At 47.3% G+C, this 49,515-nt stretch carries 41 protein-coding genes; 22 read left to right on the top strand and 19 right to left on the bottom strand.

Annotated elements, in window-relative coordinates; all coding sequences use genetic code 11:
* Positions 1 to 185 precede the first annotated feature (185 nt).
* The 3 genes from hipB to LRP49_RS23385 all read left to right on the top strand — a co-directional run bounded on the left by hipB (position 186) and on the right by LRP49_RS23385 (position 3,360).
* The gene (gene hipB, locus LRP49_RS23395) at positions 186 to 431 is read left to right on the top strand and encodes a type II toxin-antitoxin system antitoxin HipB (protein ID WP_274145845.1); all 246 of its coding nucleotides are present in this window, start codon (positions 186 to 188) and stop codon (positions 429 to 431) included.
* Positions 431 to 1,744 carry a type II toxin-antitoxin system HipA family toxin gene (locus tag LRP49_RS23390; protein WP_274145843.1) on the top strand — a complete coding sequence of 438 codons (1,314 nt, stop codon included), beginning with the start codon at positions 431 to 433 and terminating at the stop codon, positions 1,742 to 1,744. Before hipB ends, LRP49_RS23390 begins: the two co-directional genes overlap by 1 nt.
* A gap of 371 nt (positions 1,745 to 2,115) precedes the next feature.
* A complete protein-coding gene (locus tag LRP49_RS23385) occupies positions 2,116 to 3,360 on the top strand; it encodes a DNA cytosine methyltransferase (RefSeq protein ID WP_274145841.1) in 1,245 nt (414 codons plus the stop codon).
* Between the two features lie 35 nt (positions 3,361 to 3,395).
* Here the strand turns inward: LRP49_RS23385 and LRP49_RS23380 are convergent, their stop codons facing one another.
* Entirely contained in the window at positions 3,396 to 4,205 is an 810-nt protein-coding gene (locus LRP49_RS23380; RefSeq protein WP_274145839.1) for an Eco47II family restriction endonuclease, read from the bottom strand.
* A complete protein-coding gene (locus tag LRP49_RS23375; protein ID WP_274145838.1) occupies positions 4,198 to 4,512 on the bottom strand; it encodes a hypothetical protein in 315 nt (104 codons plus the stop codon). Before LRP49_RS23375 ends, LRP49_RS23380 begins: the two co-directional genes overlap by 8 nt.
* 699 nt (positions 4,513 to 5,211) lie before the next feature.
* Here LRP49_RS23375 and LRP49_RS23370 point away from each other — a divergent pair.
* The 5 genes from LRP49_RS23370 to LRP49_RS23350 all read left to right on the top strand — a co-directional run bounded on the left by LRP49_RS23370 (position 5,212) and on the right by LRP49_RS23350 (position 10,702).
* Positions 5,212 to 6,453, top strand: coding sequence for a leucine-rich repeat-containing protein kinase family protein (locus LRP49_RS23370; RefSeq protein ID WP_274145836.1), 1,242 nt, complete (start codon positions 5,212 to 5,214; stop codon positions 6,451 to 6,453).
* Positions 6,454 to 6,766: 313 nt separating this feature from the next.
* Positions 6,767 to 7,759, top strand: a complete 993-nt coding sequence (locus LRP49_RS23365; RefSeq protein ID WP_274145835.1) for a hypothetical protein — start codon at positions 6,767 to 6,769, stop codon at positions 7,757 to 7,759.
* Complete coding sequence (locus LRP49_RS23360; RefSeq protein ID WP_274145833.1) at positions 7,759 to 8,559, top strand: hypothetical protein; 801 nt, start codon at positions 7,759 to 7,761, stop codon at positions 8,557 to 8,559. The genes LRP49_RS23365 and LRP49_RS23360 overlap by 1 nt, the downstream gene beginning before the upstream one ends.
* A 3-nt stretch (positions 8,560 to 8,562) precedes the next feature.
* Positions 8,563 to 9,087, top strand: coding sequence for a hypothetical protein (locus LRP49_RS23355; RefSeq protein ID WP_274145831.1), 525 nt, complete (start codon positions 8,563 to 8,565; stop codon positions 9,085 to 9,087).
* Positions 9,088 to 9,811: 724 nt separating this feature from the next.
* Positions 9,812 to 10,702: a glycosyltransferase family 9 protein gene (locus LRP49_RS23350; RefSeq protein WP_274145829.1), complete on the top strand. Its 891-nt coding sequence runs from the start codon at positions 9,812 to 9,814 to the stop codon at positions 10,700 to 10,702.
* A 201-nt stretch (positions 10,703 to 10,903) separates the two neighbouring features.
* On the opposite strand, the gene LRP49_RS23345 is transcribed toward LRP49_RS23350, so the two are convergent.
* A complete protein-coding gene (locus tag LRP49_RS23345; RefSeq protein WP_274145827.1) occupies positions 10,904 to 12,787 on the bottom strand; it encodes a methyl-accepting chemotaxis protein in 1,884 nt (627 codons plus the stop codon).
* A 306-nt stretch (positions 12,788 to 13,093) separates the two neighbouring features.
* Between LRP49_RS23345 and LRP49_RS23340 the strand changes: the two genes are divergently transcribed.
* Complete coding sequence (locus tag LRP49_RS23340) at positions 13,094 to 13,855, top strand: DUF2927 domain-containing protein (RefSeq protein WP_274145826.1); 762 nt, start codon at positions 13,094 to 13,096, stop codon at positions 13,853 to 13,855.
* 11 nt (positions 13,856 to 13,866) lie between these two features.
* Here LRP49_RS23340 and LRP49_RS23335 read toward each other — a convergent pair whose 3' ends face one another.
* The 8 genes from LRP49_RS23335 to LRP49_RS23300 form a co-directional block, all read right to left on the bottom strand.
* Positions 13,867 to 15,006, bottom strand: coding sequence for an eCIS core domain-containing protein (locus LRP49_RS23335; RefSeq protein WP_274145824.1), 1,140 nt, complete (start codon positions 15,004 to 15,006; stop codon positions 13,867 to 13,869).
* 247 nt (positions 15,007 to 15,253) lie between these two features.
* Positions 15,254 to 16,147: a hypothetical protein gene (locus LRP49_RS23330; protein ID WP_274145822.1), complete on the bottom strand. Its 894-nt coding sequence runs from the start codon at positions 16,145 to 16,147 to the stop codon at positions 15,254 to 15,256.
* Entirely contained in the window at positions 16,134 to 18,578 is a 2,445-nt protein-coding gene (locus tag LRP49_RS23325; RefSeq protein ID WP_274145820.1) for a fimbria/pilus outer membrane usher protein, read from the bottom strand. The genes LRP49_RS23330 and LRP49_RS23325 overlap by 14 nt, the downstream gene beginning before the upstream one ends.
* On the bottom strand, positions 18,575 to 19,273 hold the full coding sequence (locus tag LRP49_RS23320; protein ID WP_274145818.1) for a fimbria/pilus periplasmic chaperone: 699 nt from the start codon (positions 19,271 to 19,273) through the stop codon (positions 18,575 to 18,577). Before LRP49_RS23320 ends, LRP49_RS23325 begins: the two co-directional genes overlap by 4 nt.
* 54 nt (positions 19,274 to 19,327) lie before the next feature.
* Positions 19,328 to 19,849 carry a hypothetical protein gene (locus tag LRP49_RS23315; protein WP_274145816.1) on the bottom strand — a complete coding sequence of 174 codons (522 nt, stop codon included), beginning with the start codon at positions 19,847 to 19,849 and terminating at the stop codon, positions 19,328 to 19,330.
* A 161-nt stretch (positions 19,850 to 20,010) separates the two neighbouring features.
* Positions 20,011 to 20,655, bottom strand: a complete 645-nt coding sequence (locus LRP49_RS23310) for a helix-turn-helix transcriptional regulator (RefSeq protein ID WP_274145814.1) — start codon at positions 20,653 to 20,655, stop codon at positions 20,011 to 20,013.
* A gap of 168 nt (positions 20,656 to 20,823) precedes the next feature.
* Entirely contained in the window at positions 20,824 to 22,065 is a 1,242-nt protein-coding gene (locus LRP49_RS23305; RefSeq protein WP_274145812.1) for a polyhydroxyalkanoate depolymerase, read from the bottom strand.
* Positions 22,066 to 22,243: 178 nt separating this feature from the next.
* On the bottom strand, positions 22,244 to 22,789 hold the full coding sequence (locus LRP49_RS23300) for an SRPBCC family protein (RefSeq protein WP_274145810.1): 546 nt from the start codon (positions 22,787 to 22,789) through the stop codon (positions 22,244 to 22,246).
* A 350-nt stretch (positions 22,790 to 23,139) separates the two neighbouring features.
* Here LRP49_RS23300 and LRP49_RS23295 point away from each other — a divergent pair, with 350 nt between their 5' ends.
* The 8 genes from LRP49_RS23295 (at position 23,140) to yjjX (ending at position 32,735) form a co-directional block, all read left to right on the top strand.
* Positions 23,140 to 25,260 carry a DctP family TRAP transporter solute-binding subunit gene (locus LRP49_RS23295; protein ID WP_274145808.1) on the top strand — a complete coding sequence of 707 codons (2,121 nt, stop codon included), beginning with the start codon at positions 23,140 to 23,142 and terminating at the stop codon, positions 25,258 to 25,260.
* Positions 25,261 to 25,265: 5 nt separating this feature from the next.
* Entirely contained in the window at positions 25,266 to 27,710 is a 2,445-nt protein-coding gene (locus tag LRP49_RS23290; RefSeq protein WP_274145807.1) for an ATP-binding protein, read from the top strand.
* Complete coding sequence (locus LRP49_RS23285) at positions 27,710 to 28,087, top strand: response regulator (RefSeq protein ID WP_274145805.1); 378 nt, start codon at positions 27,710 to 27,712, stop codon at positions 28,085 to 28,087. Before LRP49_RS23290 ends, LRP49_RS23285 begins: the two co-directional genes overlap by 1 nt.
* Before the next feature lie 3 nt (positions 28,088 to 28,090).
* Positions 28,091 to 29,752: a GGDEF domain-containing response regulator gene (locus LRP49_RS23280; RefSeq protein WP_274145804.1), complete on the top strand. Its 1,662-nt coding sequence runs from the start codon at positions 28,091 to 28,093 to the stop codon at positions 29,750 to 29,752.
* Between the two features lie 109 nt (positions 29,753 to 29,861).
* Positions 29,862 to 30,524, top strand: coding sequence for a spondin domain-containing protein (locus LRP49_RS23275; RefSeq protein WP_274145802.1), 663 nt, complete (start codon positions 29,862 to 29,864; stop codon positions 30,522 to 30,524).
* A gap of 13 nt (positions 30,525 to 30,537) precedes the next feature.
* Positions 30,538 to 31,200: a spondin domain-containing protein gene (locus LRP49_RS23270; RefSeq protein WP_274145800.1), complete on the top strand. Its 663-nt coding sequence runs from the start codon at positions 30,538 to 30,540 to the stop codon at positions 31,198 to 31,200.
* A gap of 153 nt (positions 31,201 to 31,353) precedes the next feature.
* On the top strand, positions 31,354 to 32,193 hold the full coding sequence (locus LRP49_RS23265; RefSeq protein ID WP_274145798.1) for a sterol desaturase family protein: 840 nt from the start codon (positions 31,354 to 31,356) through the stop codon (positions 32,191 to 32,193).
* 17 nt (positions 32,194 to 32,210) lie between these two features.
* Positions 32,211 to 32,735 carry an inosine/xanthosine triphosphatase gene (yjjX, locus tag LRP49_RS23260; RefSeq protein ID WP_274145796.1) on the top strand — a complete coding sequence of 175 codons (525 nt, stop codon included), beginning with the start codon at positions 32,211 to 32,213 and terminating at the stop codon, positions 32,733 to 32,735.
* A 55-nt stretch (positions 32,736 to 32,790) separates the two neighbouring features.
* Here yjjX and trpR read toward each other — a convergent pair whose 3' ends face one another.
* Both trpR and sltY read right to left on the bottom strand, forming a co-directional pair.
* Positions 32,791 to 33,084, bottom strand: a complete 294-nt coding sequence (gene trpR / locus LRP49_RS23255) for a trp operon repressor (RefSeq protein ID WP_078750601.1) — start codon at positions 33,082 to 33,084, stop codon at positions 32,791 to 32,793.
* 62 nt (positions 33,085 to 33,146) lie between these two features.
* On the bottom strand, positions 33,147 to 35,120 hold the full coding sequence (gene sltY, locus LRP49_RS23250; protein ID WP_274145794.1) for a murein transglycosylase: 1,974 nt from the start codon (positions 35,118 to 35,120) through the stop codon (positions 33,147 to 33,149).
* 549 nt (positions 35,121 to 35,669) lie between these two features.
* Here sltY and ettA point away from each other — a divergent pair.
* The 3 genes from ettA (at position 35,670) to LRP49_RS23235 (ending at position 38,944) form a co-directional block, all read left to right on the top strand.
* Positions 35,670 to 37,337: an energy-dependent translational throttle protein EttA gene (ettA, locus tag LRP49_RS23245; protein WP_274145792.1), complete on the top strand. Its 1,668-nt coding sequence runs from the start codon at positions 35,670 to 35,672 to the stop codon at positions 37,335 to 37,337.
* Positions 37,338 to 37,496: 159 nt separating this feature from the next.
* Positions 37,497 to 37,868: a PilZ domain-containing protein gene (locus tag LRP49_RS23240; RefSeq protein WP_274145791.1), complete on the top strand. Its 372-nt coding sequence runs from the start codon at positions 37,497 to 37,499 to the stop codon at positions 37,866 to 37,868.
* A 44-nt stretch (positions 37,869 to 37,912) separates the two neighbouring features.
* Positions 37,913 to 38,944, top strand: a complete 1,032-nt coding sequence (locus tag LRP49_RS23235; RefSeq protein WP_274145789.1) for a M23 family metallopeptidase — start codon at positions 37,913 to 37,915, stop codon at positions 38,942 to 38,944.
* A gap of 63 nt (positions 38,945 to 39,007) precedes the next feature.
* Here LRP49_RS23235 and radA read toward each other — a convergent pair whose 3' ends face one another.
* Complete coding sequence (gene radA, locus LRP49_RS23230; protein WP_274145787.1) at positions 39,008 to 40,387, bottom strand: DNA repair protein RadA; 1,380 nt, start codon at positions 40,385 to 40,387, stop codon at positions 39,008 to 39,010.
* A 144-nt stretch (positions 40,388 to 40,531) separates the two neighbouring features.
* Here radA and LRP49_RS23225 point away from each other — a divergent pair, with 144 nt between their 5' ends.
* Positions 40,532 to 42,868 (top strand): PilZ domain-containing protein, encoded by a 2,337-nt coding sequence (locus tag LRP49_RS23225; protein ID WP_274145785.1) that lies wholly within the window; start codon positions 40,532 to 40,534, stop codon positions 42,866 to 42,868.
* Between the two features lie 84 nt (positions 42,869 to 42,952).
* On the opposite strand, the gene serB is transcribed toward LRP49_RS23225, so the two are convergent.
* Entirely contained in the window at positions 42,953 to 43,918 is a 966-nt protein-coding gene (gene serB, locus LRP49_RS23220; RefSeq protein ID WP_274145784.1) for a phosphoserine phosphatase, read from the bottom strand.
* 179 nt (positions 43,919 to 44,097) lie between these two features.
* Between serB and LRP49_RS23215 the strand changes: the two genes are divergently transcribed.
* Positions 44,098 to 44,706: a YtjB family periplasmic protein gene (locus LRP49_RS23215; protein WP_274145783.1), complete on the top strand. Its 609-nt coding sequence runs from the start codon at positions 44,098 to 44,100 to the stop codon at positions 44,704 to 44,706.
* A gap of 69 nt (positions 44,707 to 44,775) precedes the next feature.
* On the opposite strand, the gene deoD is transcribed toward LRP49_RS23215, so the two are convergent.
* The 4 genes from deoD to deoC all read right to left on the bottom strand — a co-directional run bounded on the left by deoD (position 44,776) and on the right by deoC (position 48,992).
* Positions 44,776 to 45,501, bottom strand: coding sequence for a purine-nucleoside phosphorylase (gene deoD, locus LRP49_RS23210; RefSeq protein WP_067419958.1), 726 nt, complete (start codon positions 45,499 to 45,501; stop codon positions 44,776 to 44,778).
* 88 nt (positions 45,502 to 45,589) lie between these two features.
* Positions 45,590 to 46,810 carry a phosphopentomutase gene (locus tag LRP49_RS23205; RefSeq protein WP_274145780.1) on the bottom strand — a complete coding sequence of 407 codons (1,221 nt, stop codon included), beginning with the start codon at positions 46,808 to 46,810 and terminating at the stop codon, positions 45,590 to 45,592.
* A gap of 11 nt (positions 46,811 to 46,821) precedes the next feature.
* Positions 46,822 to 48,153 carry a thymidine phosphorylase gene (deoA, locus tag LRP49_RS23200; RefSeq protein ID WP_274145779.1) on the bottom strand — a complete coding sequence of 444 codons (1,332 nt, stop codon included), beginning with the start codon at positions 48,151 to 48,153 and terminating at the stop codon, positions 46,822 to 46,824.
* Positions 48,154 to 48,218: 65 nt separating this feature from the next.
* Positions 48,219 to 48,992: a deoxyribose-phosphate aldolase gene (gene deoC / locus LRP49_RS23195; RefSeq protein ID WP_274145777.1), complete on the bottom strand. Its 774-nt coding sequence runs from the start codon at positions 48,990 to 48,992 to the stop codon at positions 48,219 to 48,221.
* Positions 48,993 to 49,515: the final 523 nt, after the last annotated feature.

The raw sequence follows: 49,515 nt of genomic DNA, 5'->3' as shown, positions 1-49,515 counted from the left end.
TTCTGTCCTGTCCTGAATCTCGCTACTTTTGGTTATTGCCTCACACTTATCGGTAAGAAATATCCGCACTAAGGGATAGGACATTGCATATCCCCTACAAGGGATATATCTTTATATATAACGTAGAGGGGATAACCTAAAGAATATCCCTTAAAAGGGATATTTAAGTGAAAGGAGTGGTTGCCATGATTTATAGTCCGCAACAATTAGCAAACCATTTAAAACTGCTTCGCACTAAGCATAAACTCACTCAAGCAGAGCTTGCTCAGCGTGTTGGCTTAAAACAAGCGACGCTGTCCAACTTTGAGAATAACCCCGACACCACCCAACTGAAAACCGTGTTTAAAATCATCCAAGCACTTGGCGTGAGAATGGACATACTCTCGGAAGACAAAGTTCCCTCAGCAAAAACCGATGAAGAGGTGTGGTAATGGAAACCTTGGTGGCTTACATGAATGGGGAACGCATCGGTGAATTCATCAAGCTCGCGAACGGCGCACATGAATTCCAATACGATGCACGATGGATTGAAAGCCCAATAGGCAGGCCACTGTCACTTTCCTTACCGCTTCAATATAAAAAGCACGCATCCAGCCACGTCATCAACTATTTCGATAACTTGCTACCCGATCTCAGTGAGATTCGAGATCGTATCGTAGCAAGATACCAAGCAGAATCACGTCAAGCGTTCGACCTATTGAAACAGGTAGGTAAAGACAGCGTTGGTGCCATTGCGCTCTACAAGCCCAGTGAAGACAGCCCATCATTCAAGCAACTCGATTATGACATTCTCACCGATGAGCGCTTGGAAAAAGTCCTCAGTGCCTACAAAACCAACATCCCTTTAGGCATGCTCAATGATGAAGATGATTTCCGTATATCTGTCGCTGGCGCGCAAGAAAAAACCGCGCTTCTAAAAGTCGGAAACAATTGGTGCATACCTAAAGGCTCCACACCGACGACGCATATTATCAAGCTGCCCATTGGAGAGATAAAGCAGCCCGCAGCCACGCTTGATATGAGCGACAGCGTCGAAAATGAATATCTCTGCCTGCTACTTGCCAAAGCACTCGGCCTTAATGTGCCTAACGCAGAAATCATCCACTGTAACGGCATCAAAGCCCTTGCCGTTGAGCGCTTTGATAGACGCTGGTCAAAAGACAACTCATGGATTCTGCGCTTGCCACAAGAAGACATGTGCCAAGCCTTTGGTAAACCTTCAGCCATCAAATATGAAAGCGACGGTGGTATAGGGATTAAAGACATTATGAAGTTGATTCTAGGCTCCAGTAATGCCCTAGAAGATCGCGATGCCTTCATGCGTTTTCAGGTATTCCAATGGATTATCGGTGCAACGGATGGGCATGCGAAAAACTTCTCGATTTTCCTCGGGGCTGGCGGCAGCTATCAACTTACCCCCTTCTACGACATTCTTTCTGCTTACCCCATCATGGGTGGTAAAGGGCTGCACCTTCGCTCACTCAAATTAGCGATGGGGCTGAAAGCCAACAAGGGGAGGAAGTACAAACTCGACAAGATTTTCGCTCGCCATTTTTTAGCCACCGCCAAAGAGGTCGGCTTTAGTACCCAAAGAATGGAAGATATTTTAGATGAGTTTGCCCATCAACTCCCCGCGGCAATCGAGCATGTGAAACAGCAACTTCCAGAAGTGTTTCCAGCGCATATTGCTGATGCGATTTTTGAGAATTCGTTGAAGATGGTGAAGCGGGTTTCTATGCGTTGATAAAATTTGTAATCTTCAAAACCCATAATGATATTATTGAGGCTGTCTTACAATCCAAGGCCATCACAAACTCCTATACCAAATAACCAGCTCATCACGGTCGCATCTCTTCATCCTAAACCTTTCTATCACTAAGCTTTCTCTACTCACATCCGGAAAAGAGACATGGCGTACAACATCCCAAACAATAATGCCAATATGGATGATTAAGCTCGATAGCATCGCTCTATATCTAGTTGTTATAATTAGCCTTTTAAAATTGACATGAACGGAATGATGTAGAAGTAAAAAAAACAGGTAAAATAGTGGACCTTAACATACAAACACTGTATACTTAAACAGTGTTAATTAATAGATTATGGAAGCGTCATATGTTTGATGTCCAGTCAGAAAAATTGAAGATAAAATACAGTGTTGAAGTGCTAGCTGACATTCTGTCCCAGTCTAAAGCGACGATGGAATCTCGTATTAAACGTGGTGAAATTTCAATCTGTGAAGAGTCAGGAAAAATACCTCTAGATCAAGTAGAGCATCACCCAGAAGTTCAAACTATGCTCACCTCCAAGTGGGATGAAGAGCACTCCACCAAGCCCAACCGAACCTATAAATTGATAGAACTCTTCGCCGGCGGCGGCGGGTTGGCTTTAGGCATGGAAGCTGCGGGGCTGAAAGCCATTCTCCTCAATGAGATGGATAAGCATGCCTGTGCAACCCTGCGAAAAAACCGCGAGAATTGGAATGTTATTGAAGGTGATATAGCCAAGATTGACTTTACTCAAGTTAAAGATGAGGTAGATATCTTAACTGGTGGTTTTCCTTGTCAGGCATTTTCCTATGCTGGAAAAAGCTTAGGTTTCGAAGATACTCGTGGCACTCTTTTCTATGAAATGGCGCGAGCAATCAAGGAGCTGAAACCGAAAGTATTCTTAGCTGAAAACGTCCGCGCGCTACTCACTCATGATGATGGTAGAACCCTTGATACGATCAAAGGAATCATTGATGAATTGGGGTACGAGCTGGTTGAGCCCCGAGTGATGAAAGCCATCTTTTATAAGGTGCCACAAAAGCGTGAACGGCTTATCCTAGTTGGCATTCGAAAAGACATTGCTAAAGATGTGACATTTCACTGGCCATCACCTTACCGTAATGTAATGACATTACGCGACGCCTTTTATGCTGGGGAGCTTTACGACACCGATGTTCCAACATCACTAGGACAAGAATATCCGCCGCGTAAACGCGAAATCATGAAGCACGTCCCACAAGGCGGGTATTGGCGAGATTTACCTGACGATTTACAACGTGAGTACATGCAAAAAAGCTATTTCCTGGGCGGAGGAAAAACTGGAATAGCTCGTCGTTTATCGCTGGATGAGCCGAGTTTGACCCTTACAACATCACCAGCACAGAAACAAACCGAGCGATGTCACCCGATAGAAACCCGACCATTACAAGTTCGAGAGTATGCGCGTATCCAGACATTCCCAGACAACTGGGAGTTTCAAGGTTCAAAGAATGCTGCTTATAAGCAGATTGGGAATGCTGTTCCAGTAAACATGGCAAGAGCCCTTGGCCATTCACTCGTTCGACTACTTAATGACATCGAATCACGCTAATAGTAAGGCCTACAATTTTGTAGGCCTTTAAGCTCTTAAGACAATGATTCATGCATTAAATTAAAAATAAATCTTAGGTCATAGTCATTAGGTAAAACTCCTTGCTCACGCAAAGTGAATGCCATTAAAACTACTGCTTTGGCATAAACGTGCTTCGCTTCACCATACACTGATAAAAACTGATGCAGACCCATTCGTCTAATTTTATTAGTTTCACTGCCTTTTTGTCCTCTCGAAGGATCTGAAGGATTAAAGTCGGTAATTTCACCATTCTTTTTTGGAATACGCTCAACTAGGATCGCATCACAGCCATAATAACTTGAGGTTTTATCCAACACTACGGTTTCCATGGTTTTCCGAGTACGAATAGCACTAGCAGCATTCATTGTGTTGAACCGATTCTTTACCTCAGCAATTGCAATAACTTTATTGCAGCCATCCAAAACTTGTATATCCAAACGACCTGAGTCTGACTTCTTCATATTTGGCTGTAAACAGCAAATAAGTTCGTTAAGTTCACCAATACGATTTCCCCGCCACTTATCAGCAACTCTTGTAGCTTCAAAGCGTGCATATTCTTCCGCATTAACACGCGGATCGTTCATAGACCGATCCACATTCATCAGCATTGCAGCAATGGGGTCTGGTTTGGTTGAAGGCCTTAGTTCCTTAGAACCAACTATAATGTTTACAATCATTTTCTTGAAATCAGTAACACCCTCTTGTGACAAGTCGGAAAAATCCACCTCGATATCCCCTAGGGGAATAGGATGAAATCCCAAAAGATTAGTATCTTTACCATTGATAAATTGGTCTTCAATATCTGCAATATTAATTTTACTCATACATACCTCCAATAGGCATTTCATAACCAAATCTGACCAAAACAAGTTCAGCGTCTAAAAAACCAGACGCCTTATCCATTAGCAAACCTGAAGAGCTAAATGTTAGGATTAAGAAAAAAAACTCACAGACACAGAGAAGCTGAACTGTTCCCGAAAATCTAAATTTGACAGGCAGACGTAAATCAAACGGCGTATTGAAGACCTCAACATCAAGGTCTTTATCATAGGAGTGAAGTCCCAATACTTTTAGGTCATATTGGTAAACATCACGAAGAAATACTTCTATTTCATAGACTGGATCGTTCATTGTAGAAACACCTTACTTTTCGACAGCATTACACAAATCTACGACTACACGATGGTGTCGCTCTGATTTTTGGTTGCGTCGTTCTGTTAAATACACACTACTAAAAGTGCGGTGTTAGCCAGAAACCATTATTGGTGCTGACATTAACAAAAATATTAATTACAAATTGTTCCATTTGTCAACAGCAATAGACTTTTAACGCCAGCCACTTGCAACTGCATAGCCTAATAAATACCACTTCAAACGTCTCATCGTTGGCTTGCACATTAGGCAAAGAGAGTGATACTTCTGCGAAAAAGCCGGTTCTATCTTGCTCGTCATCCCATTCCAGTTTTTTGAACTCAATTGTTTGCGGCATTGTATTTTTTAGCCGCTGCTTGGCAGAGACTCAATTGAGTTTTCGACGCTCTCTTTGCTTGAGGTAGGGACTAAGTTCATCTGTCATTGTTCGACAGGTACGCAGTGGTCAACGTGATATGTGTCTTCTTGCTCAATCCCCAGCGTTTTATGTTGCTCTATCAGCAACGCGGCGATTTCATCATTATTCGTCACTACAGACCTCGAGCAACTCCTGAGTTGTATGTGATACAAAAACAACCACCCTATACATCCCCACCTCCCTCGTCCTCAACAATGCTATTACCCTCGATTTTCGATACACTTGCACCGAAATGACCACCGCTATGCTGGAAATACACCTTGAATACCCTCTCTCAACTCAAATCTGGCGAACTGGCCGGAGCCAAACACGTTAAGCTTTCCGAAAACCTCACCGTTTTCCCGCCAGAGCTGTTTGAACTGAAGGACACTTTGGAAGTGCTCGACCTTTCAGGCAATCAGCTCTCTGAACTGCCCGAGACGTTTGGCCAGTTCCAGAAGCTCCGAATTTTCTTTGCATCCGACAACTTGTTTACCGAGGTGCCCGAAGTATTAGGTGCTTGCCCGAACCTTGAAATGGTGGGGTTTAAGTCAAACCAGATTGTTCACGTTCCAGAAGGTGCATTGCCACAAAAACTGCGTTGGCTGATTTTAACCAACAACCAGATTGAAACCTTGCCAGATAGCCTAGGCGAACGCCCTCGCCTGCAAAAGCTCGCGCTGGCGGGCAACCGCATTGCGGCGTTGCCTGCCTCCATGGCAAAGTTAGAGAACTTGGAACTGGTGCGTATTTCCGCCAACCAACTGACTGCATGCCCTGACCACCTTCTCGCGTTACCGAAGCTGGCATGGCTCGCTTTTTCTGGTAACCCGTTTAGCGAATCATCACTGCATATTGACACGGTGCCAACTCTTCAATCGTCGGACTACACGCTAACCACACGGTTGGGGCAAGGTGCGTCGGGCGTGATCTCTCAAGCGCGCTGGAATCAGCCACAACCTGGCTTTCCAGAAGACATTGCAGTAAAAGTATTTAAAGGCGACATCACCAGTGATGGGTATCCTAAAGATGAGCTTGAAGCCTGTTTGAAAACCGGAAACCACCCGAATTTGGTGCAGTCGCTTGGGCAAGTGAATGAAGACGGCTACCTTGCACTTATCATGAATTTGATCCCGGCGCATTTTAAAAACCTTGGCTTACCACCGAGCCTTGAAAGCTGCACGCGAGATACCTTTCCTGCTGAGTTTCGTTTAGGCATTGCTGATATCGCAAAAATCGTCAGCCAGATGGAAAGTGTGTTTAATCACTTGCACGACAATCACGTCTGTCACGGCGATCTTTACGCACACAACACCCTGTTTGATGACAACGCCAATATCATTTTCGGCGATTTCGGGGCAGCCAGCATGTACCACATGCTCACGAATGCGCAGCAAGAGAAAGTAAAGCAGATTGAGAAGCGTGCCCTTCACCACTTCATTGATGATTTGCTTAGCGTCTGCCAAGAAAGCGACAGAACGAGTGACACCTACTTAACGCTTCGCGCACGTATTGCGGAGTGAGCACCGAAAAACGTCTGTTTCCCTGAATTATAAATCACCCGACGAAGCCGTTGGGTGATTAACTCTTCTTTTCAAGTAAGAAACGGAAAATAACGCCTCCCGAGGCTTACCTTGATACCACATTGAACACCCGATTTGAGGCAAACGAAAACGCCTTACACTCGGCCTTCCACCCTTCGTGTTTAGCACTCAAAAAAACACCAAAATGACGATGCTTCACGCCGTTAATTGCGTTAGATTAGCCCTCTTTTTTATAGGGACTCTTTCGTTCCGGTGTTAACTCTTTTAACTGCTTCAATTGAAGGGAAGTTTTGTGGTTGTTTCTCGTCGTTATCGAGGTGTTTTCGCCCTTGTATTTACCGCTATCGGGTTGGCTTTTTTCATTCTTGTCTCTCTGTTTGCCAACGATGCCTACAAGGAAAACACCGCCCGTTTATTATCTTCGTTTTCGCAACGTTACGATTCAGTCATGTCCATTCGTGCCGGAGGGTTCCTTTATCACAAAGCACCTCAGGAGATTCGCGATAACCCTTATCTGTATCCGCTTTGGATAAAAGGCTCTCAAACACTTCACATGTTCGAGGATTTGGGCGAGCGGCTTTGGAATATGCACGCAAATTACTCGCACAATCAGCGGCTACATCACGCAGAAGAAGAGCTCGCCCGTTGGCGATTTACAGATACCCGTAAAGCTCTCGTTTTAAAACCAAACATGGCTAAGTGGTCACAGCTTTCTCATACCGAGCAGTTCCGTCACAAAGCCTTTATGCACAACTACTTTCACTGGCTGAATGAAGGGGTCGTTGTCGACGGGTTTGACGTACAAGCGTGGCAACTTCGCGTCGACAAGCAGGCACTCGATCTGCTGTTGCGCACCAGCCAGAATTCGAAAGGCGCACCTCAGAATATTGCGCGCATCAAACGCCTTGCCCCTTATGTTTCCCCTTATTTACGGCCATTTATGTTGTCACCTGAAAAGACGGTTTATTCAATTAAACAAGGCGTAACAAGGCAGGGGCTTAACGCGAACAACTTGTTGTTACAGCATGGCAAAGCACACGTTGATTATCGCGATCGTGCGAACGCGACGCAGAAATACCTGAACACGCTCGATGATTTCTACAGCAACCATCTACTGCGTCCAGCGTACTACTACGAAATCAATGAGTTTAGAAACCATCGATGGGTGACAGATGGCCGCCTAACGCAATTTAAGCATGACTACGTGGACAAGCGACCTTACCAGCGTTTTCTAAAAGATTATCAAAAGCCAAGCAAAGCACTGGAACTACGGAGAGTTTACTGATGAGAACAATGATTTTTATTGGCTGTTGTCTGGCGTTGATTTTCAGTGGCTTTACCACTTACTACGAATACAAAGGCGTTCCGAAACCTTATTGGAGTCTGGATACCCAAGTAATCACTGAGGGTGAGTCTCTGCCTTTTTATGCGGTTATCGACAAACGCGTGATGACGTCGGCTCTGATCCAACAGGTAGAAGAGGCTTACCTGCAGCAACTGGTGTTTGATTCGAACTATTATCGACAGCGCGGATTGAATGAGCCTGCTACGCGCATGAGCTTGCCGCATGCAGTAAGCGATATACAAAAGCATGCCATGGTTCGCATCGACTGGGATGAAACCGTCTCTTTCTTTCCATGGCAAACGCGAAAGGAAGCCATGATGGCGCGTGTGGAGGCTGACTACACCGCCCTTTCTTCTTTCATCGCACTGGTGAGATATCTAAAGCCCAAGCTGAAAAAAGAAGCCTACACATATCAAAACAAAACCATGTACCGCTATCGCATTCCAACGGCGATAAAGCAAAGTGACAAATACAAAAAGTACGTCGCTGATATTGAAGCGGTGCTAGACGACGCGAGCAATCCGGTTTATGCCGCGCTGGCCGACATTGACGATGCCCTCAATCAGATATTTAACACCGGCAGTAATAAAGCGTGGGTGGAAATTGTGCTGTTTGGTAATGGCAGCAAACACAAGAGTGCTTATACAGAACTAAGAAATATCAATCAGGCGTCGAAGTACTTCAACGCGTTGCACCGCACGTGGATCACGTCATTGGAACACGTAGGTAAAGAGGTCTAAACCATGATTTATCTATATTTACTTGTTGGCGTGGGCCTTTTCTTCGTCGTCCTTGGTGAATCCATCATTCAAATGGCGCTCAGACTGACAATGCTCGTCGGAAACCGCCTTGGTCTCGACTACCTCTTCATGCCTATTTTGAAGCTCTATCCGCTGTTTCTCGCGTGGATTGGGGTGTATCTGTTGTATCGGGTATTGCAACTGCTCACAGCACGTTTTAGCCTGCGTACGGCCAGTTTCTTTGCCATGCTCTACTACTTTTTTGCCGCCTCGATGGCCTTCATTTCTCTGGTGAAATACTACAGCATTCCGTTCATCTCCGAGGTGCTGTTGGATTACGACATCAATGTTTGGCGCGCAATTGTCTTGGGGCTACTCACCGTGCTCTCTCACGTACTGTTGTTCTATCAAGTAGCAGGGTTCGGCGCAGCGGTTCTCGCCATTTTCAACCCATCTCGCTTCTACCGCTTTGTCGATAACGCATACGAGCAAGGCAGAGAGAGAACGTTGAACGAGACAACGGCTTAAAACCAAAAATCACCCGACAAAGGCGTTGGGTGATTAACTGGCCTTTGCAAATAAGAAGCTGCCAGTAAAAAGCCTCTTTCGCCCTATAGCGCGTTTATTGGGCACCCAGCTTAAGGCGAACAAAAACACCGATAGACACAACCACACAGAAAGCGTATTTAATTGATTTTATAAAGATAAATAGAAGTTTAAAGCGTGCTTTTCTGACCGTTGAGTTCTGTGAAAACAGGGCCAAATCAGGCGACCGAAAATAGGTTGACGAAGTATTCAAAAGTAGAAATAATTCGCGCAAGAGGCATGTGGCATATTCACAAGACCACAAACGGTATTTTTGATATTATTCAGCCAGTTAAATGACTACGCTTAGCATCAACTCGCTCTGCCAACCCTCTGACACAGGCGGTAACCCAGTGCGTTGTCATCCTTTTAGTTTTTAACTATACAGTTCGTTTTTTGTCCTGAATTTTTGACGCACAGATGCACTGAAAGCACGTCAATATCTGGCGACTGGACGCTCCTCCATTATACTCCCTCCATAGCATTCACTACGTGCTATGGGGTCGAGTAGAAGCTTTCATTGCAGGCAATTTAGCCGTATGAGACGTTTGATCGGTCCTAGCAGGCCTTTAATTTCATTGGAGTTTCTACTTAGTAGAGACTCAATCTAAAAAGTAATATGCAGATAAAAAACAATAGTAAGATTGTTGTATTAAATAATCGAGGTATGGGCGATTGTATTATCAGTCTGAGTGCCATTAAGTACTTAAAAGAACTAGGTAATTTCTCAGAGATTCACTTTGGTGTCGCCCCACGCCATGCTAGTTTGTTCAAAAAATCACTTTCTAGTGACGTCATGACGTTTGGAGCTGACTACCGTAGCTTCAAAGGCATCATTAGCTTTTTTAAAAAAATCAGTGAAATAAACCCTGACTACATCATCGAGTTTTCGCCGGTAAGACGAACCGGAAAAGTGATTCACTCCCACAAAGTACTTACGCGAGCAAAATACCAGTACTTCTCTTCTAAAATTGACACTATTTCATGGCCAGATGATTTAACCAGCACAAGCTGCTTAAACTCTGACCTCAATGATATTTGGTGCGCGTTTGGAGCAGATCATGATTTGCCGTCTGTCGCTCAGTACCTTCCGCCTACGCTAGAAAGTAGCGTCCTGAACTCTCGACCATTTATTGCGATGTCGATGGCATCATCCTCAGAAGACCACATGCCGTCAGTAAAGCACTTTTTGGAATTAGTGGATTCAGTCGCGAACAGATTCCCGGACAAAGAAATCGTCATTCCAACGAGTAACTCTGCGTTAGATCAGAAGATTAAGACACAATTAATGCAATCTAAGCATGAACTTAACTTCATTGAATCAGGTCTCGAAGAGCTTCCCGATTTGTTCAACCAATGCTGCTTTTTTGTAGGCATGGACACAGGGATCAAACACTTAGCTGCATACCTAGGGCTGCCTACCTTTAGCTATATTCCAGAGAAAAGCTACCCGTATAGTCACCCCTACCTAAGCCCGCATAAAGCGGTGCTGCTGCACTCGGACCCACTTTATGTCAAATCCGCCTTTTGGGATTGGCTGGATCTCATTGAACAATAGCGACGTGTTCAATAGAGCCACTTTGCTTTTTATTTAGGCTTATCAAATTGATGCCAGTCTCTCTTACCCTTTGTACTTTTTGTTTCTAACTCTATCTGGTGTAAGTTCAGAGCCTCAATCAACAACGCCAAGCACATTGCTTGGCGTTTTCATTAGCAAGGTTTAAAGGCGACAGCCATTTCGCTGCGTTTTGCTGAGTGTCTACACCTTAAATTGGCTAACGGTTGTATTCACGTGTGCCGCGGTCGATTCAATCTCAACTGACGTATCTCGGCTGCGTGCCGCCTGCTCTGCCACTTTGTCTGACACTTCTTTGATGGCCTGCGTATTACGGCTGATGTCATCTGTCACCGCGCGTTGCTCTTCGGCAGCACTGGCGATCTGAAATGCCATTTGAGAAATTTCGCTGATGGCTTGGGTAATTTCTCCCAGCTTCGCTGACGCTTCTTCCGCATATTGCACTGTTGATATCGCGCGATCGGAGCTTGAACGCATGTTGCTCACCGCTTTTTGGGTATTCTCCTGCAAGCTTTCAATCATATGACGAATTTCTTCGGTGGAATCTTGGGTGCGTTTACTGAGCACTCGAACTTCGTCTGCGACTACAGCAAACCCGCGACCTTGTGCGCCCGCTCGCGCCGCTTCAATCGCCGCATTTAATGCCAACAGGTTGGTTTGCTCAGCAATACCTTCAATAGTGGCAATGATTTGGGTAATACCTTGTGCATTCGCATCTAATTGCTCAATCACGCTCGCGGCCGTTTCAATCTGGCTGCACAGCGCATCAATGCTAATGCGGTTTTTGCAAATCACATCCAACCCTTCCATACAAGAAGACTCAGCACCTTGCGCTGCGTTCGCGGTCAGCTCGGCATTGTTTGCCACTTCACTTGCGGTTGCAGACATCTCATGAATGGCGGTCGCAACCTGATCAATGCTGTTGTGCTGATCGCGCAACACTCCCGTCGCGCCACTGGCAAGCTCTCGAGAAATAGACGCTGATTGGCTGAGTGAAACAGAAGACACTGACACGTCTTTGATGATGGTTTGAAGCTGCCCCAGAAAACGGTTTACGTTATCTGCCAGCTCACCAATTTCGTCGTTGCGGTCAATCGCCAAACGGTGCGTTAAATCGCCATGACCACTCGTCAGTTCGCTCACGGCTTTATTTAATAAAGACAAAGGTCGAAGCTGGCGGCTGATATTCCACGCTGCCAATGTCGCAATCAGCACAAACAAGAGCAAAGACGCCAGCAACGTATAGAAGATAGCCTCTGATACCACTGCGGTTGCCGTATCGGCATCTTCCACCAATACCAGCACCCAGTCAGTACCTTGAATTGATGAGACGTACAGCAGTTTCTCTTTACCGTCTGCATGAGAGACAAACGTTTGAAGGCTGCTGTTACCTTGCGCCGCTTTGACGTTATCAAGAGAAAGCGCGCGGTCTATCGCGCCTGAGGTTTTGCCCACCAAACTGTCATCGTTAAACGCCACAATATGGTGGTTGCTGTCGAGCAACGCGGCAAAGCCGTTGTCATCCTTACTGATGTTTACGATCTGGCGAACAATGTCAGTCACCTGCACATCAAGTGCAATCACGCCGTTGCGTTCACCATTAAATGGCTGCGCAATGCTAATCACCATGCTGCCATCAAAGTCTTGATAAGGGTCGGTGATAACCTGCTTTTGAGCTTGAATGGCATCACGGTACCAAGGGCGGGTGCGCGGATCATAATCGGCTGGCCAGCTTTCGGTCTTATCGCCCCAAGCAATCGTGCCGTCATCAAACCCGGCATAAACTGACAGAAAATCGCCCGCTTGCTTGGTGATCAGCATTTCTCGGTCAATATTGCCGCCTTGCTGAATCAGGTTAAGGTTTGCCTCAAGCATGTCCGCGCGGACAGATAACCAACTGTTGATGTAATTTGATGTCGCGACGCTGGTTTCTCGCATTTGGCTTTCTATCGCGGAATGGGTGGTATTGCGAAGAGTGGAGATAGAAATCCAAGCCTGAACCGCACTGACAACAGCAACGATCAGACCAATTGACAGGATAAGTCTGCTTTTAATGGTTTTATTCATTCAGTAATACTCGGTAGAACAACAAAAAGGTCAAAGACCATCACGAAAACAGAGTCTTATCGGCCTGCGCGACGTAATATTTCATGCCATACATAAGATTTGCTGATGCGGTCACAACTTTTCTATCCGCGCCCTAAAAGATCGCCCTGATGCCGTCGATGAGCGATTATTGCTGAATCTCGAATACGCTTTTGCTGGCACTACGCTGGATTTTCCCTTTATTGAATGGAAACCTGACCAAGGGGTTGTCATACTTTGCTGTAGGTTGGTGATAGCGAATTAAAATACTGGGCAATGGAGAGCCAAATGCGACACCTTTTCTGGGGACTGATCCTATCCTTACTTTCGACTCCTTCACTGGCTGCATGGAATGACCCTGCTCATGTAAAAAGGGCATTCAAACTGATCGCCCTTAGCAATGAATATGACAACCACAACCACCCTATCCGCAAATGGCAGCAACCCATCCGCGTATTTCTCGACCACCGTGTAGGCGATGAGGCACTGCATACCATGCTGGCCAATATTCAGCTGAATGATTTGGCGCGAGTAACTGGCCATGACATTCAAGTGGTGGATTCAGTGCAAGAGGCGAATATTCGAATGGTGTTCACCCGCCAAAGTCGCTGGCAGGATGAAACGCGAGAGTTGTGGCCTACCCAAGACTCGTTCCCGTTCCGGGGTTCAATCTGTATGGCGCATTTTTCGGTGAGCCAAAAGACGGAAATCCGCAAAGCACTGATTGTCATTCCCGTCGATCTGGCGCGTGAGCGCGGTAAGCTATTTGCGTGTGTGGTTGAGGAATTGACGCAGGTAATGGGGTTACCCAATGATTCGGATAAGGTGTTTCCATCGATTTTTAACGACGCCTCCAAAAATGCCTTGATGACGCCGCTCGATATTACTTTGCTAAGGCTACTCTACTCGTCAGAAGTTCATGCGGGTATGACAGAAACACAGGTGATGCCGATACTGGAGAGCTGGTTTCGACAAAACCCCGGCTGGTCAAAGCAATCTACCGACCTCTATCTTGAAACCAAATTCATTACCGAGTTTGGCTTAAATTAATCGCTTTTCGCTCAAGGTCGCCCCACACCAACCTCGTACTCACCCGCAGGACTGCACCGCACATAATCGCCGGTATTAAATCGGAAAATACCGTGTTGAAACCCCGTTCCCGCATAAACAGGGACACCAAATGCAGCCGCAAGCGCGCAGACGAGTGTCTGGTTTTGTCCCGACTTACAGCCTTCAATGTGCACAATGGCATTTGAGGTAAAGTGGGGACGCAAGCGGCTGAGCTCTCCGGTGAATGACGACACTGTGTTAGTGGTCAGCCAGTCATTACCAAACTCCATCCCATCCGGGTTACCATGATCGGCGATGTTTAAACGTTGAATTTCCCGTTCACCCACATGGGCAATCACATTATCCACTAACGATGTTACGTTCGTCATGGGTACATCCCCTCGCAGTGCACCCGTAATGGGTCCCGCGTAGCGAGGCGGAAAATACCACGGCATGGATGTATCTTGTCTGTCATCCACGGCAGTGACTGTCATTGGGCCCGTTTCTACCTGCTCTCTTTGCTCATGTTGCGCCCAAAGCTGTTCATCGGTAACGCGTTGCACAAGCGGCGTACCGCGTTGTTGCTGAATGACATGACCCAGCTCATGCGCCAGTAATCGACGACCTTGCGTTGAATTCGAGTACTGGTTTTCACCAAACACAATGTTGTTCGCAACCGTGTACGCCTTGGCCTGAATGTCGCGTGCTGACGAAGCCGCTTCCACACCTCGGTGTATTCTTACATGCCCAAAGTCCTGTCCGAACCTCTCTTCCATAAAGGTTCTTGTCTCATCGGGGATCGGTTGACCAGGCGTGTTGACCACGCGCTCAACACTCTCAGGTGCTGGCTCTCCATCAGTATGATGGGATGATTGCGTCGGCTTTCTTTGTACATTATTTGAAGATGATGACGGCCTGCTTGCACTGCATGAGCAGCGCGGCGTTCCAAGGCCTTTAGGCATCGCCATAACATTATCAGCTTGGCGATCAGCATCTTGTTCCAATGCGCTGTCAGGCGCACCGAGCATCAATTTTCGCTGAAGGAAGGAGTGATGACGCAAAGGGGCGTGCCGAGGCTTTATCAGCAAAGACGCATCAGGCTCCGACGGATTCCGCGTTTGAGAAAAGCGGTCAGATTGAAAGGCAAACATAAACCAAGCACCTTGCGAAATAGCAGTGCGGTGAGTGTAGTCGCCGCCTCGTATGGCATCTGTCTTTAATCAGATATTTTGGGGGTGTGGCGCAGTACCTCACAATCAAATCGACGCGATAACTAATCACCGAGCAACTAATCACCAGACAACATAAACAAAGGGGCTAACTCACGCGGTGAGGTTAATTCGCGCAAGAAAGCCCCTAAATTTTTATTACGTTAACATGCTGCTTTAAGCTTCAACCCTAGCGTGCAAACACGCTGATGGTCACCACGTCTTCATATTGTCCTGCACGCGCAAACGGCTCGGCCTTATTTTCAAATGCCAAAGGCAGTTTTCTGCCATGGTAAGGGCGTTGCCCCACGTCGATCACCACATCATCGGCCAGATTGATTTTCTGTCCACCATACATCAAGGAGTACGGCACGGTGTTTTGCTTGTTGGTAACATTCACCAGCTTCCCTTTGTTTTGGGAAGAAAACGCCATACTGACAAAGCCATTACTCTCGACATACACAGGCAAGTCGCGGCGGTTACGTTGGGTTAAGTCGCCCAGCTGCAATTTCACTGACATGCCCGTCGGCTTTATCCAACTGTCATTGGTGTTCGACAATTTGGCGCGTACATACGGTTTTACCTGATAGCTAAACGAATACACCTGTGAAGAGGTAGTTTCGTTCTTGACATCTTTAAGGCTAAATTCCAGCGTGCTGCTGTAGTTTCCCGGCGAAAAGTCTTTGGCACCGGGCAAGTAGACCCAAAAGTTCACCACGGTTTTACCATTTACCGTCAGTACATACTTATCGTCGCCAAACACTGGCAAATCCTGACGAGAGGCATTTTTCAGCTCATAGTCATGGTTAGAAACCTGTCCTGACAGATAAGGCCGTCCACCTTGTGGCTGCTGAATAATGATCTTGCGGGTGCAACTTGCCAGCTCGCGGTCAAGATACACAGTTGCGGGCACCCATGCTCCCTGCCACCCTTTTTGCCCCTCTTCTGCCGACGAGGTTTTAATGTCCATGTACCAATTACCTTCACAGGTACTGTCTTCTGGCAGAGCAAACGCAGCAGGTGACAAGGTTGTTGCTATCAGTCCCCATGCAAAGAGCGCGATTAATCGATTACGGATGGTCAACTCGGTTCTCCTCTTCACGTTTCACATGTAGCGTACCCAGCTCAATGAGCCGTTGATCCGTTTTTTCAATGACGACAGACAGCGGCGTAAAATCTTTTCCGCCGACAGTCAGCTCGTAGGTGCCCGGCCCTACGCCTTGAACGTAGAATCTGCCCCCTTTGTTGGTGAAAAACGGGGTATGTGATTTGCCGTTAGTCAAATCGCCTTGCAAGTAAGATATCGGCGCGCCCGTTTGGTCTAACAACACCCCTCTTGCGGTATAGGATGCATTTGACCCTACCATTAAGGTGTGGCCTGTCGCCGCGCCTGGGGAGATGCTGTATAAGCTCTGACCCCAATCGTACCCCACGGGTGCATCCGGCACGCTGACGTTAAAGCTGTTCACGGCATAAGGCACATCCAGCGGCAGCAAGCCACCGATGTCGGCCGTGGCGGCTGCTTTGTAAGAGCCATCCTGCGCCACGCCGAAGTGCGCTTCGTGTTCGCCAAGCGTCGGGTGAACCTTAGCCACCACAAACGGGCCAGCTTGCGCGCGTCCCCAACCAAGTTCACCATTGGCGTAACCTATTGCGGTATTACCGCGAATTGTCGCAGAGTAGCTGGCACCCGATGTGCTGGATTTAAGTTGCGAGCGCTCTACTTCACCTTCCCATTTAACGCGGTTAGCGGTGTAACTTAACAAGGCATTTTCGCGATCTCGGTTGTCATCATGCTCGACCATGCCACGGTAGCCGACACCACCCACGCGATCGCTGTTCGCTCGGCTAATATCAACGCGAGATTGGTTATTCAGGGTGTTGTAACTTGCCCCGACGGAGTACCCGTATTTTTTATGATTCCATCGCCAATCCAAGGTGAGGAAGTAGCGTGTTTCGTCAGCTTCTTGTTCACTGGCGTCAGTATGTGTGAGCCCCGCCCCCACCGTGATGTCACTGTTTTTCCAGTTCAGCATGGAGGTAGTGCTTACCTGCGGATTTTGGCTGTTATCGTCAAAGTACGAGGCGGAGAATGTCGCACTCCATTGGTCGCTGATCGACCACATGTAGTTGCCAAGGTAACGGTTATAAGACACGGCGATCGCATCGGCTTCCCAAGGAGAAGAAATGTAATCACTGGCAAACTCGGCACTCAAACGAAGGTTTGGCGTTTGGCTTTCAGACGCGCCGATGACCGCACTTTCAAAGCCAACTGACAACACATTGCCCACATCGCCATGGTCGTATTCACTCAGCGAAACGCGGCTGGAGATATTACCCCAATCCGTGCCGACCGTTGCCAGCCCTCCCGCTAGGTTGCCGTATTTTGCCGCCAGCCCATTTGCTCCCACGGTCACGCTTGATGACACACCGTATTCAACAAAACCGGTCATTGCCCAGGTGTTGCTGTAGTCAATCCCCGCGTCAGCAAACACGGACGGCACACCCGCACTAAAGGCATAATTCACCATGCCTTTGTCTAACAGATTGCTGTTATAAAACTGGGTAAAAACAAAGGTATCTTGTTTGCCGGAAAGATAGGTCACATGAACTGTGATGTCATTGGCACCATTGACCATAGGCAAGTTCATCAAATTAAAGCGTCCGGCTTCTTGGCGACCACTGAAGATCACTTGCCCATTGACCTCAATCTCTACCTCGGCACTCTCTTTTAAGATCAGCTCTTGGTTACTGCCCGGGCCGACCATGCGCTGAGGTTGCAGCTCGGCATAATCGCTTTCAATCGAAAAGCCGCCCATGCTGATATTGGAAAGGTAGCCCGAAACACCGGACTCCACATCACCCATCGAGAAACGATAAGGCGCATTAGGGTTGTCATAGAAGGCTGTCCATTCGCCGCGCAGCACTTGCGTATCGCCATCGGAGATCTCGAGGTAGTTTGCAGCATCAACGTTGATGCCCGTTGCGCCACCGACATTGAACTGAGCTAACCAATCAAACGAGGTGTAACTTGCGTTGGAGGAATCTTGCCAGCTTTCTTGATGGGAAAAGTTGAGGCTGTTCAGCCAGCTAAACTCGCTACTTTCAGAGGGGACAAACGGGGCAAAACCTTCGCCAAAATCCACATTCGCCTGACCAAAAGCATCGGTTGAAATTTTCGCTGCCATTGTTAGCGTCGATGGATCGAAAGTCAGTGTGATGCCCTGCGCTTCTAACGCTTTCAGTGACACCATACCATCGCTTCTGTTTTGGTTTTCAGACGTTTTTTGTTCTGACGATAGAGCTAACCAAATTTCCTCCGCCACACGATGACCAAGAATGGTTTTCAAATCACTTTCAGATACCGCCTCCACATCCATTCCAGACAAGGAAACAGGCAGCATGCCAAGCTCCCTTCCGTCCATGTTGAGTGGCACCGTGAAGGTCATCGCCCACGCAGAAGAGGAAGCCAGCATTAAGATGCAAACGGCACTCAGCCGTCTGCCCATGTTCATTGTTCGCCCTTCACTGTCACATTAGAAAGGGTTTCGCCTGCTGGCAGAAGACTCTTCACAGATACTGTTGCGGACTCGCCCGGCACAAGAAACTGGCGATTGAATAGCTGTTTAATCTGATCCCAGTGCCAGACATGGTTGCCCTTGTTGGTTTTCGCATTCAAATCGAAATCCGGGATCACAGCCACACCTGTGCCTACGTTTTTCAGCGTCAGCTCTGGCGCATTTTTACCCTTTGTCGAAACAGAAGCATCCAACGTTGCGATGGCATTGTCTGGTGACACGAAGACAAGGGCACCGATTTGGAACAGCATTTTGATGCTACTGTGCTTCTCTTCGTCTTTAATTGGCAGCTGGCTGAAGACCACACGATAAGATTTCGCAGACGTTAATGGAGCACCTAAATACTTCACCTTCACCATTTGGGTTTTGCCCGGCGGGATCAATGCTTGTGGCGGGAAAATGAAGAAGTCATCCGTGTCTTTCAGAGTTTCTTCTTCATCACCCACAATGCTTCTTTCCTTCACTGAGATTTCAAGAGGAAGCGGAAGACCCGTGGTATTGTTGATTTGGAAGAATTGTTCACTTTTCGCACCATGGTCGGAGAAGAACGACACCATTGGAAGCAATTCAAAAGCTTGAGTGAACGGAGATACGAGCAAAAGTGCTAATAGAAAAGGCCGAAGTACACGCATAACTACCTCAAAAGGGGCCCCATAAGGCCCCTAGAAAAGAAACAACATTGCGAATTAACGTGGGTACAAAGATACGTACATTGACGTTTTGTACTCACCAGATTTTTCCCAACCATTGATCACTGGTGTGATGTTCAGTGTTTTGGTTTCGCTCAGGTAACCTTCAGTGCTGTTGCTCACATCCATCGATGTTTCGATCGCATGGCTGTTCGATGCATTGGTAGAGCCGTCAATAACCGCACTCTCACCATTGAAAGCCACTTTCAGCGGGATAACATCTACACCGTTTTCATTTTTAAACGCCTGTGCGCCAACAACTAACAAACCTTTTGCATTGTCGTTGTTACACCAAGCGTTGAATTTAAAATCACTGGTTTTTGCGTTGGTGTTTTCAACATCCAGTTCAATGGTACGGTCTTGCTTGGTGTGCATGCGACAACGTTGTGGCACTTCACCTTTCAGGTTTACGAAAAACTGGGTTTGGCCATCTTCACGAGCAGTGCTTGACCAGCCGTCTGCAAATGCGCTTGTAGAACAAAGTAGGGCTAGCGCGATACCACCAATTACACGTTTCATATTGTTCTCCATTATTTGAAAAGGCTGACGTGTTGTTGGCAGTAAATGTAAGGTTTTCGCAGACTTATGGATATCGACCACATGTCCAATTCGCAAAGGTAAAAGGGACTAAATTCGGGCTAGTGGTCGGAGGTCTATTGCCATTTTGATGACCAAATGGCCTAGGCGGCCTCTTCTTCCAGCAACAGCGTGGTCAACTGATTGCGACTATTCTTCCCTGTTTTCAATAAGATATTGGAAACATGGCACTTCACTGTACTAGGACTAAGGTGAAGTTGCAGCGCAATGTCCTTGTTACTCTTACCTTGAAGGAGGAGTAGAAACACTTGTTGTTCACGGCTTGATAACGAGAAACGGGCACCCAGCACGTTCACGGAATGGCAAGACATGCCTCCCGCTTTTACCAAGTGCTTTAACGCTTGAGACATGGCATCACGGCTGAACCACATTTGCCCACCCGCAATGGTTCGCAATGCGCGGGGCAGCATTTCCAAAGTGTAAGGCGCGACGATCAATCCCGAATAACCAAGGGAAATCAAGCCTGCAACACTTTCTTCGTCAACAGGGTTCCCGTTAACGATTAGCCACTCGCCACCACGCTCGTAAGGAGAAATGAGCAACGAAGAAGGATTACCCAGTGTACCTTTGTCGAAAACCACGACATCTTCACTCGACAAGCTCCAAAGCTCATTCACGCCGTCACATTCACAAAAACGATAATCGTGAAAAATGGAAGAAAGCACCGAATTCACAACGGCTGACCAATCGCTATTTAGCGATACGATATATACACTTTTAATGCCCATGCATTTCAACATTCTGGAAATCAATATAACTCTGGTACTTTATATACTCTCAATTCCAAAATGTTTCTAGCACGAATAACTCACACCTTTATCGTTACCAACGACAAGCAATCGACATCAAGCCGCTCGCATAATGTTTAGAATCAAAAAGATAAGAATAAGAAAAGCCTAAGCAACACGTCGTTTACGTGGCTCATATTTATTTATGAAACCTTTGATTTTAGGCGCGATACACTCTCGATATCGTCGACCGTTGAAAATCCCATAGTGGCCAACGCCTTCTTGCTCGTAGTGCACTTTCTTGGTTTTTCGCAATTTGGTACACAAATCAAGCGCAGCTGCGGTCTGGCCTCGGCCCGTTATGTCATCCAGCTCACCTTCAATTGTCATGATGGCAGTCTGTGTAATACTGGCTAAATCAACGCGCTGACCACGGTATTGCAAGGTGCCATTAGGGAGTTTTTGCTCAAGAAAAACTTTTCGAATGGTATCGAGATAGTAGTGGGCGGGTAAGTCCATAACGGCCAAGTATTCGTTATAGAATTTTCGGTGAGCCTCAGCATTGTCACCGTCCCCCTTAACCAGATCACCGAAAAATTTAAAATGCTTTTGCACATGCGTATCAAGGTTCATCGACATAAATCCAGAGAGCTGAACAAACCCTGGATAGACGAGTTGCCCTACCCCTTCATATTGCTCTGGGACTGTGCAAATTACGTTGGACTCAAACCATTCCAAATCTTTTCCACTTGCATAATCATTTACTTCCGTTGGATTAATGCGCGTGTCGATCGGCCCGCCCATCAGGGTCATGGTTTTGGGTGTCGCCGGGTTATTTTGTGCCGACATTAACGAGGTTGCGACCATCAAAGGCACGCAGGGCTGACAAACTGCGATTGTGTGGGTCTCTGGCCCCAACATTTCGAGGAACTCAATGAGGTAATCAACATAATCATCAAAATGAAATTCTCCGCTGCTAAGCGATACATCACGTGCATTGCGCCAGTCGGTCACATACACATCATGATCGGGAAGAAACTCACGAATGGTGCCACGTAAAAGGGTAGCGAAATGCCCAGAGAGCGGTGCAACAAACAGGACTTTCGGTTGATTCGGTTGGGCTTTGCTGCGGCGAAAATGCAAAAGGTTGCAAAAAGGTTTATTGGCAATAACATTGTACTGAATCGCCAGTTTCTCCCCTTTGATGATGGTTTCATCTAATTCCCAAGAGGGTTCGTCATAGCAATCTGTCAGCCGTTCTACAAACTCCATGGATGCATCAAGGGTTCGAGATGCTGCTGAAAATCGTAAGCAATTCCACGGAGCGGAATTAAAGTCCCTTACAAACTTTGCCCAGCTATTCAGAGGCTTAATGGATTCCATGTAGGTGGCATTGAGTTGATAGAGCATAGGCTGGCCCTTGTTGTGGTGAAGTACGTCAGATATAACCCTTCTTTCAACATACTAGACCAGAAACGGATAACCGCCGGGCAGGCTGCTCAAACCCCAACACGCTGTGATGCAAAGAAATCGAGGGTGACATGTCACCATTGCCACCCTCATAGATTTAGATTTCCACCTGTATTTTCTAGTTTTCCATTAGAGCTTTTAGATTTCTCAAACCAAGCTGATAAAGGCCAGTGATTGCTTCAATAGCGGCTTTATCATTCAAGTTTTCAGGTGGGTTATTATTTGGGTCGCCTCGATAAAAACCGGCTTTCCATGTGACGATACTTTTGTCGCCATCAGGGGTAACCTTAAGCGTCGATTGGTAGTTAGTAACAGGCAGCAGAGCGGTGTTGTCTTTGGTGATTTTGTATTTAAGCATCATGCCTGCCGCATCATATTTTTTGATTTCTTCTGTCACTGACTGGTCACCCACGTGTACCACACGTTCCGCCCCTTTTTGATCGGGCTCTCCAGCGGTCATTTCGACACTGGTAACGGGCGGAAGCCAGCTCAAACTATTGAAAGCACCCACCGTTTTCCACACTTTTTCCGCAGGCGCATCGATAGTAATGACTTCTTGTACTTTCAACCTCGACGGGCCGTGCGCATGTACCGAAAACGCCACCAGCAAGCTTGCAGCCAATAACGGTATCCCTGTCAGTTTCCTAAACACATTGCTAAGCATAAACAGTACTCCTTAACTTCAACGATCCTCGCTGTGTTTATATATGGCCTTGTTCGCGAACAGAAACACTCAGGAGAAAAAGTCTTTTTCTATCCAATCGTGTATTCGCTAACTGCATGAATAGGCAGCAATAAGCTAAACCTTGGTTTGAGATTAGAAGAACTTTCCGTTGCGAAACGTGCTTTCTTCGAGAAAACCCAGTCTCCCGTTAGAAGATGGCTCACTGGCGAAACTTTCATCTCATCTCTAATATCTTCTATATCCCCCATCCAAAATGTGGATCAAGCAAGAGATAACAATGGCCGTGGTCAGAGCCCCTCACTACCAACATAAAATCAGGGAAAAACACCATGATACGCGCATTTGTTAGTTTGATATTTGTACTCAGCCTACTCAGTTGCGACGCTCAAGAACGTCAGATGACAAAGCGCAATCCGACAGCAGGTGAACCTTATATCTATGCATTGACAATGCCTCTTTGCATGCACGATGCCAGTGCCGAACACCAAGCCGCCATCCGATTTTCAGAGTTGGTAGAAAAGCGCACCAAGGGTCAGATGACCATTGAAGTCATTCGGCAAGAGACGAAATGTGCCGAAAGAGAAATCATTGCTGACGTTCAAAAAGGCATCATCGACTTCGCGGTCATTCCGTCAGCACGCTTGACCTATATCGCTCCAGACTTACAACTGTTTGATCTGCCGTTTTTCTTTGAAGACACCGACGCTGTTAATCGCGTTTACGACAGTGCTGCAGGGAAATTACTTTTATCCAAGCTCGATATTCAAAATTTAGTCGGCCTTGCCTTTTGGCATGGTGGGTTCAAGCAACTGGTTTCCAGCACCCCAATCACAACCCCTAGCGATCTTGGAAACCAACGATTTAAAGTCTTTGAAAGCTCGCTACTGAGAGAGCAATTCAGCAACTGGGGAGCGCACTCTTTGAGTATTGGTGCAGGCCAAACAAAAATGGCGTACGAAAAAGGCGCGATAGATGGTGAAGAAAATACGCCAAGAAATGTATTACAAAGACTACCTGAGACTCCCCACATTACGCTGACCAACCACGGTTATCTCTCTCACGTGATGCTGATGTCCTTAAAAACATTTGATTCGATTCCGGAAAAATTTCAGAGCGTGATCAATAAGGCGGCCATCGAGGCAACAAGCTACCAGCACCAACTCGCGGAACAGAAAAACCAAGAGGCATTATTCCTACTCAAGAACACGGCCACTGTGACGGTGACTGAAGCATCGCCCACTTTCGTGGCGTGGTTAAAAGAACACTCTTCCAAGTTGCTTGAGTTTTACCGTATGCGTCTTGGTACTGAAATGGTTGAACAAGTACTTCAAGCAAAAGAAAACTGGCAGGCACCTCACCCTGACAAACTGCTGGTCGCGCTCGATGCTGATATGAGCGGCAACTCCGCCCTTTCTGGACTTGCAATTCGTCGAGGTATTGAGATCGCCATCGAGGAAATTAATCAAAGCGGTGGGCTATTGGGTAAAGAGGTCGCGTTAATTGCGAGAGACAATTCTATGATCCCCTCTCGTGGTCTCGACAATCTGGAAATTTTCGCTGGTCTTCCCAACTTGCTTGCCGTGTTCAGCGGGATCAGCAGTCCCGTTGTCCTTGCTGAATTAGATTATCTTCATCAAAACAAAACCTTGATGCTGGTTCCCTGGGCTGCCGCCACACCCATCGTGTCGAATGAACACTCTCCCAACTATGTGTTTCGTGTCTCCGTGCGTGACGAATACGCCGCTGACTTTCTTCTTGACGGAGCACTGGACGTTTCCGAAAACGTGGGCTTTCTCTTGGTCAACAATAGCTGGGGGCGTAGCAACTTTCGCGGACTGACGGATTCCATGGCCCGTCGAAACCTGACTGTCTCCCACGTTGAATGGTTCGATTGGGGAGAGCGAAACTTTAGGGCAAAAATTGATGCTCTGGTGAAAAAAGGCGTCAAGGTCATCATTTTTGTGGGTAACCCTGTCGAAGGTGGGAAATTTGTAAAAGCACTAGCAAAGCTCGATGCACCCCCGGTCGTTATTTCACATTGGGGGATCACTGGCAGCAATTTTGCGGAAAAAAGCCGCCAAGCATTGGAGAAAATAGATCTGCGTGTTCTTCAGACGTTCAGTTTTATCAATGCAGATACTCCAGCGGCAGATAAGCTAATCACGCGCTATCACGACCGCTATAACACTACACATCGAAAAGAGATCGTTGCCCCTTCCGGTACCGCACATGCGTACGACCTGATGCACATGCTTGCTATAGCAACCAAAAAAGCGGGCAAACCCAATATGCCGCTAATCCAACAAGAGCTTAGGAAAATTGAGCAATACCAAGGCGTAATGAAAGATTATCAACGCCCGTTCTCCGGCAAGCACCAAGACGCACTCGACCGCTCAGACTATATGTTTGCAACGTATCAAGACACCGCACTCTACCCCTTGAAGGAATAGTGGCCATGTCAAAAAAAAGAAGTCTGGCGAGCCATTTTTCGGCATCGATTTTATCACTGTTGTTCGGTTTCTTTATTTTCGTTGTTGCTGCAACCTCTATCATGCAGTTTGAGCGACTTGAAGAACAACTGAAAGAGGAGCTTCATATCGAAGCATTTAATAAGCTCAACCTTTTCAACGTCGAACTCAATTCACTGCGTCAAGTCGTGTTCAGAATGGCATCAAGTCAGTTATCCATTAATGGGCTTATTGACTTAAACCACTCGTATTTTCACCACTCGTTGGATGATCTCTCTTTGTTTACTTCGGTGAATGACGCTGTCGTATTTGACTACGCCGGAGAATATCTATTCGGTGATTATCAATCGCCCCCTACCTGGTACAAGACATCATTAATCAACCAAACATTGTCCACCAACCAACGTGCTCTTCTTTTCAAAAACGGATACTTTTTCATTGTTGAACCCATCTTATATTACGGTTCAATGCAGGGGGGCATCATTGCCAGAGTAAACACAAAAGACATGGTTAATCAGGTATTTAAAAAAACTAGCTATTCTTTCTCCGTATTAATAGGAAACAACTGGGAGTATTCAAACAACAATCTGGCACCAGATGGCATCACGCTTAAAATGGCAGCACCAGCAAGCATGGACATCAGCGAGTTCAGCACATCAATATCACTGGTTGAACCCTATTCACACCTGTTTAAAGGCATCTATCCTTGGCTATTTAGCTTTACCTTGCTTGGCTTGATTGGGCTGCTTCCCGTTATTTTTATTGCACAGCGAATTGGCCGAAAAATGGCGAAGCCTATTACACGGCTTGCGGATAACATCTCTGAAGGTAACTACCCGGTCACCTCAGACTCGAATGCACAGGAAATCGAAGATTTGGCCATCGCTTTCAACCTCGCGCACGAGGAGCTTATCAATGCGAACATGATCAAGATCGAAGCCGAGCGACGGTCAGGCCAAAGCAAGCTGGTTGCTATCGTTGATACCGTCGTAGACGGCATCGTTACCATTACAGAACAAGGAAACATCGTTACCTTTAACCCTGCAGCAGAAACACTCTTCGGCTACAAAGAACACGAAGTCATTGGTAAAAATGTCAAAATCCTGATGACGAGCAAAGATTCCCATGCGCATGACACCTATCTGACTAACTACCTCAATGGTAAGCCAGCTCAAATTATCGGCATTGGGCGAGAAGTTGTGGCCCAACGGGCTGATGGTTCAACTTTTCCCGCCGATCTCTCCATCAGTGAAATGCATGTTTCTGGCGAAAGGATGTTCACAGGCATCATTCGGGATATCACACTGCGCAAAAAAGATGAGCAACTGAAAAACGAGTTTGTCGCCACGGTTAGTCACGAACTAAGAACCCCGCTTACCTCCATTCGCGGCGCACTCGGACTGGTTTTGGGTAAATTTGACGGTCAACTCCCCGCCAAAAGCAAAACCATGCTGTCCATGGCTCTTCGAAACTGTGAACGACTCACCACGCTGATCAACGACATTTTGGACATTGAAAAACTTGAGTCTGAACAAATGTCATTAGAGCTGGTTGAAACAAATCTCGATAACATCATTCGCCGCTCGATCGAGGACAACGAAGGCTTCGCCAATCATCACGGTGTGTCTCTTTGTTATTTACCAAGCCCAACGGGTGCCTTTGTGTATGCTGACTCAGGTCGCCTTCAGCAAGTGATGGCAAACCTGTTGTCAAATGCCATCAAATACTCAGACAGAGGCAGCAGTGTAACTATCTCCCTGCGTCGGCAGGACGATTCCTATCGCGTTGATGTCTGTGATGAAGGGACGGGGATATCGCCAGAATTTCATGCCCGAATCTTTGAACGTTTTTCTCAGGCGGATAGCTCTGACACCCGAAAACGTGGGGGAACGGGCTTGGGCTTAGCCATTTCACGTACCATTATTGAAAGTCATCACGGTGAAATAGATTTTTTCTCGACCGTAGGCAAAGGAAGCACTTTCTTTTTTAAACTCCCAATACCGAGTAAAAATCTTAGTACCTTGGGGCATACAGAGCACACTGGCTCTACGTTTAAAAAGGAAACGCCTCTTTATCAAGTGCTCGTTATCGACGCAGACAAGTCCGTATTTAATGAGATCAAGGAGCCACTGTCTGAATTTTGCAAACTCCTCTTTGTCTCTTCTAAAGGTGCAGCAAAAATCGCATTACATAATCAAAATTTTGACCTCATCATTATGGATTGGGTCTTAAAAGGGGACGATATTTCTGGGCTGCTTGACGAGAATATCTTCTCCAACACACATGTCATCCTCCTTGGGGACAATCTCCCCAACTTTCGCCTTCCTGCTTGCGTCGCAGCGACACACCAAAAGTCGCAATTAAACACCAATGCGCTTAAATCAGAAGTGCGTCTTATACTTAAGATCAGAAATACACGAGAGGCGATGTAATGGGAAAGCCAATTAGTGTTCTTTACGTTGAAGATGATGATGACATTCGCGTCATAGCTGAAATGGCCTTGGAAGAAGAGGAGTTCTTCCTCATGAGTTGTTCATCCGGAGCAGAAGCATTAGAAAAAGCAGCACTTTCTGAGCCGGATCTATTGTTGTTGGATGTAATGATGCCAGGAATGGATGGCCCTACAACGCTAAATCACTTGCGCCTAATACCGCACATAGAATCTACGCCTGTGATTTTCATGACCGCAAAAGTGCAGCCTAAGGAAATAAAGGCGTACCAAGAGTGCGGAGCATTGGGCGTGATCAGCAAGCCCTTTGATCCCATGAGATTAGCCGATGAGATTAAATCCATATTGAAAAAGGCGTAGTTTATGAAGCCATCTCAAATCAAAAAGTTTCAAGAGCAGCAACGCAGATTTTCGGACGGTATTGATAAACGTATCCAAAAGCTAAGTCAGCTTTGGGCTGCGATACAAAAAGCACCCGATGATCACCTGATTGAGCTTGAAGACATGATTCTTGAGGCCCACAAACTTGCCGGTACAGCGATCACCTTAGGCTTTATTGATCTGGGAGAGCGCGGTAGAGACATTGAAATTCTCTTACGCCCCTTTTTGGAAGACAAACAACTTCCCAAAGGCGATGAAATTATCGATGAAATCGTTAATACGTTATCCAGCGTGGCGACTATCGAGCCCAAACGCCCTGAAGATATGACATACGGCGAAGTGACGCTTTTGCATGAAGAAGGGCGTTCAAAACAACTTGTGTATGTCGCCGCTGACATCCTCGATGACACCAAGGATATGGTTGAACAGCTCGAGTTTATTGATTACGAAGTCTTGTCGTTTGATTCTGCAGCAGCACTAAAAGAAGCGTTGGGTAAAGAGTCCCCCTCTGTCATGATCGTGGACATAAATGAATTCGATCTCCTCGACGAGATATCTAAATTTTGGCGTAAAGAAAGCGGGATCCCACTTGTCGTATTGTGCGCCAGTGAATGCTGGGAAAGTCGCTTACACGCTGCTCGTGCTGGTGCCTACGCCTTTTTCCAAAAGCCCGTTGAACACGATGATATCCTAGGTATTTTTGACAATCTTTGGGAAAGCAACAACGCGCAATATCGGGTACTTATCGTCGAAGATGAGCGAATGCTCGCCGAACACTACTCCGTTATCCTCCAAGGGGCGGGTATGAAAACCGCCATACTTGACGATACAGAACATTTGCTGGATGAGCTGGGTGAATTTCACCCTGACTTGGTATTGATGGATTTATACATGCCAAACTATTCCGGCGTAGAAGCCGCCAGTGTTATTCGACAGCACAATGCGCACACCAATCTACCTATCGTTTACTTGTCCGGTGAAACAGACTTAAAAATGCAGATGCAGGCTCTGCAAGTCGGCGCAGATGACTTTCTCACTAAGCCGATTAATGACTTACACCTTACCCAAGCGGTTTCTATTCGCGCCAAGCGTTTTCGCCAGCTCAGCGCACTGATGGACAGGGATAGCCTCACGGGATTACTCAATCACTCAAACCTCAAGGTCGCTTTGGATCGCGAACTCTCACGTGCCAAACGGCATGAGTCGCCAGTAAGTTTCGTGATGATTGATATCGATCACTTTAAGTCGGTTAATGACAAGTATGGTCACCCTGTCGGGGACAAAGTGATCAAAGGCGTGGCAAGACTGCTGAACTATCGCTTCCGTAAAACCGATACCGCAGCACGATATGGCGGTGAAGAGTTTGCACTTATTTTGCCGGACACACCGGCCGATATCGCCCTAAGGCTCATTGATGAGTTTCGACTGACGTTTGCGAAAACGCCGTTCTCAAATGGCCCTGAGACGTTTTATGCCACATTGAGCGCAGGTGTTGCGACATTCCCTGAATTTCAATCAATCGAGTCGATTATTGAAGCCGCTGATTCAGCACTTTACCTTGCAAAAGAAAAGGGGCGAAACAGGGTAGTCACACACGTCGAATTAGACTTAGAAGACGACGAATCCCAAAAGAACTCCGCATGAAGACGAAAGGCGAGAGAGTTTTGCGAGTATTTTGATAGAGAGTCGCGACGAGATTGCCATTTTTGCCGCCCATGCTAAGAGCTGATCCCTCAAATGCATGGAGCGACATATGAAAAAACTACTGCTTGGCATGGCGATGGCAACCGCATTTTCCGCGAACGCAGCAACCATTGACGTCAATATAACGAACGCAACCGACGGCATTTATTTCACCCCTCTTTTGGTCGCGGCTCACAGCAATAACGTCCATTTATTTCGCACCGGAGAATCCGCATCAGCAGATGTAGAAGCCATGGCGGAAGGCGGTGATATCTCTGGTTTGGAAGCCCTAGCAGTCGGAGCTGGTGCAAGCGTTTCTGCTAATCCTGCCGGCGGTATTCTTAACCCTGGAGATTCCACTTCAACCACACTCTATGCCGAACATGGTGATGTGCTTTCAATTGCAGCCATGCTTCTTCCTTCCAACGATGCGTTTATTGGCGTAGACAGTTGGACTATCCCTAAAAAGCGCGGCAAATATATCATTCGAGCAAACGGCTATGACGCAGGCACAGAAGCCAATGATGAGCTGGCAGGCAGTGTGCCTACGCCGCCATTTATTGACTTTGGCTCTGCTGGCACGGGGGTTGATACGGAGGTATCAAATGACGTTGTTCACATTCACCCAGGTAATCTTGGTGATACGGATGCCAACGGCGGCATCAGTGACTTTGACAGCACCAAGCATCGTTGGCTGAACCCTGTTGCCATCATTACCGTTACCGTACGTTAAGGGAGGCAGCACTATGTTTCGCTTATCTCTTGTGGGTTTAACCGCCTTGTTTTTAGTCGGGTGCCCCTTTCAAAAAGAATACACGGTCACGGTCGAAAACCTTACCGCTGCACAGCCAATGTCTCCTGTCACTCTGATCACCCACAGAAAGAGCTTTGATCTTTTTGAGGTTGGACAGCCAGTCTCTGTAGCACTGGAAAAGCTGGCAGAAGGCGGTGACAACAGTGATGTTCTGAATTATCGCTATAACCGACGCGTCGAGGATACGCTATCCGGTGCTGCACCCTTGCTTCCCGGAGATTCAGAAAGCTTCACGGTTTATGTTACTCACCGTAAAACGCGCTTTTTGTCCGTCGCATCAATGCTGGTAAACACGAACGATGCCTTAGTGGCTGAAGCTGATATTCGCATCAATAAACTCCGCCCAGGTCAAAGCATGACAGTGACATTGCCTGTGTGGGATGCGGGAACAGAAGCGAACACGGAATCGGCAAGCTCCATTCCCGGTCCTGCTGCTGGAGGGGCTGGCTTTAGTGCCGTACGTGACGACGTCAATCGTATTCGTATACACCCCGGCGTACTCTCCACTGACGATGGCTTGGAAACATCGGCACTAGAGTACCAACATCGCTTCCTCAATCCCGGCGCAAAAATCACCATTAAACGCGTTTGGTAATCTCTGAATGCGAGCATCTTCAGGTTGATAAGTATATCGCCTCTACGTGCGCCCATTTGTTAGTCCAATAGACTAGCCATGCGGCGCACCACCCTCCCTCCATCTTCAATTATGTTAAGCTGGTATTAATACTCGCGACATGCAGGAGCAGACGTGCTGGAATACATCGAAGCCAGAGAAACGGTTTTCCGACTACTGACCTTTTTTTCCATTTTCGGGGCCATGGCACTCGCTGAGTGGCTCTTTCCAAAAAGGTTACTTACGGTCGCCAAAGCCAAGCGCTGGCTAAACAATATTTCCCTAATGATGCTAAATACGCTGGCGATACGCTTAATCTTCCCGATTGCGGCGGCTGGTTTTGCCGCCTGGTGTACCACTCAGGGATTTGGACTATTTAACCTAATCTCTGTGCCCATTTGGGTCGCCATTATTCTTTCCATCGTCGCGCTGGACGGCATCATTTGGCTTCAACACCGTATGTTCCACACTGTCCCCACTCTCTGGCGATTACACGCTGTGCACCATGCAGATAAAGACCTTGATGTCACATCAGGTGCACGTTTTCACACCATTGAAATCTTGCTCTCAATGGTGATCAAATTTTTCGCCATTGCCCTGTTGGGGGCACCTGCGGTTGCAGTGATTTTATTTGAAGTCATTCTTAGCGGTATGGCACTGTTTAATCACAGCAATGTCGCCATTCCAGCATCGATTGACCGATGGTTACGCGTCATTGTCGTCACACCAGATATGCACCGTATTCATCACTCAATCCATCGTCACGAAAGTGATGCTAACTTTGGCTTTAATCTCGCGATTTGGGACCGTATATTTCACACTTACAAAGCGGAACCTGACGACGGGCACTATGCAATGCGCATCGGAATATCGTCGCATCGGGATGATAAACAGGTGGTTTGGTTACCCGGTCTGCTTTCTCTGCCGTTTACCTTATTTCAGCGCACGCCAAACGAAACAAAGCGTTCACACTAGAAAGGAATATAACAACAATGACTAAAGTGATCGTTACGTCACTCAACCCTGCAAAAATCTCTGCGGTAGAAGCCGCTTTCCACGAAGTATTTCCGGATAACGACATGACGTTTGAGGGAATTTCAGTATCCAGCGACGTTGCAGATCAACCCATGACGAACGAGGAAACCTTAGCGGGCGCAAGAAACCGAATTCGAAACGCCAAAAAAGTGGTGGACGGTAACTTCTATGTCGGTGTCGAAGCGGGTATTGATGGTTGCTATACCTTCGCTTGGATGGTCGTTGAATCGGCAGAACGAGTGGGTGAATCACGATCGGCATCTGTCCCTTTGCCACCTCAAGCACTGGACGCATTGAAAACCGGCAAAGAGCTTGGCGATGTCATGGACGACATGTTTAACGAGCAAAACGTGAAACAAAAAGGCGGGGCGATCGGCATGCTAACGGGTCACCTACTCACTCGCAGCTCGGTGTACCATCAAGCACTGATTCTGGCCTTAATTCCGTTTATTAACCCAACCCTGTTTCCAGTTGAGTCCTAGACGCTAAATGCCAGATAAAACAAAGAAGGCCAGCAAATGCTGGCCTTCTTGATTGTTACTTTTCGAGCAGTTTCATCAGCCACGCTTTTTGATCATCATCCAACTGCTTGATCTCGTTAGATCCGCGCGTGATGGTTGCAATGCCCACACCCAGCATCTGGCTGAGTTGGCGTTGACTAACCTCTCCTTTCAACAACTCATTGACGATATTCACGCGTGCAATAAGTGCGGTTCTTTCATCTTGCGTTAGCAGCATTTTTAGAAGTTCTGCTTCTCGCCCTGAATCAATGGCTTTGTGAATCAAATCCAGCACGTCTTGCCAGTCAGAGTACTCTGGCGAATTTTGCATACTAACCTCGAACTCGAATTTCTCTCTGCCGCATTTTACTCAGAGCACGCCAACGGCTCAATCTAATAGCGTCGCTGCATTTCACTATCGTGCAAAAACTGTAACGGCAACCCTAACAGCTTGCGATAGTATATGTCATACATCAGTACGTTCTGTACATAGCCTCTCGTTTCCCGAAATGGGATTGCTTCAATAAACGCAATCGCATCGAGATTGCCATCTGACTCTTTAAGCCACTTATTCGCCCGGTGAGGCCCTGCGTTATAGGCTGCAAACGCCAGAATTCGGTTCTCATCAAACTGATCAAGCAACATACGAAGATACCCACTGCCCAATCGAATATTGATCCCAGGATCGCTCAATGTGCTTTTTCCCAGATAACGAAAACCCAACTTCTTCGACGTTTCTTTGGCCGTCGCTGGCATCAACTGCATGAGCCCGCGTGCGCCGACTGGCGATACCGCATTGGTATAAAACGCACTTTCCTGACGTGAAAGGGCCAGTAACGTCGTCAACGGTAAATCCCGCTCTTTACTGAAAAATTCAAACCACCAGCGATGAGCAACCGGGAATCGGTATTCTAGATGCCCCCACATTTTACCCGAGATGGTAGCTTGGACTGACAGGTGATACCACTTACTGTCTGTCGCAAACGCCGCCAACATGGCTTTTTCTTGCTGATCGGCCTGACTCAGTACGTTTTGCCATTCTCGTTTAGCTGCACTGACCTTATCCAAAATAAGCAGTTCACTGATCCTGGATAGTGCCGGACGGAATGGCTGAAGCGTTTCAATGTTCAATGATGTTGTTTGGTAAGGAATATCTATCGGTGCACCAAGGTGCATCGCCGCTGCAACGGAATAGAAGTTTCGTTCACCTAACAGTGCCGTAAACTGCTCTTTGGCAGCGTCACTGCCATGTTGTTCTTGGGTAATGCGCGCTTGCCAGTATCGCCACTTAATTTTGTCTTGTTCTTTTTCAGACATGGCACTCAACCAACGCGACATGTCTTTCCAATCATCATCCACTAAAGCAACGCGAAAACGACGCTCTAACAATGACTGATTGGCTGTTTGGCTTAGCCAGTGATCTCGCCATTTTTCAAGTGCCGCTTTGTCCGTCGACATCAAACGGCTTGCCACATAATCCGCCATTTCCTGCCGTTCATATTGATCGAAGTGCTGCCCGTCGGTCGTACGTTTAAATTGCTTTACCGCTTCACTGACATTGGTGCGCGCAAGACGCTCAAACGTGAGACGCGTCAGGCGTTGATTTAAGGAAGTAACTTTGCTTTTTTTCGAAAATGTCGCCACATTGCGGGGGTTATCGTACAAGGCAATCACCTGCTTGCCTTGTTGGGCGTCGCTGCCTGTTAATTGCTTTTGCAGATAACGCATCAGTGAGCGATTTCGCTTATCAAACGCCAGTAACATGCGGTCTAAGACCAATGCGTTATTGAGCTTCCCGCTTTTTTTGAGCACATCAAACAGCTTGTCACAGGCACTGTCTACCGAGGTGCCTGACAAGTAGAGAGATTTGGCACCAGAGAAAGCAAGTGCTTTGTCACCCGCTTGACTGTGCGCATAATAGTATTGGCATTGATAACGCTCCCCTCGTGGCACGTTAGGCTGAAACGCCAATAACGATTTCCACTGTCGCTTACTCGCCAGAGTATCGATGTAGCGCCCTCTCACGGTGCCAATAAATGGCAAGTCACTGTAAGTGTCGAGAAAGGTATCCAACTCGCTTTTTTTCGCACTACTCAATGAGCGAGTAAAGTCGCGATATTCAAGATACGGGTAAAGCGGGTAATCCTCGAGCTGCCGCTTGAGTTTTTTGAATGTGTTGATGTCATTACGTTTGATGGCAGAGACAGCTTCCTCATACTTCGTTCTCTGATCATCAATACTCAAGGCAAAACTGGCGGTTGCCTGAACTGAAACTAACGCAGCAAAACACACACTAACAATACGACGCATACCAACGGCCGACTTTTTACAGGCATTTGTAATTATTGAGTTTTCTATTGGTGGCATTCTAGACGCTTCTCCGTCGCGCAGATGATTTTAAGCTTATACCCAAACTACCATCCCAGCAGATTTTTGGTCGCTTTGTTTCTTCCTTTAGCCTTTCTGTATACCGTAAGTTATCGATGCCAGAAGACATTCAAATGACAAAACGAGACACTGATCCTGATGCATATCACTGTATGACGATTTGTTGTCCATTTTGGCTCACACCGTCTTGGTTGTGAAAATGAAGGGGTATCCCCTTTTTATTGGGTGTCTGGCACGCAAAATGGTTCCGCAGCAAAAGGAAATTCGAGTGATCTTAACCGATAAGAAGGGTAACGAAATGTAATCCACTCGCTGGTAAGGCGTGTAGTACAGAAAACGGAGAGGTTGTAACCGACTGTAACGCTGAGGCTTCTACTGTTAACGTTGTACAGGTTCCTCCAAGTAAACGCATTTTTAGAGCTTGATCACGATAAGAAATTAGCACGTCAAAACCTGCATCTTGGCACCGTTTCAGTATAGAATACTCGATTACTATTCATTCTTATCGACAAGAGAACGCGAGCAGAAATGGCTGAGTACGTTTATACCATGTCGCGCGTTGGCAAAATCGTGCCACCGAAGCGTCAGATTCTGAAAGACATCTCTCTGTGCTTTTTCCCAGGAGCCAAAATTGGCGTATTGGGTTTGAACGGTGCAGGTAAATCTACCCTTCTTCGCATTATGGCTGGTATCGATACCGATATCGAAGGTGAAGCGCGCGCGCAACCTGGCATTAAAGTAGGTTACCTGCCTCAGGAACCAAAACTGGACGAAGAAAAAACTGTTCGTGAAACCGTTGAAGAAGCGGTTGCAGACGTTGCAGGTGCACTATCTCGTCTGGACCAAGTTTACGCGGCATACGCTGAACCTGATGCAGATTTTGACGCACTGGCGAAAGAGCAAGGCGATCTGGAAGCATTGATCCAAGCAAAAGACGGCCACAATCTTGATAATGCCCTTGAACGTGCTGCGGATGCGCTACGTCTTCCAGAATGGGATGCAAAAATTAAGCATCTTTCTGGTGGTGAGCGTCGCCGTGTTGCGATCTGTCGTCTTCTTCTAGAAAAACCTGACATGCTGCTGCTTGACGAACCAACGAACCACTTGGACGCAGAGTCAGTGGGCTGGTTGGAGCGCTTCTTGGTAGATTACAGCGGTACTGTTGTGGCAATCACGCACGACCGTTACTTCCTAGATAACGCTGCAGGCTGGATTCTTGAACTTGACCGTGGTGAAGGTATTCCATGGGAAGGTAACTACACCTCATGGCTTGAGCAGAAAGATGCACGTCTTCAACAAGAAGCGTCTTCTGAAAAAGCACGTCAGAAAACCATCGAGAAAGAACTTGAGTGGGTTCGTCAAAACCCTAAAGGTCGTCAGGCGAAATCTAAAGCGCGTATGGCACGCTTTGAAGAGCTTAACAGCACTGATCACCAAAGACGTAACGAAACCAACGAACTGTTCATCCCACCTGGCTTGCGCCTTGGTGACAAAGTTATCGAAGTGAACAACCTCACCAAATCATTTGGTGATCGCGTTCTGATCGATGACTTGTCTTTCAGCATGCCTAAAGGTGCAATCGTTGGCATCATCGGTGCGAACGGTGCAGGTAAATCGACCCTATTCAAAATGCTAAGCGGCACAGAGCAGCCTGATAGCGGTACTATCGAGTTAGGTGAAACTGTACAACTGGCGTCTGTTGATCAGTTCCGTGACAGCATGGATGACAACAACACCGTTTATCAGGAAATTTCAGAAGGTGCGGAAATTATCCGTATCAACAACTTTGAACTTCCTGCTCGCGCTTACTGTTCACGCTTTAACTTCAAAGGCAGCGATCAGCAAAAACGCATCGGCGATTTGTCTGGGGGTGAACGTAACCGTGTTCACTTGGCAAAACTGCTGAAAGCGGGCGGTAACGTACTGCTTCTCGATGAACCAACCAATGACTTGGACGTAGAAACCCTGCGTGCATTGGAAGAAGCTCTGCTTGAATTCCCTGGCTGTGCCATGGTTATCTCGCACGACCGTTGGTTCCTTGACCGTATTGCGACCCACATTCTTGATTACCGCGACGAAGGTAAAGTGAACTTCTTCGAAGGTAACTACAACGAATACAGTGAGTGGCTGAAGCAAACGCTGGGTGCACAAGCGGCGCAACCACACCGCATGAAATACAAGCGCGTAACCAAGTAATCCTTTTACGTCTTGTTAATAGGGTCACGTTTGTGGCCCTTTTTTTATGCTTCGAAACACTTTTAAGACGAGCTGTTCATCACGGAGACGAACTAACGAAGTAGAGATATAGCCTCGTCTCTCCTACACTTTGTGTAAATCCGACCGAGGAATTGTTAAATGCAGGAACGTCGTCAATTCTCCCGAGTAATTTATCGGGTCCCCGCCACCATCCGGCAGGGTGATCGCTCATGGAGCTCAAAAGTTCTCGACCTGTCCTTAAAAGGTGCGTTGCTTTCTGCACCTATCGATTGGACGACAGGCAACAATGAAGACTATTGGGTAACGTTTTCACTCGGTGAGTCTGATATTACACTGGATATGGAATTGAGATTGATTCAAGAAAATGGCGAATATTTGCGTTTTCTTATCGATCATATAGACATCGACAGTGCTAGCCATTTAAAACGTCTTGTCGAACTGAATGTCGGAAACGATGATTTGCTCCACCGTGAATTAGCACAACTGACAGATCTGAAAGATTCCGTATAATTCACCTGTTTTTTCAGCGCATAAGTACATGTAGTAGTCGTATCATGCCCCACAATATTCGAATTGCAGTTTCCCACGCGAATGGCTCCCGCCATTTCGTACTGTCTCCGACACTGAAAAAAGTGCTCTTGTCGATGCTTGCAACCTTGATCGTTGCTATCTTCGCCAGCATCGCCACGATTTATTACCTGAATCACCGCTCGACCACCGCCGAAGTCTCTTTGAAAAACATGACAGAACAGAGCACTGAGTTGTCTGGTCAACTGGAATCGCTGAACCAACAACGACAGCAACTTGAACAGCTCATCAGCAATAAAGAAGAAGAATACGCGCAAATCATTGAAGACAAAGACAGCCAGCTGAATTACCTCACTAAACGCGTATCAACGGTAGAAGAGGTATTAGGCCTAGAAAAAGATGACGCTAGCCTACCACTGGCTGATCGTTTGGACGTTGCCGCCATCAACTCAGCAGTTCGCGCTACCATGTTGCAGCTTATTCCGAGTGGTAAGCCCATCGAAAGCTATCGCCGTTCATCTGGCTATGGCTCTCGCACGCATCCAGTAACTGGCAACAAGAAATTTCACTTAGGGCTGGATCTCACCGCAGATATTGGTACGCCCGTGTATGCACCTGCCGATGGTGTGGTGGAATACAAACGCCCAAGTCGCAAGAAAGGCTATGGCAACCTACTTAAAATCGATCATGCCTTTGGTTTTATGACGCTTTATGCGCATTTAGACAAGTTCAACGTGAACACGGGTGAGTTCGTGAAGAAAGGGGATTTAATAGGCTGGTCAGGCAATACTGGACTGTCCACTGGACCACACCTTCATTATGAAGTGCGCTTCTTGGGCAGGGCTCTAAATCCAAAGAACTTTATCGCATGGACACCAGATAACTTCGAATCTTTGTTCAAAACTGAAGAGAAGGTGAAGTGGGTAAATCTCGTGAAGATCGTGGAAAGCATGGTCTCAACTCAGGTTCAATTGGCATCGGATGCTGTAAATAGCGCACAACCGGTAAAAGAACCCGAGGGGGATACAACCCTCGCGTCGACAACGATGAATAAGTAATACGATGTTAAATAAAAACATCATTAAAAAGGAAAGGTACTGGCGTACCTTTCCTTCTGTTTTTTAATCAAACTCATCGAGCGCGGCTAAAGCATCTGAGAGTTTGTTCACGCCATACACTTTCATGCCCGGCATGTCTTTTTTCGGCGCATTGGCCATAGGTACAACCGCCCGTTTAAAGCCATGCTTCGCAGCTTCCATAAGCCGCTCTTGGCCACTTGGTACTGGACGTATTTCACCAGCAAGACCCACTTCCCCAAACACGACCAAATCTTTGGGTAATGGACGATCACGGAAGCTGGAAATAAGGGCAAGCAGCAAGGCCAAATCAGCACTGGTTTCGGTGACTTTCACACCACCAACCACATTGACGAACACGTCCTGATCAGACATTTGTAAGCCGCCGTGCTTGTGCAACACCGCCAACAACAATGCTAATCGGTTTTGCTCAAGACCGACTGCGACACGACGAGGATTAGCCAATTGACTGTAATCCACCAATGCCTGTAGCTCGACAAGCAATGGACGCGTCCCTTCCCAAAGTACCATGACAGAGCTGCCGGAAGTGGCTTCTTCACCGCGACTCAAAAAGATCGCAGAAGGGTTACTGACTTCGCGAAGCCCTTGGCCAGTCATTGCAAAGACACCTAGCTCATTCACCGCGCCAAAACGGTTTTTGTGGCTGCGTAAGGTACGGAAACGGCTGTCACTAGACCCGTCTAACATCACCGAGCAGTCAATGCAGTGCTCAAGCACTTTCGGGCCCGCCAATGTGCCGTCTTTGGTCACGTGACCTACCATGAAAATCGCCACGTTGTGCTGTTTGGCATAGCGCGTTAATGCTGCGGCAGATTCACGGACCTGTGCCACGCTGCCTGGCGCGGACGCAATGTCAGCGCAGTGCATCACCTGAATCGAGTCAATAACCATGATTTTTGGCTGTTCTTGGCGAGCAATTTGGCAAATGGTTTCGACGTTGGTTTCAGACAGCATTTTGAGCTTGTCTTTCGGCAAACCAAGGCGCTCTGCCCGCATAGCAACCTGCTGAAGCGACTCTTCACCTGTGACATACAGGGTTGGCATCTGACTTGCCAGCCAGCACATGGTTTGCAGTAACAGCGTACTTTTACCTGCGCCTGGGCTACCGCCGATTAATATGGCTGCGCCCGGCACGATACCGCCACCCAACACGCGGTCCAGCTCTTTAAAACCGCTGGTAAAGCGTGGTACTTCCTGAAGGTCGATGGCTGAAAGGGTTTGAACTTTTGCCTCTGTCGTCCCGGCGTAACCCGCATATTTTTCTGCACGAGCCACTTGCGGCGACGCGGCTAAACGCACTTCCGTGATCGTGTTCCAAGCACCACAGGCTGAACACTGCCCCTGCCAACGAGGGTAATCAGCACCGCAATCGTTACACACGTAGGCGCGTTTTGTTTTAGACATGCTATCTCCCAGCCACACCGTCTGTGCCGCAGGTTTGCGAGACACAGCAAGTTTAAATAACTCTTCGCGAATATCGCGAGAAAACAGGTAAACTATGGCCTTATCAAGCCGATAGTAAGTCTCAGGATTCTACCAGATTTTATAATGATGAAGGACCACGATCAGCCACTCTTCGATCAACTGCTGCCTCTTTACGACAAAGAGGGGTTCGATGAATTGCTGCATAAACTCACACAACAGCTATCCAACCCAGAACGCCTGCTTCTCAAGATGGAAGTGCGTCGATTGATGACGCCATTCCCTAAGGCCATCGATCTTCGTGGCAAGGTGATGGGTACTTGTCGACAATACGTTTTGAACGACCAATACCACTGGTTGGATGATGTCGCGATTAACCTTTACCACCGCCGATTAGATATTTACCAAGGCCAATTAACCCAAGGACTATGGGAAGAGCTTCACAACACACCCAACAGCCACAGAACAATCCAAAAGACGGGAGAAATCTATGAAGATTTCTCAGATGAAACGGTCGAAGCGCAACCTATCAAATTTGGTCAATACCTTTCGCGCTCCGAAAATCGCATCCAGTTATCCACCCGCATTCAGGTGTTTCTTTCAAATGGCACTGAGATAAATGGATCCACCGTTGATCTGTCTAACTCTGGTATGCAGGTAAAACTGCCGTCATCGTTTGTTTATGATGTTGGCTCAACCATCATTGTTTACTTTCCGCAACTCGGTGACGAATGTCAGTTACCAGAACTGTTCAGTGGGCTGAAATACCGTATTGTTGGCAAAGAGCTGAACCTTGTTCGCGATAACTTTCAGCGTATCCGCTTACGATTAGTCACCAGTACCGACGCAGTGAAAGACGCGATTACCATTAAGCTGTCTCAAAACAGTGTTAAAACACGTCAAGAAAATGCGGATAAGTTTCTGACGACACGCGCGCGTTGTTTCGAGCAGATTTTTCTGGAGCAAACGCCGTCGCTGCAGGTTTTCTTTAGCAACGAGTCGTTAAAGTATGGCTTGCTCACCGAGCACAATAGAGGGCTTTGGGAGTACTGGCATGATGAGCGAAACCAGCCGGTTATTGATAGGCTTTTTTCAGCCAAGCGACTTCAACATCTAGCATTGAAAGGTTTAACGACCAGCGAAACCCTTATTTATTGTTTCAGCCATGAACATGCAGGAAAAACATTCTTCTTCTCTGCTTGCCCAACGGAGTTAACCTCTGAGCAACGCCACCTGTTTTGGCACGTGGGAAGCTCCAGAGCCTCATGGCGCGTACTTCGTGTCACGATGGCAGCAATCAGTGCCGAAGATGCTGAACGCCTTCAAGAGGTTTCTCCTGCGTACATCAGCCAGATTGATGAATTGACGCATATCGCGACCATTCAAGACCTCACGCAATCACACGTCAATACGGATTTTCGTTTGCCTAGCAAACCTAAGCTACCATCGAAAACACTGAACCAATTTGTCCATACGCGTGATCCTATCTCGCGTATCGAAGCGGTACCTTCTCAGTTAGCCCCTCAACGCAAGGAAGAGCGTTTTCAACACCGCACCAGTACCACGCTTATCCACCATTTAAGTGGAGAGATCGAGGGTGAAACTATCGACTTCTCACCTAATGGGTTGAACGTTGTACTGACGCGACCATTCGGTGGCAACAAAGATCAGGAGGTCTCCGTGACCTTTACTGACCTTAAGCGCCTTGACCCGAATGCACCACTTGCAAACGTACCCTATAAAGTGGTTCGCATCAGTGCTGATCGCAGTACCATTCAGTTATCACTGGTGAAAGATAGATACAGCGACAACCGAAGTGGCTATCTACAGCGTCTCATTGAGCATAATCGCCATAAACTCGCTGTCGACTATGAAGTGTTACCCGATGCGCCATTGGTGCACGCCATGCACCAGATGTTGCTGACTCGACTTTCAACGATTCCGTACTTTTTAATGCTTCGCGGAGAAACCCTTCACTTGGCAGCAATCGGCGCGAACTATCCAGGGTCTGACCTCAATCGCCTGTTGGAAAGTAAAGCGGCACAAGGGCGTATGTCATTGGCCCCGATATTGGGCAATCACCTGATGAAATACGCCAGTGGTGTGACAAGGCAACGCAATCGCTTATCTCAAGTCAAACATGAAGTGTATATCGCTGTAGAATTTGAGAATAATGTGGTCGCAAACATTAAGTCACGTCCACTTGAAAGCTTCACGACACCTGAAGAACGTAAGTTTTTTATCAGCCAAGCCAAAAAACGCGGTAAGTTTTATGCGATAAGGAACTGGTTGCAGCCCATCGAGGATGGCAGCCAATGGCTATCACCTGAGGCCCTAGATCCACTCGTTGCACTTTCCACACAACGTGCACGACAGCTTGAAATGGAGTTTGCCGATCTGGCTGTCTACGGTGAGATGAGTGACATCACGGACGAAGTGTTATTGCGGCTTGAGGTGAACTAGGTCTTTTTCTGTTTGGCCCAAAATAATCACCAAAACAAAAATGGCCACGACAATCGTGGCCATTTTTATCTCAACTTTTTAGCGTTACCAACCCAATCGCTGTGGCAGTAACGAGGCGGATAACACACACATCACACCGCCTAAGTCCGCGTGTTTGACAGATACTTGCGCTAATTCCTGCACTTTGGGCTTAGCATGATATGCAATGCCAAGGCCTGCTGCTGACATCATGGTCAGGTCATTCGCGCCATCGCCAATTGCGAGCGTATTTGCCTGTGTCAGATCATAGCTTTCTGCCAGATCACGCAGGATATCTGCTTTGCGTTGCGCATCAACAATGGTGCCTGCAACTTCACCCGTGAGCTTGCCATTTTCAATCACAAGCTGGTTTGACTCTGCATATGCCAACGAAAGATCACTTTTGAGCTTGTCAGAGAACCAAGTGAAACCGCCAGATGCGATGGCGACTTTCCAACCACGAGCCTGCATTGTCGCCGTTAAGCGCTTCATACCCGGCATGTAAGGAATCGTGTTTCTCACTTGCTCTAGCACAGACACATCGGTGCCTTTCAAGGTCGCTACACGTTCACGAAGGCTAGCTTCAAAGTCCAGTTCACCTCGCATCGCGCGCTCAGTGACTTCCGATACTTTTTCACCCACACCCGCCAGCTTGGCAATTTCGTCGATACATTCGATTTGAATGGCCGTCGAGTCCATATCAAAGACCGCAAGGCCAGGTTCATTGAGGCTAGGGATATTGTCTAACAGTGCGCAATCAAACGCCCAAGCGTCACAGAGGGCAACCACTTCCGGAGTTAACTCTCCGCGCATAAGAAGAACGTCATAAGGGCCAACTGTCCACCCCATAATGGGGGCTGCGTACTCCCCAGTCAGAAATTCGAGATCATTAAGAAACGCGGCACTCACATGAGTCCCGTATACTAACCAACCCGCTTGACGGCAGTCAGACGTGCGAAACGAACGTAGTGAAGGAAAACGATTATAAAGTTTGGTGTGCTTTTTTATTGAATAAAGCGAGGCTGCATCCATTGCATAAAGTCCTTATCAAAATCTGACATTACTATATCAAACTCTTTTCATCATCGCAGTAGTATGACCCAGAGCCTAACTCCAAGGGTTTCTTGCTTTTTTTCCGCATGAACATCAAACTGAGCTGTCGCTGATTGATTGCACTGCTCTTTTCGAGCAACCTTTAGCTTGGACAGCATATGCTACAAATAAATAAAAAACGCCTAAAACGACTCTGGCAATTTATTGTCATTGTTGCCTGTTTCGGTACTGTCTTGATGCTGTTTATGTACAGCAATCAGCTCAACCACCGTAACTACAAGATGCTCTATGATCAGACCGAATCTCTGTCTCGAGTTATTTTACGTCAAGCCGCAGCCACTGCTTACACTGCCATTTCTGGTGATGACGTGGAAACACTCCAATTATTGGTTTCAAACCTTCAAGAAGAGCCGCTGATTCTGGATGCAGCAGTTTACGATGTGCGTGGCAACGTTCTGGCTACCTCGGTAGGTGCTATGCCCTTAGAGCAATTAACAGGGCTAAATACGCCTCTGGCTGTTGCCAGTATTGGACGACAACAATTGGTTGAGCCTGTTGCTCATGGCGGACACATCACAGGATTTGTTCGCATTACGCTTGAACACGGCAATGTCATCAAAGCGGCATCAAACCGCCTTGAGCAAAGCATTAATTTGGTGCGAGCAATGATATTGGTTGCGTTGGTGACAGGTGCATTGTTGATCTTTACGTTTGCGAACCGGAAAGACATATGGCGTTCAACCTTCCTGCTGAAGAACAACGACTGAAGATTGAATTGCGGAATATAAAAAAGGATGGCCAAAGCCATCCTTTTTTCTTGCAAGAAGATGTGCGAATTACGCTTCTTCTGCGTCACCCAGAAGAACTGATTCTAGAGCGATTTCGATCATTTCGTTGAACGTGGTTTGACGCTCTTCAGACGTGGTTTGTTCGCCAGTCTTGATGTGGTCAGACACAGTACAGATAGTCAGTGCTTTCGCGCCGAACTCTGCAGCAACACCGTAGATACCCGCCGCTTCCATTTCAACACCCAGGATGCCGTACTTCGCCATAGTGTCGAAGAATGCTGGCTCAGGAGAGTAGAACAGGTCTGCAGAGAAGATGTTACCAACACGTACGTTGATGCCTTTTGCTTTCGCTGCGTCAACTGCGTTACGAGTCATGTCGAAGTCAGCGATTGCTGCAAAGTCATGGCCGTTGAAACGGGTACGGTTGATTTTCGCATCAGTAGATGCGCCAACACCGATGATAACTTCACGCAGTTTTACGTCTTCACGCACTGCACCACAGCTACCTACACGGATGATTTTCTTCACGCCGAAGTCTTTGATCAGCTCAGTGGTGTAGATTGAGCATGATGGGATACCCATACCGTGGCCCATAACAGAAATCTTACGGCCTTTGTAAGTACCGGTGTAACCGAACATGTTGCGAACGTCACAAACTTGTTTCACGTCATCCAGGAAAGTTTCTGCAATGTATTTCGCGCGCAGCGGATCGCCAGGCATCAGAACTACGTCTGCAAAATCACCCATTTCGGCATTGATATGTGGAGTTGCCATTTTTTATTTCCTTTTGATCAAAATTCGGAGTTAACCCGACGCTAATCGGGCCATCATCACCTGACGATGGCCGGAATTTCCTTTGGAATTACAGGAAAGATTTTCCGAATTCCATGTCTGACGTACCGAAGTACTTCGCCAGTGTCTGGCCGATGTCGGCAAAAGTCTCACGACGACCCAAAGAGCCTGCCGGTACTTTCTTACCAAACACCAACACAGGAATGTGTTCACGTGTGTGATCAGAGCCTTCCCACGTTGGATCACAACCGTGATCCGCCGTCAGGATTAGGATATCGTCTTCACCCATCATCTCTGTGATCTCAGGCAAACGCTTGTCAAAATATTCCAGCGCAGCGGCATAACCTGCAACGTTACGGCGGTGACCGTAATGTGAGTCGAAATCAACAAAGTTGGTGAATACGATGCTGTTCTCACCCGCTTCTTTCATCATGTCTTTGGTTGCATCAAACAATGCTTCCAAACCTGTCGCTTTCACTTTCTTGGTGATACCGCAGTTAGCGTAGATGTCTGCAATCTTACCGATCGAGATAACTTCACCATTCTTTTCTTCAACCAGCTTTTGCAGCACGGTTGCTGAAGGTGGCTCAACAGACAGGTCACGACGGTTACCTGTACGCTCGAACTTGCCTTTACCTGAGCCTACAAATGGGCGCGCGATAACGCGACCGATGTTGTAGTCTTCCAGCTCTTCACGAGCGATTTGGCAAAGCTCAAGCAGGCGATCAAGACCAAAGGTCTCTTCATGACACGCGATTTGGAATACGGAGTCCGCTGAGGTGTAGAAAATTGGCAAGCCAGTTTTCATGTGCTCTTCACCCAGATCATCAAGGATCTCGGTGCCTGATGCGTGACAGTTACCCAAGTAATCAGGGATACCTGCGCGCGCCAGAATACGGTCAGTCAGCTCTTTCGGGAAGCTGTTTTGCTTGTCGGTGAAGTAACCCCAATCAAACAGGACAGGTACACCTGCAATTTCCCAGTGACCCGACGGGGTATCTTTACCGGAAGACAGCTCAGCAGCGTGGCCGTAAGCCGCAACGATGTTCGCATTCGCATCCAAACCTTCTGGGAAGTAACCCGAAGATTCTTCACAGGCTTTTGCAAGACCCATCGCACTCAAATTTGGCAGCGTCAAAGGACCTTCACGGTCTGCATTGTTCGCATTGCCTTCGGCACACGCTTTTGCGATAGAGCCTAGGGTGTTTGCACCTACATCACCAAATTTATGTGCATCTTCCGTTGCACCAATTCCGAAAGAATCCAGAACCAAAATAATCGCGCGTTTCATGATCGCCTCCTTTAGACGTCTTGTGGGCCGATCTGGCGGTACACTTCTGGCGTCGCTTCTGGCGCATCATCAGTAATGCGCATCGCGGCTTGAAGTTGCTCCGCAGCTTGTTGCCATTCTGCTTCATCCTTAGCATGAACAACCGCCAGCGGCGTGGTGCTGTCAGCCTGCATACCCAAACGGATAACGTCACTGAAGCCCACAGAATAATCAATTGTATCGCTTGCAACGCGGCGTCCGCCGCCTAGACCAACAACTGCCATGCCAATAGCACGGGTATCCATCGCGGATACAAAGCCAGGGGTCTGCGCAAACACAGGTTTGATTACGTTTGCTGTTGCTAAATATTTGCTGTAATTCTCGACAAAATCGAGCGGACCACCCAAGCCTGCCACCATCTTGCCAAAGCATTCCGCTGCCTTACCGTTGTCCAGCACTGCTTGCAGTTTGTTCATCGCTTCCGCTTTGTCTTTTGCAAGGCCGCTGATCATCAGCATTTCGGCACACAATGCCATGGTGACGTTGTAAAGGCGAGGGTTTCGGTATTCACCGGTCAGGAACTGAACGGCCTCTTTCACTTCAAGCGCGTTACCCGCACTGGAAGCCAAAACTTGGTTCATATCGGTCAGCAATGAACTTGTACGGGTACCCGCACCATTTGCTACCGCTACGATAGATTTTGCTAGCTCTTCTGACTGTTCGTAAGTTGGCATAAATGCGCCAGAACCTACTTTCACATCCATCACCAACGACTCTAGGCCTGCTGCCAGTTTCTTGGAAAGGATAGATGCGGTGATCAGAGAGATATTGTCTACGGTTGCCGTCACATCACGTGTCGCGTAGACACGCTTGTCAGCCGGTGCCAAATCACCAGTTTGGCCAATAATTGCCACACCTGCGTCTTTGGTCACTTTACCGAAAATGTCGTTTGTAGGGGTGATGTTGTAGCCAGGAATGGCTTCCAACTTATCCAGCGTACCGCCAGTATGCCCCAGACCACGACCCGAGATCATTGGGACATAACCACCACATGCTGCCACCATTGGGCCAAGCATCAGTGACGTCACATCACCCACACCGCCAGTGCTGTGTTTGTCGACAATCGGGCCATCAAAATTCATGTGTGACCAATCAATGACCATGCCGGAATCACGCATTGCACACGTCAGTGCGACACGCTCATCCATGGTCATGTCATTGAAGTACACGGCCATGGCAAATGCTGCGATCTGTCCTTCAGAGACAGTCTCTTTGGCAATGCCCTGGATAAAGAAATTAATTTCATCAGTTGTCAGCGCAACGTTATCGCGTTTCTTTCTGATGATTTCCTGAGGAAGGTACATAGTGCGACCTCGCAACCAAGTGAATTCGCGTTAACGGGGAATGCGAACATTCCCCTCAGAAAGGCTTAGTAGCCACCTTCCGCTGCTTTATCACCTTCACCCAGCGTGTGGAGTAGGTTCGCTAGCAGGCTTGATGCACCGAAACGGTAGTGTGCGTTATCCGCCCATTCACCGCCTAGGATACGGTCAGCCATCGCTAGGTATTCTGCTGCATCTTCAGCAGTACGCACACCGCCAGCTGGTTTGAAACCAACGGTTTCAGCAACACCCATGTCTTTGATAACAGTCAGCATGATTTCTGCTGATTCTGGGGTCGCGTTTACAGGTACTTTACCGGTAGATGTTTTGATGAAGTCTGCACCAGCTTCGATACAGATTTCTGATGCACGCTTGATCAACGCAGCGTCTTTCAGTTCACCCGTTTCGATGATCACTTTCAGCGTTACTTCGCCACATGCTTCTTTACATTGCTTAACTAGCTCGAAGCCTGTTTTCTCATCGCCTGCGATCAACGTGCGGTAAGGGAATACCACATCAACTTCGTCTGCACCGTACGCAACCGCTGCCTTCGTTTCTGCAACCGCAATTTCGATGTCATCATTGCCGTGAGGGAAGTTAGTCACAGTAGCAATTTTAATGTCTGGGGTGCCTTGCTCGCGAAGTTGTTTCTTCGCTACAGGGATAAAGCGTGGGTAGATGCAGATAGCAGCAGTGTTACCTACTGATGTTTTCGCGTTCTTACACAGTTCGATCACTTTCGCATCTGTGTCGTCATCGTTTAGGGTGGTCAGGTCCATCAGTTTAAGGGCACGAAGGGCTGCTGCTTTTAGATCGCTCATGACTTTCTCCAGTCTAAATACTCAAAACCAAGTAACAAGTTGCAGTACGGGTCAGTGTGTACTCACAACTTGATGAGCGGACTTGGCTCCTTGAAGTTTGGCTTGTGCTTTCGGCTTTGCCAATCAACATTCCATGTTGCCGCACACATACCAGCAAGCTGGCTGTGTTATTCAAACCACGACATGCATTACGCCGTTAGCTTGAACAGAAAAGTTCTACTGTTTCCGCTGTCACTGCAAAACAGAAGTGAAAATATATGAAAGACCACTTCCGAATCTTTGACAGTGCTCACCAATTTTATCAATGTTCTTCAACCAGCACTAGGTGTTACCTGTTTCTGTTGAAAAACACTTTGTTGCTAGAAAGGCATTTCTAAAATGTCACCGGCAGGAATACGCCTTTGTGTTTAGATATTACACCACTCTATCTGGCTGCAAACACATCGGGTGTCTTAATGCTGCTTAAATAATTCAACTTACTGTCCGCTGTTCTTTACGCACAAAAAAACCGCCTCACAAGGAG

It is taken from the genome of Enterovibrio qingdaonensis, assembly GCF_028683135.1.
Classification (GTDB): Bacteria; Pseudomonadota; Gammaproteobacteria; order Enterobacterales; family Vibrionaceae; genus Enterovibrio; species Enterovibrio qingdaonensis.
This window is presented reverse-complemented; position numbering and strand designations above follow the sequence as displayed.

Bases quoted from the DNA above. Each gene is read 5' to 3' on its own strand.
- hipB (WP_274145845.1), top strand. From the start codon at position 186: ATGATTTATAGTCCGCAACAATTAGCAAACCATTTAAAACTGCTTCGC.
- LRP49_RS23390 (WP_274145843.1), top strand. From the start codon at position 431: ATGGAAACCTTGGTGGCTTACATGAATGGGGAACGCATCGGTGAATTC.
- LRP49_RS23385 (WP_274145841.1), top strand. From the start codon at position 2,116: ATGTTTGATGTCCAGTCAGAAAAATTGAAGATAAAATACAGTGTTGAA.
- LRP49_RS23380 (WP_274145839.1), bottom strand. From the start codon at position 4,205: ATGAGTAAAATTAATATTGCAGATATTGAAGACCAATTTATCAATGGT.
- LRP49_RS23375 (WP_274145838.1), bottom strand. From the start codon at position 4,512: ATGAACGATCCAGTCTATGAAATAGAAGTATTTCTTCGTGATGTTTAC.
- LRP49_RS23360 (WP_274145833.1), top strand. From the start codon at position 7,759: ATGAGAACAATGATTTTTATTGGCTGTTGTCTGGCGTTGATTTTCAGT.
- LRP49_RS23355 (WP_274145831.1), top strand. From the start codon at position 8,563: ATGATTTATCTATATTTACTTGTTGGCGTGGGCCTTTTCTTCGTCGTC.
- LRP49_RS23350 (WP_274145829.1), top strand. From the start codon at position 9,812: ATGGGCGATTGTATTATCAGTCTGAGTGCCATTAAGTACTTAAAAGAA.
- LRP49_RS23345 (WP_274145827.1), bottom strand. From the start codon at position 12,787: ATGAATAAAACCATTAAAAGCAGACTTATCCTGTCAATTGGTCTGATC.
- LRP49_RS23340 (WP_274145826.1), top strand. From the start codon at position 13,094: ATGCGACACCTTTTCTGGGGACTGATCCTATCCTTACTTTCGACTCCT.
- LRP49_RS23335 (WP_274145824.1), bottom strand. From the start codon at position 15,006: ATGTTTGCCTTTCAATCTGACCGCTTTTCTCAAACGCGGAATCCGTCG.
- LRP49_RS23325 (WP_274145820.1), bottom strand. From the start codon at position 18,578: ATGAACATGGGCAGACGGCTGAGTGCCGTTTGCATCTTAATGCTGGCT.
- LRP49_RS23320 (WP_274145818.1), bottom strand. From the start codon at position 19,273: ATGCGTGTACTTCGGCCTTTTCTATTAGCACTTTTGCTCGTATCTCCG.
- LRP49_RS23315 (WP_274145816.1), bottom strand. From the start codon at position 19,849: ATGAAACGTGTAATTGGTGGTATCGCGCTAGCCCTACTTTGTTCTACA.
- LRP49_RS23310 (WP_274145814.1), bottom strand. From the start codon at position 20,655: ATGGGCATTAAAAGTGTATATATCGTATCGCTAAATAGCGATTGGTCA.
- LRP49_RS23305 (WP_274145812.1), bottom strand. From the start codon at position 22,065: ATGCTCTATCAACTCAATGCCACCTACATGGAATCCATTAAGCCTCTG.
- LRP49_RS23300 (WP_274145810.1), bottom strand. From the start codon at position 22,789: ATGCTTAGCAATGTGTTTAGGAAACTGACAGGGATACCGTTATTGGCT.
- LRP49_RS23295 (WP_274145808.1), top strand. From the start codon at position 23,140: ATGATACGCGCATTTGTTAGTTTGATATTTGTACTCAGCCTACTCAGT.
- LRP49_RS23290 (WP_274145807.1), top strand. From the start codon at position 25,266: ATGTCAAAAAAAAGAAGTCTGGCGAGCCATTTTTCGGCATCGATTTTA.
- LRP49_RS23285 (WP_274145805.1), top strand. From the start codon at position 27,710: ATGGGAAAGCCAATTAGTGTTCTTTACGTTGAAGATGATGATGACATT.
- LRP49_RS23280 (WP_274145804.1), top strand. From the start codon at position 28,091: ATGAAGCCATCTCAAATCAAAAAGTTTCAAGAGCAGCAACGCAGATTT.
- LRP49_RS23275 (WP_274145802.1), top strand. From the start codon at position 29,862: ATGAAAAAACTACTGCTTGGCATGGCGATGGCAACCGCATTTTCCGCG.
- LRP49_RS23270 (WP_274145800.1), top strand. From the start codon at position 30,538: ATGTTTCGCTTATCTCTTGTGGGTTTAACCGCCTTGTTTTTAGTCGGG.
- yjjX (WP_274145796.1), top strand. From the start codon at position 32,211: ATGACTAAAGTGATCGTTACGTCACTCAACCCTGCAAAAATCTCTGCG.
- trpR (WP_078750601.1), bottom strand. From the start codon at position 33,084: ATGCAAAATTCGCCAGAGTACTCTGACTGGCAAGACGTGCTGGATTTG.
- sltY (WP_274145794.1), bottom strand. From the start codon at position 35,120: ATGCCACCAATAGAAAACTCAATAATTACAAATGCCTGTAAAAAGTCG.
- ettA (WP_274145792.1), top strand. From the start codon at position 35,670: ATGGCTGAGTACGTTTATACCATGTCGCGCGTTGGCAAAATCGTGCCA.
- LRP49_RS23240 (WP_274145791.1), top strand. From the start codon at position 37,497: ATGCAGGAACGTCGTCAATTCTCCCGAGTAATTTATCGGGTCCCCGCC.
- LRP49_RS23235 (WP_274145789.1), top strand. From the start codon at position 37,913: ATGCCCCACAATATTCGAATTGCAGTTTCCCACGCGAATGGCTCCCGC.
- radA (WP_274145787.1), bottom strand. From the start codon at position 40,387: ATGTCTAAAACAAAACGCGCCTACGTGTGTAACGATTGCGGTGCTGAT.
- LRP49_RS23225 (WP_274145785.1), top strand. From the start codon at position 40,532: ATGATGAAGGACCACGATCAGCCACTCTTCGATCAACTGCTGCCTCTT.
- serB (WP_274145784.1), bottom strand. From the start codon at position 43,918: ATGGATGCAGCCTCGCTTTATTCAATAAAAAAGCACACCAAACTTTAT.
- LRP49_RS23215 (WP_274145783.1), top strand. From the start codon at position 44,098: ATGCTACAAATAAATAAAAAACGCCTAAAACGACTCTGGCAATTTATT.
- deoD (WP_067419958.1), bottom strand. From the start codon at position 45,501: ATGGCAACTCCACATATCAATGCCGAAATGGGTGATTTTGCAGACGTA.
- LRP49_RS23205 (WP_274145780.1), bottom strand. From the start codon at position 46,810: ATGAAACGCGCGATTATTTTGGTTCTGGATTCTTTCGGAATTGGTGCA.
- deoA (WP_274145779.1), bottom strand. From the start codon at position 48,153: ATGTACCTTCCTCAGGAAATCATCAGAAAGAAACGCGATAACGTTGCG.
- deoC (WP_274145777.1), bottom strand. From the start codon at position 48,992: ATGAGCGATCTAAAAGCAGCAGCCCTTCGTGCCCTTAAACTGATGGAC.